The following is a 49914-nucleotide window of genomic DNA, read 5'->3' on the forward strand; positions in this document are numbered from 1 at the left end:
GCTCAAATAAACTTCGAGTAATTTAAACCAATCAATCAATGAAAATTATTTCGATCAATCAATCAGTAAAAATCCACACAAGTTGTTCTTCAATTCTCTTAATGATTTTTCTGCTCTTCGTCAGAGACAGATTCGACACAATATTAAGCTTTTATCTTAACCCTGTAAGCTAAGATATTCTCGTGTATCGCGTCGGGATGAGTGCATTATAGGGAAAAAAAACCGGTACGCAAGCACTTTTATAAATATCAGTGTTCGACCGGTTCTTTTTCACTCAAATAAAGTTTATAAAATTATTAAACACTTGATTTATATCATTAATTTATTTTTTCGATGTTTTGATCTTTATATCTACAATTTTTATAGGCTGTTTTGGCACGTTTTGATGCATGCCATAGTTTGATGTAGGAACCTGAACAATACGATCAACTACATCCATTCCTTTTATCACTTTACCAAAAACGGCATACCCAGGATTTCCCGGGGAACGGTTAAGAAATTTATTATCTGCAACATTTATAAAAAACTGGCTAGTAGCTGAATCTGGATCTGATGTACGAGCCATGGCTAAAGTACCACGCGTATTTGCAATACCATTTCCTGCTTCATTCTTAATAGGCGCTCGTGTTGTCTTTTCCTGCATATTTGCAGTCATGCCACCACCTTGTGCCATGAAACCTGGAATCACACGATGAAAGATTGTCTCTTTATAAAAACCAGATTTTATATAGCTTTTAAAGTTATTCACACTAATCGGTGCTTTGTCGTCATATAACTCTATTTCGATGTTGCCTAAATTTGTTTGCATCTCAACTAAGCTATTAGCCCATACTGAGTGACTACTTAGACCTAGACAAAACAACATCAATAGCTTTTTCATATTTTCCTACAATAAACTTTATAAAAAGATAATCATTAAATCTAATCGTCTACAGCAAAGAATTCTAGTGAGTATTTATTAAGAATTTTAATTCTTTTTTCTAAGTAATCCATGTTCCACGTGAAACATGGATTATTGTGTTTGTTTAACTATTTTTATCCCAGAATTTTCTAAAGTTTTTACTAATTTCGATAGTATGGCGTTTTGCTTTTCTAGAAATTGGCGTCATGTTAATAAAACCATGAGTCTGTTCCGGAAATTCTTCGTAATGCATTTTCACGCCATTTTGTCTTAACTTATGACTATATATTTTTGCTTCGTCATGTAAGACATCATGTCCGGCTGTAATCACAAAAGCTGGTGGATTTTTCTTTAGGTTGCCATAGGTAGGTGAAATAATTGGATCGTCAAGTTCTACATTATGCTGAGTTGCATAATATTGTGTGACGTAATCAATATCGGTATTTGTTAAAACCAACCCTTCGTTATAAGCATAAAAAGAAGGATGTCTGCTTTTGAAATCCACTGTTGGATAAATAAGTAATTGTGCTTGCGGAGCATAAGCTTTATTTACTGATCTTTGCGCTACAACAGTACTAATATTTCCACCAGCACTGTCCCCTGCGACCGCTATTCTATTTTTTAAAATTTTTAATTGTCTGCGGTTTTGATAAACCCATGCTAATGCATCTTCACATGACTGAATTAAATGTTCTGGTGAAACTTCTGGAGCAAGAGGATAGTCGATACTGAGTACCTGTACTTTTGCATATTTAGCTAATAAACGACAAACCTCATCATGAGTATCTAAACCGCCTACGACAAAACCACCTCCGTGATAAAACACAATTAATGGCAGTTTCTTGTTAGGAGCAGGATGATAATGTCTGGCAAAGATTGTACCGCTTTGTAGTGGTAGGCGAATATCCTCTACTGAATCAATATAAGTTGGTTTTTGGCGTATAGCCTGCATTTGTGCATCAAACATTCTTCTTGATTGAATGGGGTCAGAGCCAATAAAGCCCTCTTTCCCCTGTTTAATTTGCACAGCCATCATGCATTTAGTAAATGAATCAAGATCTGGATATTGATAAGAATATCCTAAAATTTTCGCAAGAGACTCTTGGGCTAGTCGAGGCAACCTATCGAGTGCTCGAGCAGCAGGGCCTTGCCCTTTATCTAGCAATGTTTGAATTTTTTGATTAAATGCTGTCATGCCTGTCTCCTTGAATCCCTCTTATCCTTCATATTTTCTACAGAATTCTTTGTTGTTTGACTATATTCGCATACAACTCATGCAATCAAGATACAAAGGTAAAAACCAATCTACGCTAATCTGATTTATAGCAAATGTCATTAACAAATCTGTCGATTAAAACAGGACTTTTTTGCCAATTATTGTTAACAGACAAAAAGAGGTACCGCTATGTCAGCAAAACTAGTTGTTACTATGTTAGCAACCAGTCTTTTAACTGTAGGCTGTGTTGCTTACCCAGATGATCCTTATTATCGTGGTGGCGGATACGTTTACCATGACCATGATCGCCGCTATGATCGTGATGATCAACGTCGATATAATGATTGGGAACGGAAGCGTTGGGAAGAGCGTCAACGAGTATATGAACAACAACGTAAAGATATTCGTGAACAAGAGAAAGATCGTCGTGAATGGGATAAAAGACACCGTGACTGGGATAAAAAACGGGTAGAAGATCGAGATCATGATCGCCGAGATTATCGTCATGATGACTAAACTTACTACTATATAAAAAGCCCCAAAGAAATAAGTCTTTTGGGGCTTTTTTGAGGAATATAAATTCTCTCTAATCTATAGAAAAATGAGTAGCAGCTCATTTCATATATGTATTGGCATCTTGAACATATATGTTCTATAAACTCATATCTCTTATTTTTAGCAGCAAATTACTGAGCAGTTGCAGAGCCTGAAACTGAACCAGAAGCACCAGCATCTACTTGACCTGGTTGTGCTTGACCAGAAACACCTGCATCAATACCAGCACCTGCTTGTACCCCAGATGGGCTAGCACTTGTTTGAGCAGAACCTGATGCGTTTAAACCAGCTTCAGATGCACAACCAACAGCTGTAAAAGCGACACCAGCAAGCACTACAGAGATAAGACCTAATTTTTTCATAATCACTTTCCTTTCATTACGACAAACGTTTAAATGCAAAGTTCATCTTCGCGCTGCCTATAATTCACAATTTTTTTTTCTGGCGTGCGTATCATTGGTTGTCTTTTCTAGTAATAGAAGTACAAATTCTGCAATTTTTTATTAAAATCAATTTTTTAATCTGATCAATCTATTTTATAAATTAAACCATAGATAAACGCTTGTTTAATTTTATCAATTTTTTCTTTTTATTCTGCTGAGTCCTTATATTTAAAATTTTTCCATTTATAGAAACGCTATATAAGGTACGTAGACTGTTACAGAGCTTTTTTACCCTTAAAAGTGGTTTATTCATAAAAAAGCCGCGAATGATCGCGACTTTTTTGAAAGTGAATATGGCTTAAATGTTAAATTATGGCCACTGCATTTCACCTTTTACAACTTTAGCCCCTAACTCTAAGCTATCAACACTTTGAAGAGTTGGATATTGCTTTTGCATAACTTTGCTCAACTCAGCAGAGTTTTTAGTTGCTTTAGCTGCCTTTTCATAACTATTTAAATAGTTAATCGAGAAATTAACCGCATCGAGACCTTGTGGAGCTCCCTCAACCATATGTGCAGGCACAACAATTTTAGGCTGAAGGGCTTTGATACTTTCTAAGGATTGAATAACTTCCGCACGATCTTTAGTTTTAGGAGTATCGGCCATCCATAAATGAATGCCTGAAGACACAGGGATTCCCCCTACTACTGCTTTTGCAGACGGTACCCATAAATAGGTAAGTTCTTTTTTACCTTTAATTTCGATTGATTCATTTTCAAGTTTTAAAGTTTTAGCTGTATAAGCTTGAGGCACAATAATTTGGCTAGGTGCATTTGCACCCATTTGTGGTCCCCAATATTTAATTTTAAGCGCTTGAGTATCTTGAATATGCTTTACTGTTTCTGGAGTGGCAATAATCTGTACATTCGGGAAATACTGTTTAAATACATCTAAACCAAAGTAATAGTCTGGGTCGCCATAGCTTACAAAAATTGTTTTTAACGTTTTACCGCTATCTAGAATATTTGCGGCAATGCGCAATGCTTCAGATTTTGAGAATTGCGCATTAACCAATAGAACTTCTTTATCGCCTTCAATTAAAGTAGACGTCACGCCAAAATGTTCGGGTTTAGCCAGAAAACTCTGGATTTTTAGGTCTTGAGCAAAAGCTGACTGAGCCATAGTTAATGCCGTTGCAGTAGTAAGCGCAGAAGCGGTTAATTTAAATAATCTCATTAGGTATTCTCCTGTTTCATGAAGAACACTTTAAATTGCAATTTATGTAAGATAAATGCACTAATTTAAGATAAACTGTTGCATATATTGTAATAATAGCTAGACATATGGATACTTTAAAAGCGATTCAGGTCTTTGTTTCTATTGCACAACATGGCAATTTGACCAAAGCCGCAGAACATCTTAATTATTCTCGCGCCATGGTTTCACGTTATCTTGAGCACCTTGAACATACATTCTCAACTCGACTTTTTCAGAGAAATACCCGAAAAATATCCCTCACTCCCGCAGGTGAGAAAGCTCTGCTCTACTGTGAAAATATTTTACAACAACAACAACTTTTACAAGAGCTCGCAGCGCCTGAGCAACATAACGGTACAATCCGTTTTACATGCGGTTTATTTTTATTTGAACTTGGAGTAGCAGAATGTATTCGCCAATTTAAACGTCAGCATCCGCATATTAATTTTGATGTTTACTTGACCGAAAACACTATGGATCTTATAGATGCACAAGTGGACTTAGCGTTACGTATTACCCAAAAGGTAGCCGATGGTTTAATTGCACGACCAGTTTGTCAGATCGAGTCCGTTTTCTGTGCTCATCCAGATTATTTAAAACAGCACAGTCCCCTGCTCCATCCTCGTCAGCTGATTCAGCATGAATGTATTGCTCATCATAGTCAGCACCAATACTGGACACTGTTTGATAATGAACAACAACCTCAGAACTATCCTTTGAATGTGACTTTTAAAAGTAATGATGTAAATGCGCTTTACGATATGTGTTTACATGCACAGGGAGTCGCAATGTTACCGTCATTATTAGTTGAAAAAGATTTAAAAGAAAAACGCCTAACCGCTTTATTTAAAAATTTTATGGCTCCTGAGCTAAGCTTGTCGATCGTGTATGCCTCTAGACAACATTTACCTCGAATTACTCAAGAATTTATTGCTTTTATGATCGAAAATTTAGATTTTTACTTAAAACCGCAAAATTAAAAGCTTTAAATTGCCGTGTACGCTTGAATTTTTAGGCAATGCCCATACTTCATCCCTATTAATGAATTACAGCATATGCATGGCAGTTCAGGTTTTACACAGTAAATACTGATGCCAAAAAGGACTGTACATGTTTAAAAACCCATTTAAACGGAGATCATCAATGGCTAATGAGCAAAATGAGCAAGCTCAAGACATTCAAAATGAGCAAGCTGAGCAATCTAACGAGCAAACTCAAGCTGAAGGTGTAGAGCAAGCAAACGACGTTACCGTTGAATCTTTACAAGCGCAAATCACTAAACTAGAAGAAAATCTTAAGCTGGAAAAAGCTCGTACAGCAAACGCAGTTTATGAAGCACAAAAAAGTGTAGAGCGTATTCAACGTGAGTCTGAGAAGCATAAAGAAACTGTGCTTGAAAAATTTGCAAAAGAATTGTTGGACTCTGTCGACAATTTAGAACGTGCAATTCAGGCTGCTGGTGGTGAAGAAACACCAGTACTTGAAGGTATTAAGCTAACCTTGAAGTCACTATTAACAACTCTTGAGAAATTTGGCGTTGTAGAAGCTGATACTCAAAATGGTTTCAACGCAGATTTACATCAAGCTGTTGGCATTGATCCAAATGCCAAAGCCAATGAAATCGGCACCGTTTTACAAAAAGGCTATACCTTAAATGGTCGTTTGTTGCGCCCTGCTATGGTTATGGTTGGTCAATAAAACGAACAAAAGCGAAGCATCGCTTTGCTAAAAGCACAAGAATTTGAGAGTTTTTTGTTTTTTTTTCATAAAAATGCTTGAAAAAAACCGATTGACTCTCATATCGAATAACAAGCAAAACATTGCAACAGAATTTTAGAGGAACACACCAAATGGCAAAAATTATTGGTATTGACTTAGGTACTACCAACTCATGTGTTGCTGTACTTGAAGGCGATAAAGTAAAAGTAATCGAAAACGCTGAAGGCGCACGTACAACTCCATCGATCATTGCTTATAAAGATGGCGAGATCTTGGTTGGTCAAAGTGCTAAGCGTCAAGCAGTAACAAACCCTAAAAATACATTATTCGCGATCAAGCGTTTAATTGGTCGTCGTTATGAAGATCAAGCAGTACAAAAAGACATTGGTCTTGTACCGTATAAAATCATCAAAGCAGACAACGGTGATGCTTGGGTTGAAGTAAACGATAAAAAATTAGCGCCTCAACAAATCTCTGCTGAAATCTTGAAAAAGATGAAAAAAACTGCAGAAGATTATTTAGGTGAAACAGTAACTGAAGCGGTAATTACCGTTCCTGCTTACTTTAACGATGCTCAACGTCAAGCAACTAAAGATGCGGGTAAAATCGCTGGTTTAGATGTTAAACGTATCATTAACGAACCAACGGCTGCGGCTCTTGCGTTCGGTATGGACAAAAAAGAAGGCGACCGTAAAGTTGCAGTTTACGACTTAGGTGGTGGTACTTTTGACGTATCTATCATTGAAATCGCAGACCTTGATGGCGACCAACAAATCGAAGTGTTATCAACTAACGGTGATACTTTCCTTGGTGGTGAAGACTTTGATAACGCGTTAATTGAATACTTGGTTGAAGAATTCAAGAAAGAACAAAGTGTGAACTTGAAAAATGATCCACTTGCGTTACAACGTTTGAAAGAAGCTGCTGAAAAAGCAAAAATCGAGCTTTCTTCATCAAATGCAACTGAAATTAACCTTCCATACATCACTGCTGATGCGACTGGTCCTAAACACTTAGTGATCAACGTAACTCGTGCAAAACTTGAAGGTTTAGTTGCTGACTTAGTTGCTCGTACAATTGAACCTTGCCGTATTGCACTTAAAGATGCTGGCCTTTCGACTTCTGACATCTCTGACGTAATTTTGGTTGGTGGTCAGTCTCGTATGCCACTTGTACAACAAAAAGTACAAGAATTCTTCGGTAAAGAGCCACGTAAAGACGTGAACCCTGACGAAGCAGTTGCAATCGGTGCAGCAATTCAAGGTGCTGTATTGTCTGGTGACAAGAATGACGTATTGCTTCTTGACGTAACACCATTAACTTTAGGTATTGAAACAATGGGCGGTGTATTAACACCAATCATTGAGAAAAACACGACGATTCCTGCGAAGAAATCACAAGTGTTCTCTACTGCTGCTGATAACCAACCAGCTGTAGATATTTCAGTTTACCAAGGTGAACGTAAGATGGCTCAACAAAACAAATTGTTGGGTAACTTCCAATTAGGCGATATCCCACCTGCTCCACGTGGTGTGCCGCAAATTGAAGTATCGTTTGACATCAACGCTGACGGTATCTTGAAAGTATCTGCGAAAGATAAGAGCACTGGTAAAGAGCAATCGATTCAGATTAAAGCAAACTCAGGTTTATCTGATGCTGAAATCGAAGCGATGATTAAAGATGCTGAAGCGAATGCTGAAGAAGACCGTAAATTTGAAGAACTTGCAAAAGCTCGTAACGAAGCTGATGCATTAATTTCAAGTTCGAACAAAGCTGTTAAAGATCTTGGTGACAAAGTGACTGAAGATGAAAAAACAGCGGTTAGCACAGCAGTTTCTGAACTTGAAGCAGCAACTAAAGAAAATGATGTTGAAGCGATCAAAGCGAAAACTGAAGCTTTACAAAACATTTTGATGCCAATCACTCAACGTGCTTATGAACAAGCACAACAAGCTGGTGGTGCTGAAGGTTTTGATCCTAATGCATTCCAAGGTGGCGATGCGGGTCAACAAAAAGCTGATGATGGCGTTGTAGATGCTGAATTCACAGAAGTAAAAGATGACAAAAAATAATTTGTCTCTTTAGAAAAGACCGCGCGAAAGCGCGGTTTTTTATGAGTTACAAAAAGAAACAATTATTGTTTTTATATCAATTTGGTTATTTTGCAGTCAAAATAGTCAATTATTAAAATTAACTTTTTATTATTTATAATTATTTTAAAAAATTAAAATCACTGTTATTAAATTCATTAAATTTTCCATTAGTGCCAAATAAATAGATTTATCCCTTCCCTTTCTTTAGCAAGATCACAAAACAACCACCAACTCTGGTCTCCATTATCACTTTGACGGATCCGAATTACTTACTAACAATAAGAATTTATTTATATTTTTATTTTTGCCATGAAAAAATTTCTATGGTGGGGAATGAGCTTTTACTTAAGTATGAGCTTATACACAGTTGCTTTTGCTCAAAGCCGTTTATCAACTATTTCTTTTAATCAACCTCTAAAATACAAGATTGATTATATAGATCCACGTTTTCATATTACTAAGGAACAATTTATTCAAATTGGTCAAGAAGCTGCTGGGATTTGGCAGAAAGAGACAGGAAAAACTTATTTTATTTATGACCCACAAGCAGAACTTACAATTAATTTAGTGTTTGATGATTATCAAGCTGTTCAAAATGAAAGAAAAATTAATATAAATAAGTTATTACAACAGCAGGAAGAATTGCGAGAGAAAAATAAAGCTGTTCTATTATCTAAACAACAAATAGATCAGGAAACTGCTCTTTTGCATGAAGCAAAAGAGGAACTAAATAATAGATTTGAACAATATCAAAAGGATGTAACTCTTTTTAACCAAGGAGATAATAGTAAATTTAAACAAGCTGATTTAATTAAACGTCAAGCTGAGCTAACCGAATTATCATTAAAGTTAAAAACAAAATTTTCTCAACATAACAATAAAATAGAAAATCTTAATGCACAAATTAAGCAAATAAATCAACAGCAAAGTCTGCTTAGTCAATCTATTAAACAATTTAATTTAAGTACAACGGCTAGTCCAGAGACTTTTCACAAAGGTTTATTCAGTCAAAATCAGATTCAAATTTATGGTTTTAATTCATTTGATGATTTGCGTCTAACACTTGCCCATGAATTTGGACATGCACTGGGACTAAAACACACTACTGACCCTAAATCTTTAATGTATCCTCGTTTAAAAGAGCAAGATATTCATAACTTCAAATTAACGCATGCAGATTTAGACTTACTGAGTTCATTTTATAGTTCTAATAACGAAAATCATTAAAACTAACTGATTAAATAAACTAAATAAAATTAAAACTGTTCAAATTTTACTAACAAATAATTTGGCAAACGGTAAAAAATAATGAGACTAAAGTCTCATTTATTTATCAAAATTGTATATTTTTTGATTGATTTTTCATTTTATCTTCTTATAATACGTTTTTTTTAAAAATCTCCCCCTGACGACTATGCGCTTAACATCTTTGTTATTAGGCTTGGCTTTTGCTTTTTCTAATTTTCAGGCCAATGCTCACCTTGCAACTCCTGTAAACACTCAAGTTCAGCAAAAAAATGCTCAACATTTGACATATAAAATTGCTGAAGTCGATCCTCGTTTTGGTTTAAGTCAAGATCAATTAATTCAGATTACTCAGCAAGCTGCTGATATTTGGAAAGAAGGTACGGGTAAAAATTACTTTACTTATGATCCAAATGCAAAGTTAGAAATTCGTCTTGTATACGATGACAGCAAAAATCGTTCAGAACAGCGTCAAAAAATCTCTGCTCAATTTAAACAAGATCAACAACGCGTAGTTGATGAACAACAGCAAATTAAGCAGTTGAAGCAAAATTTAAGTCAAACTCAATCTGATCTTGAAAACAAGAAACAGATCTTAAATGAGAAGTTGAAGAATTTTGATCAACAAATGATGCAATTTAATGAAGGTAAATCAGCACCTGAATACACAGCAAAATCTCTTGCGAAAACTCAAAAAGATTTACAGAAACAAACTGTTTCTTTAAAGAAAGATATTGCTGCTTACAATCAGCAAGCTGCGGACTTAAACAAAAAGGTTAATCACTTTAACCAGATTAATGACCAGTTCAATCAATCATTAAATCAGTTTAAGCAAAATGCACAAGCTGATGTATTTAAGAAAGGTCTTTATAACGGTAAACAAATCACAATCTATGAGTATAGCTCTATTGATGATTTACGTTTAACGATTGCTCATGAATTAGGTCATGCACTTGGCTTAAAACACTCTGATCAACCAGGCGCGTTAATGTACTCAGTTCGCAAAGACAGCGATAAAAAAAGTGATATTTTAACTGATGCTGATCGTGATCTATTAAACGCTTTACCTCAATAATTAGATATGAGACATAATGATGTATCTATTTTATAAATAGATACATCGAAATTCATGTCAAAGTCATGTTATTGTGGTTGTAAGAGCCGTCTAAAATAGAATGGAGATCAAGATGAGTTATTATCATATCCTGATTGAAGTAAATGACCACATTAGTACGATTGAACAAACTCGAGATATCGAACTATTTGATATTATTGAACTTAAACCGTACCTTCATTCTATTTTACTGCCTTATTTTAATGAGCAAGAAATTGAACTTGAAGATGAAAATATTGAATATAAAGATATTTTACATCTTGAAGTTAAGCAGACATTACTACCCATCGAACATCTAATCGAAGAAGAACAGAAGCAGTTACCAAGTGACACCGATGTCACTATTACTGCTTATGAAATCTTTAATGATCGTGATTTAAGTCAAGATGTCACTTCAGTTATTTTGGACATTTTGGAAGCTGTAAAGCTCGATTAATCCATAGTTTAACTGCTAAATAAAAAAGGTCTGCATATGCAGACCTTTTTTATTTAATGCCTTATTGCATCATTTTTCGGGCTTGTTCTTGACGGAAGGCTCTTAAAATTTGCTGCCCTGCCCGTCCAGTTGGATTTAAACCTAAACGAGTCTGCTCTTGGCGGATAGCAATACGTGTTTTATCACCAATTAAGCCATCTACAGCACCAATATCATAGCCACGATTAATTAGAAATTGCTGAATCTCCCGACGCTCTGCACGAGAAGTACCTGGGTCATCTGTTGGCCAAGAAGCAACGAATGGCTTGCCACCTTTTAAGCGATCAGATAAATGTGCAATCGCAAGTCCATAACTTTCGGCTGCGTTATAACTATAAATGGCATCAAAATTTTTAAATACTAAAAACACTGGGCCATTTGCTCCTGCTGGTGCCATTAAACCGGCAGGCGTACTATCCGACAAAGCACCTTGAATTAAAGGTGTACCATCAATTCGGGTTACTCCACGTGCACTCCAGCTACTCAATGATTTTTTAGAGCGGCGCCCTTCTCCATCAATTGACATACCTGACGGAATTTTGACTTCAAAACCCCAAGGCATTCCCGTTTGCCAACCCGCTTTATTTAAGAAATTAGCCGTCGATGCCAATGCATCTGCCGTACTCAACACTAAATCTCGGCGACCATCACCATCAAAATCAACAGCTAAGCGTTCATAAGTTGATGGCATAAACTGCGTATGTCCAAATGCACCAGCCCATGAGCCTTTAAGTTGATCTTCGGTTAAATCGCCACGTTGTAAAATACGCATAGTGGCAAAAAATTCTGTACGGAAATAACTTTGTCGGCGCCCTTCACAACTTAATGTTCCAAGTGCTTGCAATAAAGGATATTTTCCAGAAATATCTCCAAAATTACTTTCAACACCCCATACTGCTACAATTGTTTCAGCTGGTACGCCATAAGCTTGAGATGCACGATTTAAAACATCTCGATATTGCGCTAATTTTTGTTTCCCCAGCTCAACACGCTCTTCATCTACAAGACCAGATAAATAGTCCCAAATCGGTGTAGAAAATTCTGGCTGATAATTTAACTTATCAATTACTGAGTAATCTGGCGTTAAATTTTGCGTATAGCGGTCATAAGTACTACCTGAAACTCCAGCAGCAATCGCTTGTGAACGTAAATTTGCTAAACAACTCTGGAAATTATTATTAGGCGTATAAGTATTGCTATTCGTTACTGGAACAGTCGCATTACTAGATATTGTAGAAGTAGAACCATTTATTACCAGCTCTGCTTGAGCCTGAGTCATTGCCAAAAATATAGACCCAACAATACAAGAAAAACGTCGCATATTATCCTAGTTCAATTTTTAAATTTAAATTTGTCTGTACCATACCATTATGGACTCAAAATTTTCAGAGAGAAATCGTAAATTTGAATTCATAATTACTTCTTTAAATTCATTTCCAAAGTTTTAAATTCAAATTTTACATCTAGTTTTGAATTTAAAACTTCTTACACAAGATTAATTGGTTTTTAAATTCAAAAATCCCTCCTGTAGTTTAAATTCAAAATGTCACTTTAAATTTAAAAGCCCAAACCCATTCCATCTGTGGATAACTTATAAAACCACAGCTCTAAACTGCCTCAACCCCTATATTAGCTATGCTCTTCATCATCTTTATATGCTACAACCCCTTCACCACTCAGAGAAATATTTTAAATTTAAAAGTTAGATATAGTTTTGAATTCAAAACACCACCGAGATAACATGCATCTTTTTAAATTCAAAACAAACATAAGCTGATCTACTAGATTTAAATTCAAACTTTAGGTGCTGGGGATAACTTATTTTAAATTCAAAACCACTAAAACACCTTGTTTCATTTTTTAAATTCAAAATAAAAGTCCTCATTTAAATTCAAAAAGCTTAATAAAAGTTATCCACAACAGAACAAGATTAGATTTTTTAAATTTAAAAGACAAAAAAAGCGATCCGAAGATCGCTTTTTAGGAATTTTAACTTAATTAAATAGTCATATCAGCTGTCAATGCGAGTGGTTCTGGCAAAATTTTCGCTAATTGACGACATAAACTTGTCAATTCATTACTATTCACAGGCATTAATGTAATGTGGCCCAACTTACGGCCAGCACGTTCTGATTTGTTATAAAGGTGCAGATGAGCGCCATGTAGTGCTAAAACATCTTCAGTTTTAGGATGCTGACCAATAATATTGATCATAACCGTTGGGCGAACAACGTCTGTTGAACCCAATGGTAGTCCTGCAACAGCTCGAACATGGTTTTCAAACTGTGAACATACGGCGCCTTCAATTGACCAGTGGCCTGAGTTGTGCACACGTGGTGCCATCTCATTTGCACATAAGCCTTGTTCTGTCACGAATAGCTCTAGAGTCAACACGCCAACGTAGTTGAGATGATTCAACAAACGCGTAATGTAGTCTTGAGCAACTGGTTGTAGAGCTTCACTGTTCGGTGCAGGCACGATTGAGTGCGACAAAATACCGTTGTGATGATGATTTTCAGCCAATGGCCAAGTTTTTACTTCACCATTTTGGCCGCGTACTGCAATAATTGAAACTTCGCGAGAAAATTTAACAAAACTTTCAGCAACTAAGCTTTTTGCAGGGCCAAGTTCAGACCAAGCAGTATCAATTTGGTCTTCTGAACGAAGTACAAACTGACCTTTGCCGTCGTATCCACCAGTTGCCGTCTTAAGTACAATCGGCAAACCAAGTTCAGCAACAGCTTTTTTCAAGCTTTCTAGGCTATCTACAGCACGGTACGGCGCAACAGGAATCTCAAGTTCATCAAACAATGCTTTTTCTGACAAACGATTTTGCGCAGTCGCTAAAGCAACACGGGGAGGGTGCAATGTTTTGGTTTGTGTTAAAACATCTACGTCCGCAACAGGCGTATTTTCAAACTCAAGGCTGAAAACATCAGCGCTTTCAATAAACTGCTTTAAACCTTGTTCATCTTGGCTAGAAAAAACTTGACCTAAAACACCTGCTGGACAATCTGTATTTGCTTCAAAAAAAGTACATTGAATATTTAATGGTAAAGCTGCTTGCGCCATCATACGGCCCAATTGTCCACCACCAAAAATACCGATAGTTTTATCCATTTCAGCCTCTTAAACCTGTCCCGGAATATTGTTGCTTGCAACTTTATCAGTTTGAGCAGCGCGGAAATCTGCAACATTTTTTGCGATTTCAGGACGAGTTAAACCTAAGATTTGAGCAGCCATAATCGCAGCATTGGTCGCGCCAGCTGGACCAATTGCCAAAGTACCGACTGCGATACCTGCTGGCATTTGTACGATTGAAAGCAATGAATCTACGCCATTTAAAATTGATGATTTAACTGGTACACCCAACACAGGTAAGTCAGTTTTTGCAGCACACATACCTGGTAGATGTGCAGCACCACCAGCACCAGCAATAATCACTTGAATACCGCGATCACGTGCAGTTTCTGCATATTCAAATAAACGGTCTGGCGTACGGTGAGCAGATACCACTTCCGCTTCAAATGGGACACCAAGCTGTTTAAGCATATTGGCAGTGTTTTCGAGAGTTGCCCAATCAGATTGAGAACCCATAATAATTCCAACGAGAGGTTGAGCGTCTTGTGCTGCGGCCGCATTCATTGCTAATGTTCCAAAGACAAAAGTAAAAGAAGATAAATCTCGACGAGAGCCAAGTTTTAAATAGTTCGGAAGCCCATTATTATAGACTGATTTTTCATCTCACGAAAATTTAACTCACCAGCTCTGTAAATATTTTTAATCTCATAAAAAAATGTCATGCTTTAACAGTGACACATTCTCAAATTTTATTAATATAACGCGCTTAATCAAATTCATAAGAGCTTAATAATGAAAAAATTTCTTGGAGTCTTAACACTCACACTTTGCACAACAACGAGTTACGCGGCCTTAGTAAATTTAAATATCAGCGAATTTCAAAAAACCATTAAAACTTTAAATAAAGAAAAGGGTTATAACGGAGAAATCAAAAGTGGAGCATTAACTGGTAAGGTACAAGAGAAATTTATTGTCACTGGAAAATCTGCTACTGATGAGAGAGAGCCAGTTCTGATGACTGGTTATTATCTTGGTGCAACTGAGGTAGGAAATGTATATTCAATTACCGAATATCGTATTTACTGTGACGATCAGACCTATAGTTATGCTATGTCTAATTTTGAACCGGACGGCGCTTTGAGTACAACTACATTAGATAGTAATTATGCTTTTGACTATGAAGACCCAACGCCAAGAGATAAACAATTTTCTAAAATTCTAAAAAAAGCGTGTAAATATTCTGCTAAATAATCAGGTATTTGAAAAGTAATAGCTTGTAAAGTCAGTTATTCAATACAAGCTATTGCTGATTACTGGCTTCTAAATACAAAATAGACGCAGCCAAACAGGCATAACATGGCCCAAACATAGTCTAATTTAAACGGCTGCTTAAATAGCAACACCATGAATGGCACAAATACAATGAGAGTGACTACTTCTTGGGTAATTTTCATTTCACCCAAGGTCCAGTTTTGATCACTCAAGATTCGAGTTGCTGGAATCATAAAACTATATTCCAGTAGGGCGATAATCCAACCGAATAAAATCGCTTGCCAGAATGGAGCATGGTGCAAAAATTTAAGATGCCCATACCATGCAAGTGTCATAAAACAGTTCGAAATAATTAATAGCACAAAAGCTAAAACCGTTGGGCTCAAAGGCACATCCTTCATCGTCACGATGATTTAAGTATTAATATGGATCAAAAACATTATAAAAGATAAAACTATAATTCAGCTTAAATCTAAAAAATAAAGCTGTACTTTTATGAGTGCCTCAAACACATAGAACAACAACGAATTTTGACTATCTTTTCCAGTTGAGCCTTGCTATCGTTGCTGGCAAATTTATCAATAATGAAAACACAGTAATTCACATTAATACTGTGTACAAAAGCAGTGGAGAAGGCGAGCAATGCATCTGCATATCTTGGGTATTTGTGGCACTTTTATGGGCTCTTTAGCACTTTTAGCTCGTGATTTAGGACATAAGGTAACAGGTTCCGATTCAAACGTTTACCCGCCAATGTCTACCCAGTTAGAAAACGCAGGTATTGAACTCATGCAAGGCTATGACCGTAGTCATTTACAGCCTCATCCAGATTTAGTTATTGTCGGCAACGCCATGAAACGTGGTATTGATGCCGTGGAATACATGCTCAATGAAGGCCTGCCATATATTTCTGGTCCACAGTTCCTTGCTGATCACGTTTTACAAGGCAAACATGTGCTTGGTGTGGCAGGTACTCATGGAAAAACAACTACTACGACCATGTTAGCTTGGGTACTTGATCAAGCTGGTTTAAACCCAGGCTTTTTAATTGGTGGTGTACCACTGGGTTTTAGTGAAAGCGCTCGTTTAGGCGGTGGTAAATACTTCTGCGTTGAAGCCGACGAATATGACTCAGCTTTCTTTGATAAACGTTCTAAGTTTGTTCACTATCATCCAAAAACGGCGATTTTAAATAACCTTGAATTTGACCATGCCGATATTTTTGATGACTTAGCAGCAATTCAAAAACAGTTCCATCATCTTGTGCGTACCATTCCAAGTGAAGGCCGTATTATTGCGCCAATTACTGAAACTCATATTGATGAAGTACTTGAAATGGGTTGCTGGACGCCAGTGATTCGTACAAGTTTAGAAGCGAATGAAAAAGCTGCTTTGTCTGCCGAATTAATTTCAATTGATGGCAGCCATTTTAAAGTCCTCGAAAATGGCAATGTCGTTGGCGAAGTGAAATGGAGCATGACAGGGCAACATAGCGTAGCGAATGCTTTAGCAACCATTGCAGCAGCTCAACATGTGGGCGTTGCTCTTGAAACGGCTTGTGAAGCTTTATCTAACTTTGGCGGTGTAAAACGCCGTATGGAGTTACTCGGTACAGTCAATGGTATTGAAGTTTATGATGACTTTGCTCACCACCCAACAGCGATTGACACGACTTTGGATGGCGCACGTAAACGCCTAGGCGAACGCCGTTTATGGGCTATTATTGAACCGCGTTCAAATACCATGCGTATGGGCAGCCATAAAGATGGCTTAGCGCATTCAGCACGCTTAGCAGATGACGTTATCTGGTACCAGCCAGAAGGTTTAGACTGGGATTTACAACCAGTGATTGAAGCTGCTTCAAACCGCGCTCAAGTCAGCCGCTCTCTTGATGAAATTATTAACCGTATTGTTAATGAAGCAGGTGAGGGCGATGCTGTTGTGATTATGTCTAACGGTGGCTTTGGTGGCTTACATCAAAAACTCATGAGCGCATTAAAAGCAAAAGCTGCTTAACTTTCTCTCTAGATGATTTAATAAAAAAACGGGTTTCAGTTTGAAACCCGTTTTTTTAGTTTAATGGTTTTTAAACCTGCTTTGGCTCTATATCTTCTATAAATTTATTGGAAATAAATAAACGTAGCGTATATACAATACCCATCGCAAATACGCTATATCCCACGTTATTACAAATAAATGGAATACATAAAATAATAAGCGCAGTAATAGGATAAAACCATTTAGAAATTCCGGTTAAACATTCAAACTCGTATAACATCCATATACAAGTGGTATAAAGCACTACACTCACTGCGACAATTACGCCCATATATAAATCAGAGATATGTGCATGATGGGTAGTAACATCTACGGCGGCGGCAAGCGCAGCACCTACCGCAGCAATACTCACAAAAACAAAATAATGACCATAACCCCATACAAATGGGCGTACACCTTTAAAATGATGATGCTGTTCACTGCGATCAAAGTAAGCCCACCACATTGCGAACATCAACATCAATCCACCAATCATTAAGAAAACGGCAGGAATATTGATAGATTGAGCCGCAAGCGCATCACGTATGGCATTAAAACTACCTACAATTGATTCGCCCAAAACAATAATGGTGAGAAGGGCATAGCGCTCTACAATATGATGAGGATGCCACGGCGTAGGCGAATGTTTTTCTGCATAGATGGGAACGAATAACTCGAGCACAGCTAGACATAAAAATAGAGGTATAGAAAGGACATGAGCAAAGTTAGCCACAAGCCAGCCAATTTGTACTAAGACTATACCGATCGCATAGCGATAAGCCGTAACTCGCCGTTCAGGATCATGTTTTGCTGCACGTAACCACTGTGTAACCAGTGCCATGCGCATAATCACATAACCAATAATGATGATGTCAAAATCCTGACTACGAAATACATCAGGAATACCGGCGGCCATCACCAATGAACCTACAATCTGTACAAAAGTAAGGCACCGATACAATGCATCATCATTATCGTAAGCTGAAGCGAACCATGAAAAATTCATCCATGCCCACCACAGCGCAAAAAACACCATTAGGTAGCTTGGCAGCGCATGCCAGAGGTGATTTTCAATAATCGCGTGATGTAACTGCTGACCCGCTGTTGCAATCGCGACCACAAAAATTAAATCGAACAATAATTCGAGGGGAGTTGCTGCTCTATGCGGCTGTTTTGGATCTCTTGGAGATAAAGGCCTCAAACTTAATTTTTTCTGTTTTTCTTGAGTAGTCATAAAATAACGTTCTCGAATAAAGTGCCAACACGTTAACACTTTAATATTAACGCCCAGAACACGCATTAAAAAATATCTAGACCTGCTGTTTAATCTTTACTCACAAACAAACTATATTTCATTTTTGTGACAATTCTTTATCAAGACAACAGGCTTAATTCTTTATCATAGCCCACGTTTTTGTTCTTGTTTGGAATATGAATGTCTTTAGAAACACTCAACCTTAGCTTATTCCATGTGATTAATGGGGCTCAGGATGCGAGTCAATTTATCATTCGTCTTGCTATCTTTTTTGCTAATGATCTCCTCTATATTCTTTTATTCATCCTTACATTTTTATGGTTCTACGGCGATCAAGATTTAAAAAATAGGGTCATTAAATCTATCTTTTTAACCTGCATATCACTTTTAGTGGGTTATGTTATTTCTCTGTTTTATCACCATCCAAGACCATTTGTGATGGGTGTGGGCACCACGTTTATTGAACATGCACCAACAGCATCTTTTCCAAGTAATCATATGCTGATTTTCAGCACCATAGCCCTGTCTTATATGTTTGCTCAGCGCAAAATGATTGGCATCATTCTGTTATTTTTGTCATTTGTGGTAGCGTGGTCACGTATTTATTTAGGTGTGCATTTCCCGTTAGACATGCTGGGGGCTTTTATTGTCGCGCTTCTGGTCAATACGGCAGGTTATTACTTCTGGAATGCTTACGGTACAAATTTGACCGCATTCTTTATTCACCTTTACCAAATTATATGTAAACCACTCTTAGACCGCGGTTTGATTAAATAATCCGTAGATCTTTTTTATATTAAAACCACGAGATTAAGTTCAGTTGCGTAATATAAAAAAATCTGCCATTCTATGTGAAATTGGATATGTTTTATCCAAAACAGAATTTAGTTTGACAAGGGGAGTAGCCTCCTCCAAACATAACAGCAATGTTATGTGTCAGATATCGTCAATACACTTTTATTAAAAAGTCGGTATCTGAGCATCGTGAAATTCATGATGTAGGCAAGACCTTGATCATGTTGATACAGATGTTTAATTCATCTGGCAACTGGTCGAGGTTTTTTTATGCCCAATTGCCGGATGTAGGGAGGATTTATGGAAACAATCGGCAATCTATGGCTGTACATAGCATTCTTTGGCATTGTCATTGTCATGCTTTTAGTGGACTTTTTAGGCTTTAAGCAAAAGCAAGGTCAGGATGTCTCAATTAAGCAAGCTGCATATTGGAGCGTGGCGTGGGTAAGCGTTGCAGCCTTATTTGGTGGTGGTTTATGGCTCTACCTACAACAAACGGTTGGGGTGACCTTAGCAAACCAAAAAACCATGGAATACTTTGCGGGTTACTTACTCGAAAAATCCCTCGCAATTGACAACGTTTTCGTCTGGTTAATGATTTTTGCGGCGTTTGCTATTCCAGCTGCGCTACAACGTAAAATTTTGCTCTACGGTGTATTAGGCGCGATTGTACTGCGTACCCTTTTTATTTTTATTGGTGCATGGTTCGTACAAGAGTTCTCTTGGGTGCTTTATATTTTCGGTGCGTTCTTGGTATATACAGGCTTTAAGTTCTTAAAGGGCCAAGAAGAAGAAACCAATATCGAAGACATCAAAATTTTAAAATGGCTACGTAAGCACATGCGTATTACCCCACAGCTTGATGGTGACAAATTCTTTGTACGTCAAAATGGTTTATTGTGGGCAACGCCGTTATTTCTAGTGTTGATTTTGGTTGAAGCTTCAGATGTAATTTTCGCGGTAGATTCTATTCCTGCTATTTTCGCTGTTACTAGCGATCCGTTTATTGTTTTAACGGCGAATTTAATGGCAATTTTAGGTTTACGCGCAATGTTCTTTTTACTTGCTGGCGCTGCTTCTAAATTGCATTACTTACCGTATGGCTTAGGCATCATCTTATTGTTCATTGGCGCGAAAATGTTGTTGCTTGATGTATTCCACATGCCAATCTGGATCTCGTTAAGCTTTATCGTAATAGTGTTAGCAATTACTGCTTATCTCTCTTTACGACACAACAAAAAGCAATTGCAGTCTTAACTCATCACAACAAGGCATCTACATGTGAGATGCCTTGTCATTTAAATATTTAAAATAGGCTGTACTTTAAAAAAGCAGATTAATATCATATGCCAACCTAAAATTTATCTTTCCTAATCAGAAACATAATAGATAACAGCGATTCGGTTTTTATGCCGAACATACTTATTAAAATGTGTGGAGTCTCATGCGTTCTAAAAAAATTAATCTTGTCGTGGTCCCTTTATTACTCACGGCATGTAGCCATAATGATGGTCCTTTAGTACAAGATATATATAACAACCAATATGACTGTGCTCGCGACTGGAATAACGAAACATGTAAACAAGAAAATAGCTCAAGTGGACATGGTTCTAGTTATGTCGGTAGCCGCTATTTAGGTCCTGCGTATTATCGAAATAATCGGGAAGTTTCTTTTCACGGAAATACCTTACATCCTTACAGCAATTTGAGTGTAGGTCATCCCATTATTTCAAGTACGGCGAAAAGCGCATCTTCTTCATCCCCAATTCGTGGGGGTTTTGGTCGTAGCGGCTTCTCTTTCGGCGGCTAAATTCTCAGGCATTCACTTAATATGAAAAGAAAAATATTTACTCCACGACCAGACTGGCAAGTGGAGCATCAAAATATTGGTTTTGATTATTTTAATTTACCTTCTCTCGATGGCTCAATTTACTGGTCTGAAGGGGTTGCTTATGAATTTACGCTTAAGCAGATTGAAAAACTTGAAGATGCAGCAAATGAGCTGCATCAGATGTGTTTATCGGTAGTAGGAGACCTCATTCAACGGGGCGACTATCCTGCTTATTTTCAAATTCCTGAAGTCGCCATAAACCATATTGAACATTCGTGGAAACAAAATGCTCCGATGCTGTATGGCCGCTTTGATTTCGCTTACGATGGGCGAAATATCAAAATGCTGGAATATAACGCCGATACGCCGACTGGCTTACTCGAAGCCTCTGTTGCACAGTGGCTGTGGATAGAACAAGTCTCAGGCATTGCAAATCGAGACCAGTTCAATAGTATTCATGAAGACCTGATTAAACGCTGGAAGACAATTTTACCGCGTGGTAGCCATGTGCATTTTGCTGCCTGTCAGGAAGCGGGAAGGGAAGACTGGGGCAATTTAGAGTACTTGATGGATACCGCTTATCAAGCTCATCTACAAGTTTCCGAGCTTTCTATGGAGAACATAGGTTGGAACGGGCAAGATTTTGTTGATCTCCATAATCAGCCCATTCAAAACATATTTAAACTCTATCCATGGGAATGGATCTGGGAAGAAGCATTTTCTCAATATATCCATCCACAAACACAGTGGATTGAACCTTGCTGGAAAATGTTACTTTCAAATAAAGCGATTTTGGTTGAGCTTTGGAAGCGTTATCCAAACCATCCATTATTGGTTGAAACCCATACCTATGACCCGCAACAAGCTTTGTCCGGTAAATGGGTGAAAAAGCCGATTTTGGCAAGAGAAGGGGCCAATATTCGAGTTTTACAAGACGGCCATGACCAAGGTGCAGCTTCTGGTAGCTTTTATTTTGATGACTATGACAAATATGGTTATGTCGTACAGAAATGGGTAGATACCCCATTATTTTCAGGGCAACTGCCTACACTCGGTTTATGGATGGTTGGACATCAATGTACAGGCATGTCTATTCGTGAAGATTGCTACGACATTATTGGTAATGATGCTCACTTTGCAGCACATTATTTTGTCGAGTGATAAGCGCATCGATATATAAAAAAGCACTTTTTAAGTGCTTTTTTATTGGGTCTTACTTGCGATCAATTAGTGCATTTTAAGTAAACAGCGAATAATGAGCTTTCATTTTTAAAGTTAAATTAGAACAAAAATTCAAAAACACAATAATATAAATTTATGTATTTTAATAAATTTTTCCTTATTTTCTTTATTAAAAATCAATATTGGCAAGCTCTTTGCATCTCCTAAAAAGAAAAAAGCCTAGATTTTAAGGGCTCGCGAGAGCCCTGATTTTTTTTAAGGAGTGATGCCATGAATGCTATTCCAACTTTAACGCCACTTACCATGCCGTGTAACAGCAGTTTTGAAGGAAAAGATTGGGAAATTTTATCAAGTCACTGGTATCCGGTTGCGCGTATTCAAGATGTCTCTACAGCACCTCAACGCGTCACGCTACTAGACGTCAACATGGCCCTTTATAAAACAGAAAGTGGCGAAATTCATCTGGTTCGAGACATTTGCCCACATCGTGGGGTTCCATTAACCAAAGGTTGGGTCGATGGTGAAGAAATTGTGTGTCCCTATCATGGTCTACGCTATAACACTGAAGGGAAATGTACCCAAATACCAGCTCAACCCGAGTTAACCAAAATTTCTGATCGTTTTTCTCTGACCAAATTTCCTGTTGTTGAACGATATGGTCTGATTTGGACCAGTATTCATGGTCGTGATGTTACTCAAGCCAATATTCCTGTATTAGATACTTGGGACCATGCAGAGCATCAATCAATTTTACCGCCTTTTGTCGATATTGGCGGTTCTAGTGGTCGTCAACTCGAAGGATTTATCGATGTCGCTCATTTTGCGTGGGTGCATCACAATGCCTTTGCCAGTCGCGATAATCCCGTTGTCCCTAAGTACCACACCGAACGCACCGCCCACGGCTTAAAAACAGTCTATATCAGCAATGTCAGTAACTATCCACACGAACTAAAACATCTCGAACCAGAAGGCTTTTTGTGGAAGCGCACCTTTGAGGTCTATCCACCTTTTTCAGCTGTACTTACGGTCGATTTTCCAGAAGGTGGAGTCTTAAAAATCTTAAATGCCTGTTGTCCTGTTTCAAGCAATAAGACCCGTTTATTTGTCCCACTCACGCGTAACTTTGACCAAACTGGCGATTTAGAAAAGGTATATGCATTTAATGCGCAAATTTTTGCTGAAGACCAAGAGATGATCGAATCACAAAAGCCAGAAGACCTTCCGCTTGATTTAATAATGGAAGCACATTTTGAAGCAGACCGTTCATCAACGACTTATCGACGGATTTTGGCAGAATGGGGACTAAGTAAACGTTATACCGTTTAAATCTTGGCTAACTGGGGTACAATCAATCGAAAAAAGTGAAAATATAAAGGCTTTCCATGTCATTGATCGCAAATACCACCGTTGTACGTGGTCGTTTTTTAGATATTCAACAAACTGTCTCTGAGCCAACTGATATTCCAAATCAAGTGCGTTATTTAGAAGATGGTGTATTGATTAGTGAACATGGAAAAATCAAATGGTTTGGTGCATGGGAAGAAGCTCAACAGCATCTTCCTACTGGAGTTGAGGTTCAACATTACCCAGAACAATTGATTGTACCCGGCTTTATTGATACCCATATTCATTTCCCGCAAACAGAAATGGTTGGAGCATATGGTGAACAACTTTTAAGTTGGCTTAATACTTATACTTTCCCAACTGAAATCCAGTTTCATGACAAAGCATATGCAAGTGAAATTGCCCAGTTCTTTGTTCAGGAACTCTTAAAACACGGTACAACTACAGCCCTCGTTTTCTGTACAGTTCATCCCGAGTCTGTTGATGCCTTATTTGAAGCCGCAGAACGCGTTCAGATGCGTTTAATTGCCGGTAAGGTACTCATGGACCGCAATGCCCCTGAAGCGCTGTGTGACACGCCAGAAACAGCTTACAGCGACACTAAAGCACTCATTGAAAAATGGCATGGTAAGGGCCGTGCTCTCTATGCAATTACGCCACGTTTTGCGCCTACTTCTACACCTGAACAATTAGAAAGAGCAGGGCAGTTAAAACAAGAATTTCCGGATGTTTATGTCCATACGCATTTAAGTGAAAACAAAGATGAAATCTCATGGGTGAAATCTTTATTTCCGGAACAAGCTGGCTATTTAGATGTTTATCAACACTATGGTCTTACTGGTAAACGTTCTGTGTTTGCGCATTGTGTTCACTTAGAAGATCAAGAATGGCAATGTATGCATGATACGCAGTCAGCTATCGCATTTTGTCCAACATCGAACCTATTCTTAGGCAGTGGTTTATTTCCATTGAAAAAAACATGGGAAAAACAAGTGAAGGTAGGCTTAGGTACAGACATCGGCGCGGGTACATCATTCAGCTTACTGCAAACCGTTAATGAGGCTTATAAGGTTCAGCAATTACAAGGCGATAAACTCTCAGCTTATGAAGCTCTTTATCATGCCACGCTAGGCGGAGCAAAAGCACTTGATTTGCAAGACCAGTTAGGCAATTTTAACATCGGTAAAGAAGCAGATTTTGTTGTATTGAATCTTAAGCCAACTGCATTACAGGAACTTCGCCAGTCTAAATCTAAATCTGTTGAAGATTCACTGTTTGCATTATTCACCTTAGGTGATGACCGTAATATTGAGGCGACTTATATTTATGGAAAACGTGCTTATCAAAAAGAAACAGTCCAGTAAAAAAGGTATTGTTAAGTTTTTGTTATTATTTGGAATATGTGCTCTTGCATTAAAGCGTGATCGATATATTCCGCAAAATGATAAAATTTCATAGCCATCAAAGGGTGCATGAAACGTCATTTTGCTTTAAAATTTTACCATTAACTCAGTTTTTCGAGGTGTTGCAGGTCAACACCTTTTTTATTTTTTCTTTTATATCTTGTAGGAATCTGCCATGACTGTTGCAATGAGCATCATGATTTCAACCGAAGAAATTCAAGCAAAAGTCAAAGAGCTCGGCGAGCAAATCAATTCTCACTATGCAAATAGTGACAAAGAATTGGTTCTGATTGGTCTACTTCGTGGTTCTGTTATTTTTATGGCAGACTTATGCCGTACCATTACCAAACCACACGAACTCGACTTCATGACAGTGTCTAGCTACGGCGGTGGTACCACTTCAAGTCGAGATGTTAAAATCTTAAAAGATCTTGACGGTGAAATTCGCGGTAAAGATGTGCTTGTGGTTGAAGACATTATCGACTCAGGCAACACCTTAAGCAAAGTTGTGGAAATGTTGCAAACTCGCGAACCAAATTCAATTCAGCTATGCACATTAGTGAGTAAACCGTCTCGCCGTGAAATTGATCTTGAAGTTAAATTTTTAGGTTTTGAAGTAGAAGACAGATTCATTGTGGGCTATGGCTTAGATTACGATCAAAAATATCGTCATCTGCCTTTTATTGGTGAAATTGGCCTATAAATTTCATAAAAATAGCACCATAAGGTGCTATTTTTTTATATAACGTTTTAGCTTTGAACAAAAAAGACACAAAAAGTCGCAATCTGCTACAGACAAAACAGACAGCTCTGTCGCACGATAGAATATGAAGCAAAATCATTAACTTCATCAAAAAAACAACTGGAGAACAAATATGTGGTCACTTATTGTTGCTATTGTGGTTGGTTTCTTCGCTGGCTTAATTGCTCGTGCTTTGCATCCAGGTGATGATAAAGCAGGTTTCATCGTTACGACTTTGATTGGTATTGCAGGTTCACTTCTAGCCACTTATGGTGGTCGTTTGCTTGGGCTTTACGGCGAAAACTCAGCTGCAGGCTTTATCGCTTCCGTGATTGGTGCAGTCATTATTCTATTCATTTACAACTTGATTGCCCGAAAAAGCTAAACTTTAATTCGTTCATAAAAAAGCACCTTGTGGTGCTTTTTTATAATTTATAGGCCTAACTCTTTCCAAACTTCCTGAATTTCTTCAGCAGACCTTGCACCTACTAGTTTAAAACCGTTTGCAAAAATTAGGGTAGGAGTAGCATTAAAACCTAATTTTTTACCCAACTCTAAGTTACGATCAATTGGGTTTGCGCAGCTCGCAACTGTTGGTTTTACACCTTGTTCAATCAGTTTCTTCCAAGAGTATGACTGGCTCGGTGCACACCAAACTTGTCTCGAAACGACAATAGACTGAGGTTTTAAAGGGTAAATAAACGTGTAAATTGTTACATCTTTAAGTTTATCAAGTTCAGGTTCAAGCTTTTTACAGTAAGGACAATTTGGGTCAGAAAATACCGCTAAAACATGCTGACCGTTACCTTTGACTGTTTTAATGGCATCTTTTAAAGGCAATTGTTTCCAATCAATTGAGTTTTGTCCTAAAACCAAATCTTTGGTTAAATTCTTCTGGTCCTTTAAGCGAATCATAGAACCTACCAACATATGCTGACCATCTTCACCCAGATAAATAATTTGTTGATCGAGATTGGCGCTATATAGTCCTGGCATTTCGGTTTTCTGAATATTGCTAATTTTCAAATTAGGATATTGTTTTTTAATATTTTCCCGAACAGTATCTACATTAGCGAAGCTCAAACTTGTAGTTAAGCTAAATAATGCCAATATTCCTATTTTTTTAAGCATAAAACCGACTCATTGGTAGGAGAGGAGATCATTTTAATCAGTTCAGCTCATGAAAACAGAACTGATTACCGAGTTATAACCAAATTCCCACATCGTTATGCTTATGTTTCACGTGGAACATAAGTCGCTTTTAGAAAGTCCTTCAACCTGATTTTGATCATGACGTGATACACTATGATCGTGTATAACATTCAAACCAAATATACTCCCTACCAGTATATTGAATTATTAAGAGAAAACAGATGAGTCACATTGGTCAGGATAAAAAAATTCTTAATCGTGTAAAACGACTAAAAGGGCAAATCAACAGCATCGAAAATGCGATAGAACAACCAGAATCATCATGCATTGATATTTTGCAGCAAGTTGCGGCCATAAAAGGTGCAATAAACGGTTTAATGAGTGAATTGATGGAACAACACTTACACCACCATGTACTTCAAGGTGCAGAAGTTGATCAAAATGAGTTAGATGAATTTTTAAAAGTTTTAAAGAGATACGGCTAAGGAAATTACTGGATGACATAGCCTCTACATCATCCAGTTTTTTTTATTATTTTCCAATACAGAAAGAACCAAAGATTTTGCCTAATAGGTCGTCAGCACTAAAGTCACCTGTAATCTCACCTAAAGCATTTTGAGCAAGGCGTAATGATTCGGCAACAAGCTCACCAGCGTTAAATACAACAAGTTGCTCACGTGCTTCTGAAAGATAGAGCTGTGTGCGCTTCATTGCGTCTAAATGGCGTGTTCTTGCAATAAACGTATCTTCCTCAGGATGAAAGCCTGCATGAGCTGTAATCGCATCTACGAGGCCTTGTACGCCCATCTCTTGTTTTGCAGAAACTGTAATATGACGGAACCCTTGAAAATCAGTAATTTCAGCTACCTGTCCAGTTAAGTCGCATTTATTACCAATTAACATTAAACGACGTGGTTCAATATGTTCAGCGAAATATTCTTGAGCGAGTTTTAAGGGGTCATCACCTTGATTTAAATCATAAACCAACAATAATAAATCAGCTTGTTCAATTTCTTTAATTGCTCTACGAATCCCTTCTTTTTCAACAATATCACCTGTTTCACGAAGGCCAGCGGTGTCTGTTAAGGTAATTGGCAGACCATTTAAGCTAATTTTTTCATGCAAAACATCGCGAGTTGTGCCAGCAATGTCCGTCACAATAGCGCGTTCTACACCAGCAAGCGCATTTAATAAGCTCGATTTACCCGCATTCGGTTTACCCGCAATAACAACTTGCAAACCTTCACGTAACAGTTGCCCTTGTCGTGCAGAAGTTTGAACCGCATGTACCGACTGCTGGACATCTTCGAGTAAAGCTAAAATCTTACCATCTGCTAAGAAATCGATTTCCTCTTCAGGAAAATCAATTGCAGCTTCGACATGTAATCGTAAATGGATCAGTTTTTCTAAAACCGTATTAATTTTTGTTGAAAATGCGCCCTGTAAAGAGCGAACAGCAGAGCGTGCCGCAGCTTGAGAGGTTGCATCAATCAAGTCAGCAATCGCTTCTGCTTGTACCAAGTCCATTTTGCCATTTTCAAAAGCTCGCATGGAGAACTCACCAGCTTTTGCAGCAATTGCACCTAGCTCAAATAAACGGCCAAGGAGAGCATTTTGAATGACTGGACCGCCGTGCCCCTGTAGCTCGACAACATCTTCACCAGTAAACGAATGCGGATTTGGAAAGCACAAGACAATCCCTTCATCCATGATGCTTCCATCAGCATCATAAAACTTACGAAAACCAGCCATACGTGCTTCAGGCAAGTTTTTTTGCGTCAGCTTTTGAGCAATTTCATAGGCCTTAGGTCCAGATAAGCGAATCACGCCCACTCCACCACGCCCTGGCGGCGTTGCAATTGCAGCAATTGTGGTTTGACTTTGCATATTATTCACCTAAAAAAACCTAAAATACAGCCAAAGAAAAATCCGCCTAAGATTACCATCTTAAGCGGATTGATTCAGCAAAAGTTCAACGATTAAGACGCTGATTCAGTCTTGTTTAGACGACTTTTCTCAACACTCTTGTTAATAAACCATTGCTGTAAAATGGTAATACTGTTGTTCACAATCCAGTACAACACGAGACCCGCAGGGAAGAACAACATAAATACCGTGAACATAATCGGCATAATGCGGAATACTTTCGCTTGCATTGGATCAGCTGGTTGCGGGTTCAACATTTGCTGAGCAAACATTGTTGCACCCATAATTAACGGTAAGATGAACCATGGATCCATTGCAGACAAGTCTTGAATCCAGCCTAACCATGGTGCGTGGCGTAATTCCACACTTTCCATGAGTACCCAATACAAGGCAAGGAAAATTGGCATTTGTAGCAATAGCGGCAAACAACCTGATAGTGGATTAACTTGTTCACGTTTATAAAGCGCCATCATTTCTTGCGAGAAGCGCATACGGTCTTCACCGAACTCTTCTTTCATGCGTTGCATTTCTGGTGCAATCACACGCATTTTCGCCATAGAACGATAACTTTTTGAAGATAAAGGCCACAAAATCATCTTCACCATAATGGTAAGCAAGATGATTGACCATCCCCAGTTGCCTACAATGCTATGGAAGAATTGAAGACCTAAGAACAATAACTTAGCAATTGGCCATAACCAACCATAGTCAACAGTCTGGTTCAAACCTATAGCCAAATCTTTTAATTCAGATTGTACTTTTGGACCTGAATAAAGCTTCGCATCTACTTCCATTGAAGTGCCAGCTGGAACATTAATTACTGGCGAAGTAAAGCCAATAATATTCATATGATCCGCAGACTGACGAGATTCAAGCTTAGCAACATAGGGCTGACCATTCGCTTGAGTCAGTTTAAGGTTTCCAGGAATCCAAGCACTTACAAAGTAGTGCTGAACCATTGCAACCCATCCACCTTTAGCATCAGCATTTACTTTTTCTTCTGAGAAATTAGCAAACTTAAGCTTGTTATAATGTGAATCAGGCGTTCCCCAAGCACCACCTAAGAAAGTTCCTAGAGTGAAAATACCTTGAGAAGACTTACCAGGATCCTCAGAGTTATCGCGCTTTAACTGTCCAAACATCTGACCTTGCCAATTTTGTTGGCTACGGTTAATGACTTGATGACTTACAACAATCGGGTATTGACCTTGGGTAAAGGTGAAAGTTTTAATAATTTCAACGCCTTCTGGTGTCTTAAATACCATTGGCACGTTTAAAACTTTTTCAGACTGACCCTTTTGATCTTGGACACCCTTAGCATCAGCCAAAGTATATGATGTTTTTTCAACCGCATATAACGGACGACCACCACGACTACTATCTGGTCCATTCAAACCAATTAAGCCAGACTGAGCAACATATGTACGCTTGGCATCATTTTCAAGCATAACAAATGGTTGATTACTGTCTTTACTTTTGTCGTGAGAGAGTAATTCAATACGAACAATATCACCACCTTTTGGATTGATCCAAAGATGATAAAGGTCAGTTTGTACTGAAATAAGCTGTTGATTCACAGGTGCTGTCGCATCTGTGGTTTGTGACTGCGTAATATTTGCTTGTGGCACATCGGAAGCCACTGTTGCAGTTTTAGCATTTGGCAAATCAGCAGATATTTCATGTGAACTTACAGCCGCCGCTTGTTGTTGCGGTGCAGTTGCAGCATTTCCATAATCTTTTTGCCAAGCCAAAATGAGCAAATATGCGGTGACAAACATGGCCCCGAGAATTGCAAACCTGGCCCATTGTTGCATATCTATTACCCCAAATGGTTAGAGAGATTTTGCTTCATTAAACGATCACGAAAGGGTACAGCAACATGATGCGTTTGAGAATCTATTTGATGAAACGAAATAAAACGAATTGCTTTTGGCGGTACCGGATCATATCCGGAGCCTCCCCATGGATGACATCGGCAAATACGTTTAGAAGATAGCCAAACGCCTTTCATTGCACCATGAGTTTGTAATGCTTCTATCGCATATTGGGAACAAGTTGGGATATAACGACAACGGGGTCCAAGAAGCGGACTAATCGCAATTTGATACAGTCGAATGAACCAACGCAAAAAACGAACCATTGGTCATCTCTTAATTTTGCGAGGTTGGGACAACTTTAGAATGTTTTTTTGCCAAGCGTTGTAATTTTTGCCAAGCAAAATCTAATTGTTGATATAGCTCAGCGTTCGTAATCGTTTCAATACCAACTTTAGGCATTACAACAACATCTATGTCTAACCCAAATTTCGGCTGATTTAGACGAAAGCTCTCACGAGCAAGACGCTTTATTCGATTTCTTTCATGCGCACGGCGCACTTTTTTCTTAGCAACGACAATACCCAAACGGCTATTAGGCTGTTCGGTTAATTTTGCAAGAAATAAAAAATGGGGTTGATGCACTTTAAAAAGCGCACCATCAAATACACTTTTATAATCTGCAGCACAGCGCACACGACGATCTGTGCTAAAACTGTAAAGTGCCATCACACCCAAGTCTGGTCAGCGTAACAGTAATTAAACAGTTAAGCTATGACGACCTTTTGCACGACGACGAGCTAATACTTGACGACCAGCTTTAGTTGCCATACGAGCACGGAAACCATGAACGCGTTTACGCTTTAATTCAGATGGTTGGAAAGTACGTTTCATATCGAAACTCCCAAAAATGATCTTTCTATAAAGGTCCGCGATTTTATTGTGCAATGTTTACTCTGTCAATGATAAACAGAGAAAGTTTTGTATTTAAGTCAAATTTTTACTTATTCATCCTCTCTTTATATTAAGTCAATTTTTACCATTTAAAAGTTATACACAAAGTAATTGTTTATTTTTATTATGACTTTTAAGATATACACTTCTTATTTACATACTTATCAACAAACCTAGATGTGAAATTAGTTTTGTTTTGGTATATTTGAATTTAAATTCATATTTTTTAGTTATCCACAATTTGAAGTAGCCCTATTAAATAAATTCAAATTTTAAAATTTAAATTTATTCTTATTAGTGTGGACTTTTTCTGTGGATTTCACGGTTTTAAATTTAAAAAACATATATTTGAACTGTTGATAACTCTGTTTTTATTATCTTTATGGATTGTGGATAAGTTTATGTGATAATTTATCCACAGGATGTGCAAAAAGTTATTCACAATTGGTTTTGAATTTAAATTTATTCACAAGAGATTTCTTTTTAGGCAAAATCAACCGAATTCGTCATGACAGATGTGGATAACTTGGGTAGAATGGCGACCCCTTCTTATCAGGAAGGGTTAATCTTTAAATGATTTGAATTTAAAACGCAGACATAGGGGATACACATGCTTTGGACAGACTGCTTAACTCGCTTGCGACAAGAGCTCTCTGATAACGTCTTTGCGATGTGGATTCGCCCTTTAGTAGCTGAAGAAGTGGAGGGCATACTACGTCTATATGCTCCTAACCCTTATTGGACACGTTATATTCAAGAGAATCATTTAGAGTTAATTTCTATATTGGCAGAACAGTTGTCAGAAGGACGTGTACGTCAGGTAGAAATCTTGGTCGATTCTCGTCCTGGTAGTATTTTGTCTTCTAATGAACAACCGGCAACAACTACAGCTGCCTTACAAAGTACGCCTGTATCGCAACCAACTAAGGTTAAAAGAGAACCTGAACCTGTTGCCAACACTGCAGTTAGCCCGAAAACTTCAAAAAAGAAACTATTAAACCCACAATTTACTTTTTCACTATTTGTTGAAGGCCGTTCTAACCAAATGGCAGCGGAAACTTGTAGAAAAGTATTAACGCAATTAGGTGCTTCTCAGCATAACCCTTTGTTTTTATATGGCCCAACGGGTCTTGGTAAAACTCACTTAATGCAAGCAGTTGGTAATGCTTTACTTCAAGCTAAGCCCAATGCGAGAGTCATGTATATGACTTCAGAAAGTTTTGTACAAGATTTTGTGAGTTCATTACAAAAAGGAAAGGTTGAAGAGTTTAAGAAAAATTGTCGTTCTTTAGATTTGTTATTAGTTGATGATATTCACCTTTTGGCTGGTAAAGAAGCTAGCCTTGTTGAATTCTTTTATACATTTAACGCCTTACTTGATGAATCTAAACAAATTATTTTAACTTCTGATCGCTATCCTAAAGAATTAACAGAACTTGATCCTCGATTGGTTTCTCGTTTTTCTTGGGGACTATCAGTAGGTGTTGAACCACCAGATATTGAAACACGAATCGAGATTCTGCTTAAAAAAGCTGAAAATAGTGGCGTTGATTTGCCAAGAAACTGCGCATTATTTATTGCACAACAAGTAGTAGCGAACGTACGTGAACTTGAAGGTGCATTGAATAAAGTTGTCGCAATCTCACGTTTTAAAGGTGCGCCAATCGATCTTGATGTCGTACGAGAGTCTTTAAAAGATGTATTGGCGATCCGTGCGCGTACAATTAGTGTGGAAAATATACAACGTGTGGTGAGTGAATATTTCCGCATCCCACTCAAAGAACTCGTAGGTCCAAAACGAACACGAATCTATGCGCGACCACGCCAATTGGCGATGGGGCTTGCCCGTGAGTTGACTGGCGATAGTTTTCCGGAAATTGGAATGGCTTTTGGTGGTCGAGACCATAGTACCGTGATGCATGCTTGTGAAAAAGTAGTCAGTTTACGGGAAGAAGATCCTATCTTTGACGAAGATTATAAGAATTTACTACGTCTTCTTCAGAGTTAATGAAATCATAAGACGTTGTTGCAAAGTCTCCATAAGTGCAGCATAGTACACAGCTAAAAAATGAAATGTTTGCTCCAAGTTGCTAGAGGAATGAATCGTGCGTTTGAAAATCGCTAAAGAAAGTTTACTCAATGTTTTATCGCATGTTGTCGGTGCGGTAGAACGTCGTCATACCTTGAATATTCTTTCAAACGTCAAAATTCAGGCTAATGGTCAAGCACTCACCATTACTGGTTCGGATTTAGAAGTTGAACTGGTGGCGAGCACTGCTTTATCAGAAGGGGCGTGCCTCGAAGCAGGTGAAACGACTGTTCCTGCTCGTAAATTGATGGACATTTGTAAATCTTTGCCTACTGCCGCATTGATTGACTTACAAATTACTGAAGATCAAAGATGTATTTTAAAGTCTGGTAATAGCCGTTTTGTGCTAGGTACTTTACCAGCAGAAGATTATCCGTTGTTAAATACTGAGAATAGCCAAGGTACGCAAGTACAGGTGACTCAACGTGAATTAAAGCGTTTATTTGAAAAAACTGCTTTTGCGATGGCCGTACAAGATGTGCGTTTTTATCTAACTGGTACGTTATTAGAAATTGATGAAAATCAATTGCGTGCAGTCACAACAGATGGTCACCGTCTAGCCCTTTGTGAAATTTTAGCTTCTTCTAGTTCATCTCAATTAGTACAAGCAATTGTGCCGCGTAAAGCTGTTGGTGAATTACAACGCCTACTTAGTATTGAAGATGAGCAACTTACTTTGCTTATTGGTCGTGAATTATTAAATGTAACGATCAATACGCCAAGCCGTGATAAAGAACAAGGTGATATTACTGTTCGTTTTACGACAAAATTGATTGATGGAAAATTCCCTGATTACCGCCGTGTAATTCCACGTGGTGGTGATAAACACGTTTTAATTGGTCATGATGTATTTAAACAATCATTACAACGTGTCGCAATTTTAAGTAATGAAAAATTACGAGGTGTTTTCTTAAACTTTAATCAGGATTCTTTACAGCTTCGTGCAAATAACCCTGAACAAGATGAAGCGATTGAGGATTTAGCAATCCAATATCAAAATACCCCATTAGAAATGTCATTTAATGCTCAATATTTACTTGATGTGTTGGGGGTATTAGATGGTGATGACGTAAATATGAGCATGACTGAAGCGAACCAGTCTGTATTGGTACAAGATCCAGCTCATCCAGATCAGACTTATGTTGTTATGCCGATGCGTGTTTAATCTGGTTTAATTTTATGCATCTTACGCGCTTAAATATAGAACGCGTGCGTAATTTAAAAACGGTTGCACTCCATGGTTTGCAACCGTTTAATGTTTTTTATGGCGCTAACGGTTCGGGTAAAACATCAATTTTAGAAGCGATTCATTTGCTTGCAACTGGTCGTTCATTCCGTACGCATATTCCCAAAAATTATATTCAGTATGAAGCTGACGATGCGATTGTGTTTGCTCAGTCAACAACTGAAAAAATCGGTATGCAGAAACTCGCTTCTGGTGAGCAATTGATGAAAGTCAACGGCGATACAGTTGCGACTCAAGGTCAACTCGCCAAATTGCTCCCTTTACAGCATATTGATCCACAAAGTACAGATATTATTGACCATGGTGCTAAGCCAAGACGTCAGCTTTTAGATTGGCTAATGTTCCACGTGGAACCTGAGTTTTATTTTGCTTGGCAATATTACTCTCGAGCTTTAAAACAGCGAAATACCTTACTCAAAACAAGACGAAATCTTTCCTTGGCTGACTTAGAGCCGTGGAACAAAATGTTGAGTGATTATGGTGAAATTTTACACTCACAGCGTTTAAGTATCGTAGAGCAATGGAACGTTTATTTTCAAAATGACTTAAGTCAGTTATTACCTGATTTAGAGATTGAGCTGGAATATAGCCCCGGTTTTCATACAGAGCAGGGGCTCATGCAAGACTTGCTGAATCAGCACCAAAAAGACATTGAAAGACGGTATACAGAGTATGGTCCACATCGGGCTGATTTGCGCTTAAAAACGCCTTTTGGACACGCAGATGATGTTTTATCAAGAGGTCAGAAAAAACTCTTGATTATTGCCTTAAAACTGTCACAAATTGCAATGTTGCATGCGAGTAATAAGGAAACTGTGGTATTATTAGATGATCTGACAGCAGAATTAGACTTAACCGCACAACAACGTTTAATTGAACGATTAAGCCAACTTGGTAGCCAGGTTTTTATGACAACTTTAGATCATGCATCGGTAAAAAAACATTTACATGATCTGTCTATTTCATATCAATTATTCAGTGTTGAATCCGGTCAAGTTAGTCTTGCTTCACCATAATTTTTTGATGTTACCCATCTTTGAATAAACCTATATTTGCTAGGGAGAAACCATGAGTTCAGAGTCTCAATCAGCCTCTCAAACAGAACAAACCAATGAAAAGGCTTATGATTCCTCTAGTATTAAAGTATTACGTGGATTAGATGCAGTTCGTAAACGTCCGGGCATGTATATTGGGGATACAGACGACGGTACCGGTTTACACCATATGGTATTCGAGGTTGTCGATAACGCAATCGATGAAGCCTTAGCAGGACACTGTGATGAAATCATTGTCACGATTCACGAAGATGAGTCTGTGAGTGTTTCAGATAATGGTCGTGGTATTCCAACTGATATTCACCCTGAAGAAGGTGTCTCTGCAGCAGAAGTTATTCTTACTATTCTGCATGCAGGCGGTAAGTTTGATGACAACAGCTATAAAGTTTCAGGTGGTTTGCACGGTGTAGGTGTTTCAGTTGTAAACGCACTTTCTAGTAAATTACATTTAATTATTAATCGTGCTGGCCAAGTACATGAACAAGAATATCAACATGGTGATCCGCAATATCCATTACGTGTGATTGGTGAAACGGATAACACAGGTACGATTGTACGCTTCTGGCCAAGTGCAGAAACTTTTAGTCAAACCATTTTCAACGTTGAAATTTTAGCACGCCGCTTACGTGAACTTTCTTTCTTAAACGCTGGTGTACGTATCGTTTTACGTGATGAGCGCATTAATCTTGAACATGTTTATGACTATGAAGGCGGTTTATCTGAGTTTGTTAGATATATTAACGAAGGTAAAAACCATCTGAATGAAATCTTCCATTTTACAGCTGATGCAGATAACGGTATTGCTGTAGAAGTTGCATTGCAATGGAATGATAGCTATCAAGAAAATGTTCGTTGTTTCACAAACAACATTCCACAAAAAGATGGTGGTACGCACTTAGCAGGTTTCCGTGCGGCATTAACACGTGGCTTAAACCAATATCTTGAAAATGAAAACATTCTCAAGAAAGAAAAAGTGAATGTGACTGGTGATGATGCGCGTGAAGGTTTGACTGCTATTATTTCGGTTAAAGTTCCTGATCCAAAATTCTCTTCTCAAACCAAAGAAAAATTGGTATCGAGTGAGGTAAAACCAGCAGTAGAGCAAGCAATGAACAAAGAGTTCTCTGCTTACTTACTTGAAAACCCACAAGCTGCAAAATCAATTGCTGGTAAGATTATTGATGCTGCTCGTGCACGTGATGCTGCACGTAAAGCACGTGAAATGACACGTCGTAAGAGCGCATTAGATATCGCAGGTTTGCCAGGTAAATTGGCTGACTGTCAGGAAAAAGACCCAGCACTTTCTGAATTATATCTTGTCGAGGGTGACTCTGCGGGTGGTAGTGCCAAGCAAGGTCGTAACCGTAAAATGCAGGCTATTTTACCTTTGAAAGGTAAAATCTTGAACGTTGAACGTGCCCGCTTTGACAAAATGATTTCGAGTCAGGAAGTCGGTACATTAATTACAGCACTTGGCTGTGGTATTGGCCGTGAAGAATATAACCCTGACAAGCTTCGTTATCATAAAATTATTATCATGACCGATGCCGATGTCGATGGTTCGCACATCCGTACATTGTTATTAACCTTCTTCTTCCGTCAAATGCCGGAGTTGGTGGAGCGTGGTCATATCTATATTGCACAACCACCTTTATATAAACTGAAAAAAGGTAAGCAAGAGCAATATATTAAAGATAATGATGCTTTGGAAACTTATTTAATTTCAAATGCAATTGATGAGCTGGCTTTGCATATTAGTGCAGAAGCACCTGCAATTACAGGCGAAGCATTAGCAAAAGTGATTCAAGACTATCAAGTTTCACAAAAAAGCTTACAACGTTTAACGTTGCGTTATCCAGCAAGCTTACTTGATGCATTACTTGAAGTAGAGGCGTTTAAAGCTGATCAGAACCACGATCAGGCTTATGTTCAGCAATGGGCAGATCAAGTACGCGAAGCTGTACAAAGACTACAGCCAAGTTTGCGTCCTGAAATTACGCTTGAAACCTTCGAACGTGAAAATGCTCAAGGCGAGAAAACAGCGCATTATTGGCCACGTGTGACGGTATATGTCCATAACTTGCCACATGCTTACTTGCTTGATGCTGGCTTATTAAACTCAGCAGAATATGCGCGTTTATTGAAGAACTCTAAGAGTTGGTTCAATTTAATTGAAGATGGTGCATATTTACAGAAGGGTGATCGCCGTATTCAAGTGGCTAACTTCCATCAGGTATGGCAGCACATTTTGCAAGATTCGCGTCGTGGAATGATGATCCAGCGCTATAAAGGTCTGGGTGAGATGAATGCTGAACAGCTTTGGGAAACCACAATGGACCCTGAAAACCGTAATATGTTACAGGTTACTATTGATGATGCAATCGAAGCAGATCGTATGTTCTCGTGCTTAATGGGTGATGATGTTGAACCACGTCGTGCCTTCATTGAAGAAAATGCATTAAATGCAGATATTGATGCTTAATTGATAGCTAGATTCTAAATCAGTCTAAGGAGAGAAGATGATGAGTCAAAAGTTTATAGCAAGTATGCTGATTTCATGTGCAGCTTTAGTGAGTCATTCTGCATTTGCAGCTGACTTGTTGGAAGCTGACATGAAAACTTTAGCAAAGAGCACAAAAGCCTTTGCTGAAGCGAAAGATCTCAATAACGCAAAACAGCAGCTTGTGATTATGCGTCAGGCAGCAGTATCTTCAAAAAAATCTTTACCTCATAAGTTGGAAGGTTTACCGCCGGAAAATGTACAGGTAAAACAATATCAAGCGGGTTTAGATCAGTTGGTTGCTGAAATTGATCGAGTTACTGTATTGGTTGATAAGGGTCAATTAGACCAAGCAAAATCAGAAGCAATTAATCTGGTTAATATCCGTAATGAAAACCACAAAAAATTTAGATAGATTCATTTTGATCTAAATAAAATAAAGGGAATGATTGATTCATTCCCTTTATTTTTTGGTCTATTTCAGTGTATTAAACCTAAAAAGATCAATTTTCTACTAAGTCTGTAACCTGAATGAGCGCATGGCCAAATAAATATCCAGCTGTTAATAGAATGCAGATCCACAAAATAGCTCCAGCGACATTATAGATTAAAAATTTTCCATAACTCATATTGCTAGAGCCCGCAGCTAATGGTGCAAAAGAACGTGCAAAAGGAATAAAGCGTGCCAGAAGAATAGTTTTCCCACCGTGTTGCAAGAAATAACGGTTGGTTTTATTTAAATATTCTTTCTTAATAAAGCGTGATTTTGCTTCAAAAATACGGTTACCAAAATGACGACCAATAGAGTAGTTCACAATATAGCCTAGGGTGGCAGCTACGGTAAGCAAAGTAATCATATAACCCAGATGCATCATTTCGATCACTGAGCAAAGTGCCCCTACAGTGAGAAGTAAACTATCTCCAGGCAAAAAGAACATAAATACAAAAGCTGTTTCAGAAAAAATAATCAAAAAGAGTATGGCATAAACCCATGCGCCATACTCCTGAATTAAAATAGGTAAAAAATGTTCAAAATTAGTAATAAAATCAATAAAATTCATTCAGTTTGTCTGATCCCGAATTAAATACCTACTCAAGAAGGGTAAAAACGAAGTTACAGAATTTAGTTAAATTATCTGTGTATGGCAACCCTTAAGATGTAGCTTAAGTCTTATATGTTATCAAATTTGAATCTATCTCAAAAATTTAACAGCTGAATGAAATATTATTAGAAGTCATTCAAATTTTTATATAGTAGCGCAAATAAAGCTCTGATTTGAACTAAAAGCCAGTACTGGTCCTTAAAAATACCAGTACTGGCAAGAACTTAGTTTTCGAAAGAGGCTTCCATTTCCTCAAGTTCCATCATGAGTTCTAAAAGTTGCTCTTCATGTTGTTCAAGTTTAGCCTTCAGCTCGGTTTGCTCATTCATCAATTTCAGCAAATCATCTTTACGGTTTGCTTCGTATAATGAGCTATCTGCTAAAGCTTCTTCAATTTCAGCAAGTCGCGGTTGAAGCTTTTCAATTTGTGATTCAACCTTCTCAATATTTTTACGAATAGGTCGAGTCTGTTCACGACGGCGTGCGGCTTCCTTACGCTGTGCTTCTTTATCAACTTTAGTTGGAGCAGGGGCAGCAGATGATGAGTTATTTGCTGCTACAGCAGTTTGAGCATTGATTTGCTGCTGACGTGCTTCACGTAACCATTTAGCATAATCCTGCAAATCACCTTCAAATTCGGTACATTTGCCGCCGTGTACTAAAAGAAGCTCATCACACACACTGGCAATAAGTTGACGTTCGTGGGAAACCAGAACAACAGCACCTTCAAAATCTTGTAAAGCCATGCTCAGTGCATGACGCATATCAAGATCTAAATGGTTGGTTGGCTCATCGAGAATTAAAACATTTGGACGCTGCCATACAATCAGTGCCAGAGCCAAACGAGCACGCTCACCGCCAGAAAAGCTTTCACATGGTGTATCCATGCGTTCACCACTAAACCCAAAACTACCAAGGAATGAGCGTAAGGTAGCTTCACTAATTTGTTTATCTGCCAACCGAGCAAGCTGTAGCATCGGGCTGGCATGGCCATCTAAAGCATCCATTTGATGCTGTGCGAAGTAGCCAATATTAAGCAACTCCGAAGCTTTACGTTCACCTGCTAGAAGTGGTAAATCACCGACCAAGCTCTTAATCAAAGTTGATTTACCTGCGCCGTTCATACCAAGTAAACCAATACGTGAGTTCGGTGTAATTTGAAGTTTAATTTTTTCAGCAATTTGCTTATCGCCATACCCTATGCTGGCATTGTCTAACGTCAGCAAGGGTGAACTCATTTTTGTAGGTTCACGGAAACTAAAAGTAAACGGCGTATCGACATGAGCAGGTGCAAGTTGTTGCATACGCTCAAGTTGTTTAATACGACTTTGTGCCTGACGAGCTTTAGTAGCTTTTGCTTTAAAACGGTCAATAAATTTTTGTAGGTGAGCACGGGTTTCTTGCTGCTTCTCAAAGGCTTGTTGTTGTTGTGCTAAACGTTCACTTCGAGTTGTTTCAAATGTGGAATAGTTACCCGTGTAAAGCGTGAGTTCCTGATTCTCAATATGGAGAATATGATCTGTAATAGCATCTAAAAAATCGCGGTCATGCGAAATGAGGATGAGAGTACCTTCATAGGCTTTAAGCCAATCTTCTAACCATAAAATTGCATCTAAATCTAAGTGGTTGGTTGGTTCGTCTAGTAATAATAAATCAGAACGACTCATTAATGTACGCGCCAAGTTTAAGCGCATACGCCATCCACCAGAAAAACTAGCAACATTTAAACGTAATTGATGCTCTAGAAAACCAAGACCTGCCATGAGCTGGGCAGCTTTAGATGGCGCTGAATAACCGTGAATTTCATCAAAGCGGCCATGTAGTTTAGCCAAGTCTGAATCTGTGAGTTGATCTGGTTGAGCAAGCTTATTTTGAATATCCCAATATTCTTCATCACCAGATAGAACAAAATCGAGGGCAGGCATGTCTAGAGCTTTAACTTCTTGCGCCATATGCGCCACAGTCCAGACTGAAGGACGAGTAAGTGTACCTTCATCTGCGCCTAAGCTGCCCAGTAATGCTGCAAATAACGTTGATTTACCTGCACCATTGACCCCAGTCAGACCAATCTTCCAACCTGGGTGTAATTGCATAGACGCTTTTTGAAAGAGAACACGTCCACCGCGGCGTAAAGAAACTTGGTCAAATTGAATCATCTTGTCTTATCGAGGTGAGTTAGGGATGCTGTATTTTAAAGAGAACTGACCGTGAAGACAAAACTTTCAGAGTTTTAGTTTATAAATGCTGAGATTGCATGGCTTAACCTATCTCTATTTAAGCTATTCGTCTGAAAATATCTAAATTTTTAACGAGATAGACCACATTTTAAAAAATATAGCTAAAATAAAAACAATTTAAAACTTGGTTGATAAATGAACTCCTAATAAAACTAGACTAAGGAAAGTCAAATGAAAAAAGGATTGGGGATAATTGGTACAGTATTTTGCTGTACTATGGGAACAGCACATGCCGGACAAAATGTATGTGTATTCGATTTATTGGGAAAATCAGGTGAATCCTACAAACTGATGGAAGAGTGGGCACTTGCAGCCAAAAGTTGGCAGGCTGACATTACTTTAATTCCATTTCAAGATGAAGCTTTGGTAGATCGTAGACTGCGTGAGGGCAAATGTGATGCAGCTTATATGACTTCCATGCGAGCACGAAATTACAATAAATTTGCAGGTTCGATTGATGCGATTGGTGGTGTAACCAGTAATGCCATTGCTCAAAAGGCAATTAGTTATGTTTTGGACCAGCGCAATAAACATCGCATGGTAACTGCACAAAATGGAACAAACTATGAGGTTGTTGGAATTGTCCAGATTGGTTTGGCTTACTTGTTTGTAAGAGATAAAAACCTGAACTCAATTGAAAAAGTACGTGGTACTAAATTTGCTATTTTACAATATGACGCAGCTCAAAAAATTATGGTGGAAAGTGTAGGTGCACATCCTATTCCGTCAGAAATTACCGATTTTGTGAAAAAGTTTAATAGTGGCCAAGTCGATGCGATTGCCGCACCTGCTTATGCGTATAAACCCTTAGAAATAGGCAAGGGTATTGGAACAAATGGAGCCATGTTTACTTTTCCCGTGGTCAACGTTACAGGGGACTTAATTGCAAGAAGTGATAGATTCCCAGCCAATTTTGGAATGAAGTCTCGTGATTGGTTTATTAAGCAGTTGCCGCAGAATTTTGCAATGGTGAAACAGTTAGAAGCTGGAGTACCACCTAAAATTAAATTAAATTTTTCAGCTGAAGATAAATTGAAATACCAAAAAATATTACGGGAAGGTCGCCTTGGTCTAACAAAGCAAGGTGTATACGATGCGACAATGATGAGTGTGCTGAAGCGTGCACGTTGTACGATTGAACGTACAAATTTTGAATGTACGCTTAATGGAGAGTAGATTGTTTTTTAATCACAAAATCGCTACACATATTTCAAAGCTGAATATGGGTATGAAAATTGTGAATATAAAAAGTAACTTACGGAAAATTAGAGATTTTTACTTCTCATAAATAATTTAAATAGAACAAACAATGATCCAATTAGATAAAAATATTTGAGTAAAAGCTCTATTTTTTTCTAAAAAACATGATTAATATCTGTGTTTGAAAGGAAACTTCAAACAAAAAATCTGTTCCGTGGAAGGATGAAGAAAATGAAAAAAATCGTACTTGCTATGGCTGCCGCTTCTGTTGTTGGTTTTTCTGCTTCAGCGCAAGCAGCGAGTACCGTGTGTGTATTCGACCTCTTAGGAAAAGCAGGCGACTCATATAAAATGATGGAAGAATGGGCTCTAGCTGCAAAAGGCTGGGGTACTGAAATTAACTTGGTTCCTCGTCAGGACGAGGCTGTTGCAGATAATGATTTCAAAGCTGGTAAATGTGATGCTGTAGCAATGACTGCTATGCGCGCACGCCAATATAACAAATTCGCAGGATCAATCGACTCGCTTGGTGGTGTTCCTAATAACCAAATCGCGCAACGTGCTATTACCTATGTATTAGATGCACGTAATGCTGCAAAAATGACAACTAACCTTGGTGGTAAAAAATACGAAGTTGCTGGTATCTCTCCATTAGGTTCAGCATTCATTTTCGTACGTGACAAAAACATCAGCTCTGTTGAAAAAGCTGCGGGTAAAAAATTCGCCGTATTAGGCTATGACGATGCACAAAAAATTATGGTGCAACGTGTAGGTGCTCAGGCAGTTCTTTCTGATATTTCAAACTTTGCTGCTAAATTTAACAATGGTCAGGTAGATATGGTAGGTGCACCTGCTTATGCATACAAACCATTAGAATTGAACAAAGGTTTGGGTGCAAACGGTGTAATGTGGAACTTCCCAGTATTACATGTAACTGCTGACCTTGTATTACGTGCAGATAAATTCCCTGCTGGTTTTGGTCAAAAGTCTCGTGACTGGTTTGTAAAACAATTACCTAAAAACTTTGCGATGATTAACCGTTTAGAAGCGCAAATTCCAGGTAAATACAAAATGAACCTAAGTGCTGAAGACAAACTCAAGTACCAAAAAATGTTACGTGATGGTCGTATGGATTTAACTAAACGTGGTATTTACGATGCAGGTATGATGTCTGTATTGAAAAAAGCACGCTGTTCTGTAGACAAAGCTAACTTTGAATGTTCAATGCCTGGCGAATAATTCATATTGAACTTAAAAGCCTAGATTTATTCTAGGCTTTTTTGCTTTATGTAGGCTGTCAATTCAGCCATTGTGATGAATTAAAAAGTCGCTAATCTAAATTAAGGATAAAACTTCATCTGGATATATGAAGGTATTAAAAGGGAACAAGGATGTGAGTGATCAAAGAGCTACTATAGATATTTAAATAGTTATTTTTCTTTAATTGAGCTCATATAAACATAATTGCTCGTAAAAATATCTTAATCGTGAATTTTAGATGAAGCATATCTCATGAGAATCATGCCAACCAGCGTGAAATTTCTTGATGCCAAAAACAAAAAATCTACAAGGAAAGGAAAAGAATATGCGATTTTCCAAAACGCTTTTACTTGCGATGGGACTCACAACAATTTCATTTGCAGCCGAGGCCAAACAAACCATTTGTGTTTTTGACTTCGTTGGTAAAAATGGTGATGTCTATGCACTCATGAAAGATTATCAGCTTGCAGCGAAAAACTGGGGAGCTGATATCGAACTCAAAGTAAATCAAAACGAAGCAGTGATTGCTGAAGATTTTAAAGCTGGTAAATGTGACGGCATTAGCGTATCAGGTATGCGCGGACGTCAATTCAACTCATTTACAGGTTCATTAGATGCAATTGGTGCGATTCCAGATCTCAAACTTGCGGTTAAAGTCATGCAAGGTTTAGCGAGTCAAACCTTTAGTAAATATATGGTCAACGGACGCTATGAGGTCGTGGGTGTTATTCCGGTAGGGGATGCTTACCTTTTAGTAAACGACCGTAGTATTAATACAGTAGCGAAAGCTGCGGGTAAAAAAATTGCTGTTCTTGACTATGATGAAGCACAAAAAATTATGGTTCAGCAGGTCGGTGCACAGGCTGTGAGTGCAGATGTGACGAACTTTGGCGCTAAATTTAATAATCATCAGGTCGATATTATTGGTGCACCAGCAGCAGCTTTTAAACCTTTAGAACTACAAAAAGGCTTAGGTACGAAAGGAGCAATCGTTAACTATCCAATCTTACAAGTGACTGGAAATATTATTATCCGTCCAGATAAATTCCCAGCTGGATTTGGTCAAAAATCTAGAGAGTGGGTGGCAGGCCAGTTACCACGTGCCTTTACTATCTTAGGTAAAATGAAAGCGGATATTCCGCAAAAATACTGGATGGATGTACCGGCTGCGGATAAACCAGGCTATCAAAAGCTTATGCGTGAATCACGAATTAACCTTACAAAGCGCGGCGTTTATGATAAACGGATGATGAAACTATTATGGCAATTCCGTTGTAAACAAGATGCGAAAAACTTCGAATGTGGCTTACAAGATGAGAATTACAAATAATCTTGATAAAAATACTCAAGATTCGCTTTAAACTTCGAAGACAGACCCTATATTGATTATGCTATACTCAATATAGGGTCTTTTTTATTTTGAAAGGCACAGCAAAATCCGAGGAACAATCATCATGAATGCCCAAGCTCTAGTTTTGACAGATAATGCTGCCAATAAGGTACGCCAACTCCGTGATAGTGAAGGGAATGACGATCTCATGTTACGTGTATATGTAACAGGTGGTGGATGTTCAGGGTTTTCATATGGCTTCAATTTCGCCGAAAGTGTAAATGAAGATGATGCTGAATTTGTAAATGGCGATGTAAAGATGCTTGTTGACTCACTCAGCTATCAGTATTTAGTTGGTTCAGTAGTTGACTATGTAGAAGGTCTTGAAGGTTCGCGTTTTATCGTACAAAACCCGAATGCAACAACAACATGTGGTTGTGGTTCTTCATTCTCGATTTAACAGAATTTTAAAATTTAAAAAACCTCTCTATTTTGAGAGGTTTTTTTATTGATCAAATTATTATTTTTCACGGACAGATTCTAAAAAATATTGCACGAGTTCAGGTGCATTCTGATATGGAATCCAATGCGATGCATCCATAAAGACTGCTTGATAACTATTTTTAAAATAATGTGAGTTTAGCTCGGCGCTTTTTTCTGTAACGGCAATATCATGTTTACCCCAAATAAAAAGAGTGGGGACATCTATAACTTTAAATGGATTTTGAGGTTTGTCCCAAAAAAAGCCACGATACCAATTCAACGCCGTAGTTAATCTATTTTCCTTTATAAACTCAGCCTCAAATATCGCAATTTGCTGTTCAGTCATGCCTGATGACTTTAGAAACTTACGACCCAATTTAGGTATCTTTTTAAATAAAAGTTCGGGCAGAATCGGTAACTGAAAAATTGCAAAATAATAAGATTTAAAAAGTTGTCTACTGCTTAAACAAGCTTTTAAAAATGCAGCTTGATGGGGGACAGAAACTAAAGTGAGATGTTGAATATACTGTGGATATTTGATGGCTACACTAGACGCAATTACAGAACCCCAATCATGCCCAATTAAATAAACTGGCTGACCAAGCTGCTCAATAAAACTCGCTACATCTTCGACTAGCTCACTTAAAGCATATTGAAAGCGGCTTTGTGGTCTAGCATTTAAACTATACCCACGTTGATGAAGCGCAAGTGTTCTAAATCCATGCTGATGCAATAGTTCAGAGGTTTGCTCCCAACTATGGGCAGTTTCTGGAAAACCATGCAATAAAACAACGAGTGGACCATCTAAAGGGCCTGAATCAATCACATCGAATGTCCAAGCCCCACGAGTATATTGATGAATACGGTTGGTCAAATCCATAACAACATGCCTTACTTATTTTTGTTGGCATTTATCATGAGTTTTTATGCACATTTAAATAACAGCATTTCGGGTCAGTAAATGTGTTATGAGGTCGAATCTAGACAAAAGAACTTATAAAAAATCTTATACCGCCGTGATTGTTCCTAAAATTCTAAAATCAGATGCACCGGTTACCGCTGGTAAATTACCACTTAAACCATTCACAAAACGCATTGCTAACCAAGCAAACGCTGTAGCCTCGACCCAAGTAGGGGAAAGTCCTAAAACATCTGTGGTTTGAACTGACCAATTGTGCTTACGTAAACGCCAGCGCAATTGTTCTAACAAATAAGAGTTATAAGCACCGCCACCACATACATATACTTCACCTGTTTCCATATCAGAACGATAAATCGCTTTTTGAATAGCACGTACTGTAAGCTTTAATAAGGTGGCTTGGATATTTTCAGGTGTATCTTCTAACTCATCGTAAGTTAAATCATTACGCCAATCGATTAACTGATCATCTAGCCAGTCAATATTGAAATCTTCACGTCCCGTACTTTTAGGTGGCTCTTTAGAAAAATATTCATGAGCATGAAGGCGGTCGAGTAACGAACGAATAGGATGTCCATAAGCGGCCCAATCGCCATTTTCATCATATGGATGACCTGTATGGCGATGACACCATGCATCCATCAAAATATTCGCAGGTCCCGTATCAAAACCAAATACGTCGTCAGGATTATTGGCAGGCAACATGCTCACATTGGCAATGCCTCCCAAATTCAAAATCACACGATGAATACTTGGATGTTGAAATAATGCCTGATGAAAAGCTGGAACTAATGGAGCACCTTGTCCGTCTGCAGCCATATCTCTACGACGAAAATCAGAAACAACCGGAATTTGAGTGATTTCAGTAATAATATTGGGATCGCCAATTTGTAGCGTAAATCCGTGCTCTGGACGATGACGAATAGTTTGCCCATGCGAACCAATCGCTTTAATTTGGCTACGGTCTAATTGGTGCTTCTCAATTAAGCTATTAATCCCGTGACCAATCATTTTGGCTAGAGCAACATCAGCTTTACCCATGCGGTCAATTTCATTGTCATCGGGTAAAGTTAATGCCATAAGCTCATCACGTAACTCGGGTTCGAATGGAACTGTAAGAGTGGCATGAAGCTGTAGTGGCTCAAATGAAGCCGCAACAATATCTACACCATCCATACTAGTGCCAGTCATTACGCCGATATAGATTGCGCTCATATGCAACTTCCCCTGCAAGACGCTGAAAAAATGTTAGTATATCGCACAAATTGAATAACTGATGTGTTTAGGTTTTGTGATGTCAAATTTCTTGCCCGCCGAAGAACAGCTTGCCCTCATCCAACGAGGCACGCACGAAATTATTTCAGAAGAAGATTTACTGAAAAAGCTTAAAGAGAATCGTCCTCTTAAAATTAAAGCTGGTTTTGACCCTACAGCACCAGATTTACACTTAGGACATACGGTTCTTATTAATAAACTAAAAACGTTCCAAGATTTGGGTCATGAAGTTACCTTCTTGATTGGTGACTATACAGCGATGATCGGTGACCCAACTGGTAAAAGTGCAACTCGTCCGCCGTTGTCACGTGAACAAGTCGAAGCCAACGCAAAAACTTATCAAGAACAAGTTTTTAAAATCTTAGACCCGAATAAAACAAAAGTACGTTTTAACTCAGAATGGTTTAACCAAAAGTCTGCTGCTGACCTTATTCAGTTAGCAAGTCAACAAACCGTGTCTCGTATGTTAGAGCGTGATGACTTTACTAAGCGTTATAGCAACCATCAGCCAATTGCAATTCATGAGTTCTTATATCCTTTAGTTCAAGGTTATGACTCAATTGCGCTTGAAGCTGACGTTGAGTTAGGCGGTACAGACCAAACCTTTAACTTACTCATGGGTCGTACGTTACAAAGCCGTTATGGCCAAGAATCCCAAGTGTGTATCACTGTGCCGATTCTAGAAGGTTTAGATGGCGTAAATAAAATGTCTAAATCTTTAGGTAACTATATTGGTGTTTTTGATGCTCCAGGTGCAATGTACCAAAAAGTATTATCAATGCCTGACTCTTTAATCGAACGTTACTTCGATTTATTAAGCTTCAAATCTCTTGATGAGATCAAAACTTTATTAGACGAAATCGCTGCTGGGCGTAATCCACAAGAAGTAAAACGTATTCTTGCGCTTGAGTTGGTTGAACGCTTCCATGATGCCGAAGCTGCTGCCAATGCTCATAAGAGTGCGGGTAACCGTATTACAGAAGGTGAGGTGCCAGAAGATACACCTGAAGTGACTATTTCACGTGGTGAGTTTGGTGGAGAGATCTTCATTGCTACGATTCTACGTGTAGCAGGATTAAACCCAAATGCAGCAGCTGCAAAAGATGCAGTAGCACGTGGTGCAGTAAAAGTTGACTGGAATGTAGTTGATGCAGGTTTCTCTGTAAAAGAAAATGGGACTTTCATTATTCAGTCAGGTAAGAAAGCAATTGCACGTGTAACTTTCACTGACTAAGAAAGTTATATAGTAAAAAAAGCAGGAGTAGTCCTGCTTTTTTTTATTTCTGGATCACAAAATCAATTAAGCGTTCCACGTGGAACAATTTGTAATTAACTTAATAAGTAGAAAAAAGAATAAGGAAATAATAAAAGTATTAATCAATAACTAGAGTATTTGCTCTATTCTGTCTTTGGAATCTTTGGAATCTTTGGAATCTTTGGAATCTTTGGAATCTTTGGAATCTTTGGAAT

Annotated in this window: 45 protein-coding genes and 2 pseudogenes; 28 read left to right on the forward strand and 19 right to left on the reverse strand. The window is 38.2% G+C overall.

Features of this window, described 5'->3' with window-relative positions:
- Window positions 1–322: 322 nt before the first annotated feature.
- Both RMA95_RS09925 and RMA95_RS09930 read right to left on the reverse strand, forming a co-directional pair.
- Window positions 323–880 carry a peptidylprolyl isomerase gene (locus RMA95_RS09925; RefSeq protein WP_191010682.1) on the reverse strand — a complete coding sequence of 186 codons (558 nt, stop codon included), beginning with the start codon at window positions 878–880 and terminating at the stop codon, window positions 323–325.
- 145 nt (window positions 881–1025) lie between these two features.
- Window positions 1026–2096: an alpha/beta hydrolase gene (locus RMA95_RS09930; RefSeq protein ID WP_311070312.1), complete on the reverse strand. Its 1071-nt coding sequence runs from the start codon at window positions 2094–2096 to the stop codon at window positions 1026–1028.
- A gap of 210 nt (window positions 2097–2306) precedes the next feature.
- Here RMA95_RS09930 and RMA95_RS09935 point away from each other — a divergent pair, with 210 nt between their 5' ends.
- Window positions 2307–2633, forward strand: a complete 327-nt coding sequence (locus RMA95_RS09935) for a hypothetical protein (RefSeq protein ID WP_019456661.1) — start codon at window positions 2307–2309, stop codon at window positions 2631–2633.
- A gap of 170 nt (window positions 2634–2803) precedes the next feature.
- On the opposite strand, the gene RMA95_RS09940 is transcribed toward RMA95_RS09935, so the two are convergent.
- Together RMA95_RS09940 and RMA95_RS09945 are read right to left on the reverse strand one after the other, a co-directional pair.
- Entirely contained in the window at window positions 2804–3034 is a 231-nt protein-coding gene (locus RMA95_RS09940; protein ID WP_004706148.1) for a hypothetical protein, read from the reverse strand.
- A gap of 391 nt (window positions 3035–3425) precedes the next feature.
- On the reverse strand, window positions 3426–4292 hold the full coding sequence (locus RMA95_RS09945) for an MBL fold metallo-hydrolase (RefSeq protein ID WP_311070313.1): 867 nt from the start codon (window positions 4290–4292) through the stop codon (window positions 3426–3428).
- A 107-nt stretch (window positions 4293–4399) separates the two neighbouring features.
- Here RMA95_RS09945 and RMA95_RS09950 point away from each other — a divergent pair.
- The 6 genes and pseudogenes from RMA95_RS09950 (at window position 4400) to RMA95_RS09975 (ending at window position 10920) form a co-directional block, all read left to right on the forward strand.
- Window positions 4400–5328 (forward strand): annotated as a pseudogene (locus RMA95_RS09950) (LysR family transcriptional regulator).
- Window positions 5329–5456: 128 nt separating this feature from the next.
- Entirely contained in the window at window positions 5457–6011 is a 555-nt protein-coding gene (gene grpE, locus RMA95_RS09955) for a nucleotide exchange factor GrpE (RefSeq protein WP_039250138.1), read from the forward strand.
- A 152-nt stretch (window positions 6012–6163) separates the two neighbouring features.
- On the forward strand, window positions 6164–8104 hold the full coding sequence (gene dnaK / locus RMA95_RS09960; RefSeq protein WP_289736561.1) for a molecular chaperone DnaK: 1941 nt from the start codon (window positions 6164–6166) through the stop codon (window positions 8102–8104).
- 330 nt (window positions 8105–8434) lie between these two features.
- Window positions 8435–9352 (forward strand): matrixin family metalloprotease, encoded by a 918-nt coding sequence (locus RMA95_RS09965; protein WP_311070314.1) that lies wholly within the window; start codon window positions 8435–8437, stop codon window positions 9350–9352.
- 81 nt (window positions 9353–9433) lie between these two features.
- A pseudogene (locus tag RMA95_RS09970) lies at window positions 9434–10445 on the forward strand (M57 family metalloprotease).
- 100 nt (window positions 10446–10545) lie between these two features.
- Window positions 10546–10920 (forward strand): hypothetical protein, encoded by a 375-nt coding sequence (locus RMA95_RS09975; protein WP_077164428.1) that lies wholly within the window; start codon window positions 10546–10548, stop codon window positions 10918–10920.
- A 61-nt stretch (window positions 10921–10981) separates the two neighbouring features.
- On the opposite strand, the gene RMA95_RS09980 is transcribed toward RMA95_RS09975, so the two are convergent.
- The 3 genes from RMA95_RS09980 to purE form a co-directional block, all read right to left on the reverse strand.
- Window positions 10982–12280 carry a lytic murein transglycosylase gene (locus RMA95_RS09980; protein ID WP_311070315.1) on the reverse strand — a complete coding sequence of 433 codons (1299 nt, stop codon included), beginning with the start codon at window positions 12278–12280 and terminating at the stop codon, window positions 10982–10984.
- Window positions 12281–12957: 677 nt separating this feature from the next.
- Entirely contained in the window at window positions 12958–14079 is a 1122-nt protein-coding gene (locus RMA95_RS09985; protein WP_311070316.1) for a 5-(carboxyamino)imidazole ribonucleotide synthase, read from the reverse strand.
- Between the two features lie 9 nt (window positions 14080–14088).
- A complete protein-coding gene (gene purE, locus RMA95_RS09990) occupies window positions 14089–14604 on the reverse strand; it encodes a 5-(carboxyamino)imidazole ribonucleotide mutase (RefSeq protein WP_311070317.1) in 516 nt (171 codons plus the stop codon).
- 228 nt (window positions 14605–14832) lie between these two features.
- On the opposite strand from purE, the gene RMA95_RS09995 reads away from it, so the two are divergent.
- Window positions 14833–15291, forward strand: a complete 459-nt coding sequence (locus RMA95_RS09995; RefSeq protein WP_311070318.1) for a hypothetical protein — start codon at window positions 14833–14835, stop codon at window positions 15289–15291.
- A gap of 59 nt (window positions 15292–15350) precedes the next feature.
- Here RMA95_RS09995 and RMA95_RS10000 read toward each other — a convergent pair whose 3' ends face one another.
- Window positions 15351–15713 (reverse strand): DMT family protein, encoded by a 363-nt coding sequence (locus RMA95_RS10000; RefSeq protein ID WP_004711246.1) that lies wholly within the window; start codon window positions 15711–15713, stop codon window positions 15351–15353.
- Between the two features lie 241 nt (window positions 15714–15954).
- Between RMA95_RS10000 and mpl the strand changes: the two genes are divergently transcribed.
- Complete coding sequence (gene mpl / locus RMA95_RS10005) at window positions 15955–17328, forward strand: UDP-N-acetylmuramate:L-alanyl-gamma-D-glutamyl-meso-diaminopimelate ligase (protein ID WP_311070319.1); 1374 nt, start codon at window positions 15955–15957, stop codon at window positions 17326–17328.
- Between the two features lie 70 nt (window positions 17329–17398).
- On the opposite strand, the gene RMA95_RS10010 is transcribed toward mpl, so the two are convergent.
- On the reverse strand, window positions 17399–18649 hold the full coding sequence (locus tag RMA95_RS10010; protein ID WP_311070320.1) for a low temperature requirement protein A: 1251 nt from the start codon (window positions 18647–18649) through the stop codon (window positions 17399–17401).
- 135 nt (window positions 18650–18784) lie between these two features.
- Between RMA95_RS10010 and RMA95_RS10015 the strand changes: the two genes are divergently transcribed.
- The 8 genes from RMA95_RS10015 to RMA95_RS10050 all read left to right on the forward strand — a co-directional run bounded on the left by RMA95_RS10015 (window position 18785) and on the right by RMA95_RS10050 (window position 26286).
- Entirely contained in the window at window positions 18785–19381 is a 597-nt protein-coding gene (locus RMA95_RS10015; protein WP_311070321.1) for an undecaprenyl-diphosphatase, read from the forward strand.
- 318 nt (window positions 19382–19699) lie between these two features.
- Window positions 19700–20656, forward strand: coding sequence for a TerC family protein (locus RMA95_RS10020; RefSeq protein WP_311070322.1), 957 nt, complete (start codon window positions 19700–19702; stop codon window positions 20654–20656).
- Between the two features lie 187 nt (window positions 20657–20843).
- The gene (locus RMA95_RS10025) at window positions 20844–21209 is read left to right on the forward strand and encodes a hypothetical protein (RefSeq protein ID WP_311070323.1); all 366 of its coding nucleotides are present in this window, start codon (window positions 20844–20846) and stop codon (window positions 21207–21209) included.
- 21 nt (window positions 21210–21230) lie between these two features.
- Complete coding sequence (locus tag RMA95_RS10030; RefSeq protein WP_311070324.1) at window positions 21231–22391, forward strand: glutathionylspermidine synthase family protein; 1161 nt, start codon at window positions 21231–21233, stop codon at window positions 22389–22391.
- Window positions 22392–22682: 291 nt separating this feature from the next.
- Complete coding sequence (locus tag RMA95_RS10035) at window positions 22683–23738, forward strand: aromatic ring-hydroxylating dioxygenase subunit alpha (protein ID WP_311070325.1); 1056 nt, start codon at window positions 22683–22685, stop codon at window positions 23736–23738.
- A gap of 56 nt (window positions 23739–23794) precedes the next feature.
- Window positions 23795–25120, forward strand: coding sequence for a guanine deaminase (guaD, locus tag RMA95_RS10040; protein ID WP_311070326.1), 1326 nt, complete (start codon window positions 23795–23797; stop codon window positions 25118–25120).
- Between the two features lie 214 nt (window positions 25121–25334).
- Entirely contained in the window at window positions 25335–25862 is a 528-nt protein-coding gene (hpt, locus tag RMA95_RS10045; RefSeq protein ID WP_002051884.1) for a hypoxanthine phosphoribosyltransferase, read from the forward strand.
- 172 nt (window positions 25863–26034) lie between these two features.
- On the forward strand, window positions 26035–26286 hold the full coding sequence (locus RMA95_RS10050; RefSeq protein ID WP_000269732.1) for a GlsB/YeaQ/YmgE family stress response membrane protein: 252 nt from the start codon (window positions 26035–26037) through the stop codon (window positions 26284–26286).
- A 47-nt stretch (window positions 26287–26333) separates the two neighbouring features.
- Here the strand turns inward: RMA95_RS10050 and RMA95_RS10055 are convergent, their stop codons facing one another.
- Entirely contained in the window at window positions 26334–27032 is a 699-nt protein-coding gene (locus RMA95_RS10055) for a DsbC family protein (protein ID WP_311070327.1), read from the reverse strand.
- A 242-nt stretch (window positions 27033–27274) separates the two neighbouring features.
- Here RMA95_RS10055 and RMA95_RS10060 point away from each other — a divergent pair, with 242 nt between their 5' ends.
- Window positions 27275–27538: a metal/formaldehyde-sensitive transcriptional repressor gene (locus RMA95_RS10060; RefSeq protein ID WP_100291111.1), complete on the forward strand. Its 264-nt coding sequence runs from the start codon at window positions 27275–27277 to the stop codon at window positions 27536–27538.
- 46 nt (window positions 27539–27584) lie between these two features.
- Here RMA95_RS10060 and mnmE read toward each other — a convergent pair whose 3' ends face one another.
- The 5 genes from mnmE to rpmH form a co-directional block, all read right to left on the reverse strand.
- Window positions 27585–28940: a tRNA uridine-5-carboxymethylaminomethyl(34) synthesis GTPase MnmE gene (gene mnmE / locus RMA95_RS10065; RefSeq protein WP_311070328.1), complete on the reverse strand. Its 1356-nt coding sequence runs from the start codon at window positions 28938–28940 to the stop codon at window positions 27585–27587.
- A 92-nt stretch (window positions 28941–29032) separates the two neighbouring features.
- Entirely contained in the window at window positions 29033–30793 is a 1761-nt protein-coding gene (gene yidC, locus RMA95_RS10070) for a membrane protein insertase YidC (protein ID WP_311070329.1), read from the reverse strand.
- A gap of 5 nt (window positions 30794–30798) precedes the next feature.
- A complete protein-coding gene (gene yidD, locus RMA95_RS10075; RefSeq protein ID WP_311070330.1) occupies window positions 30799–31119 on the reverse strand; it encodes a membrane protein insertion efficiency factor YidD in 321 nt (106 codons plus the stop codon).
- A 10-nt stretch (window positions 31120–31129) separates the two neighbouring features.
- Window positions 31130–31522, reverse strand: coding sequence for a ribonuclease P protein component (gene rnpA, locus RMA95_RS10080; protein WP_311070331.1), 393 nt, complete (start codon window positions 31520–31522; stop codon window positions 31130–31132).
- Window positions 31523–31552: 30 nt separating this feature from the next.
- Window positions 31553–31687: a 50S ribosomal protein L34 gene (rpmH, locus tag RMA95_RS10085; RefSeq protein ID WP_000831329.1), complete on the reverse strand. Its 135-nt coding sequence runs from the start codon at window positions 31685–31687 to the stop codon at window positions 31553–31555.
- 670 nt (window positions 31688–32357) lie between these two features.
- Between rpmH and dnaA the strand changes: the two genes are divergently transcribed.
- The 5 genes from dnaA (at window position 32358) to cybC (ending at window position 39052) form a co-directional block, all read left to right on the forward strand.
- Window positions 32358–33755, forward strand: a complete 1398-nt coding sequence (gene dnaA / locus RMA95_RS10090) for a chromosomal replication initiator protein DnaA (RefSeq protein WP_263612617.1) — start codon at window positions 32358–32360, stop codon at window positions 33753–33755.
- 97 nt (window positions 33756–33852) lie between these two features.
- Window positions 33853–35001, forward strand: a complete 1149-nt coding sequence (dnaN, locus tag RMA95_RS10095; RefSeq protein WP_263612616.1) for a DNA polymerase III subunit beta — start codon at window positions 33853–33855, stop codon at window positions 34999–35001.
- 14 nt (window positions 35002–35015) lie between these two features.
- A complete protein-coding gene (recF, locus tag RMA95_RS10100; RefSeq protein WP_263612615.1) occupies window positions 35016–36098 on the forward strand; it encodes a DNA replication/repair protein RecF in 1083 nt (360 codons plus the stop codon).
- Window positions 36099–36150: 52 nt separating this feature from the next.
- Window positions 36151–38619 (forward strand): DNA topoisomerase (ATP-hydrolyzing) subunit B, encoded by a 2469-nt coding sequence (gene gyrB / locus RMA95_RS10105; RefSeq protein ID WP_263612614.1) that lies wholly within the window; start codon window positions 36151–36153, stop codon window positions 38617–38619.
- Between the two features lie 37 nt (window positions 38620–38656).
- Entirely contained in the window at window positions 38657–39052 is a 396-nt protein-coding gene (gene cybC, locus RMA95_RS10110) for a cytochrome b562 (protein ID WP_022575180.1), read from the forward strand.
- An 88-nt stretch (window positions 39053–39140) separates the two neighbouring features.
- On the opposite strand, the gene RMA95_RS10115 is transcribed toward cybC, so the two are convergent.
- Together RMA95_RS10115 and RMA95_RS10120 are read right to left on the reverse strand one after the other, a co-directional pair.
- Window positions 39141–39698 (reverse strand): VTT domain-containing protein, encoded by a 558-nt coding sequence (locus RMA95_RS10115; protein ID WP_002051888.1) that lies wholly within the window; start codon window positions 39696–39698, stop codon window positions 39141–39143.
- A 266-nt stretch (window positions 39699–39964) separates the two neighbouring features.
- Window positions 39965–41896, reverse strand: coding sequence for an ATP-binding cassette domain-containing protein (locus RMA95_RS10120; RefSeq protein WP_263612613.1), 1932 nt, complete (start codon window positions 41894–41896; stop codon window positions 39965–39967).
- 252 nt (window positions 41897–42148) lie between these two features.
- Between RMA95_RS10120 and RMA95_RS10125 the strand changes: the two genes are divergently transcribed.
- The 4 genes from RMA95_RS10125 (at window position 42149) to erpA (ending at window position 46227) form a co-directional block, all read left to right on the forward strand.
- Window positions 42149–43153, forward strand: a complete 1005-nt coding sequence (locus RMA95_RS10125) for a putative solute-binding protein (protein ID WP_311070332.1) — start codon at window positions 42149–42151, stop codon at window positions 43151–43153.
- 255 nt (window positions 43154–43408) lie between these two features.
- Window positions 43409–44416: a putative solute-binding protein gene (locus RMA95_RS10130; protein ID WP_311070333.1), complete on the forward strand. Its 1008-nt coding sequence runs from the start codon at window positions 43409–43411 to the stop codon at window positions 44414–44416.
- Window positions 44417–44762: 346 nt separating this feature from the next.
- Window positions 44763–45767 carry a putative solute-binding protein gene (locus tag RMA95_RS10135; protein ID WP_024438166.1) on the forward strand — a complete coding sequence of 335 codons (1005 nt, stop codon included), beginning with the start codon at window positions 44763–44765 and terminating at the stop codon, window positions 45765–45767.
- A 124-nt stretch (window positions 45768–45891) separates the two neighbouring features.
- Window positions 45892–46227, forward strand: a complete 336-nt coding sequence (gene erpA / locus RMA95_RS10140; protein WP_000993572.1) for an iron-sulfur cluster insertion protein ErpA — start codon at window positions 45892–45894, stop codon at window positions 46225–46227.
- A gap of 60 nt (window positions 46228–46287) precedes the next feature.
- Here erpA and RMA95_RS10145 read toward each other — a convergent pair whose 3' ends face one another.
- Together RMA95_RS10145 and RMA95_RS10150 are read right to left on the reverse strand one after the other, a co-directional pair.
- Window positions 46288–47130, reverse strand: coding sequence for an alpha/beta fold hydrolase (locus RMA95_RS10145; RefSeq protein WP_024438167.1), 843 nt, complete (start codon window positions 47128–47130; stop codon window positions 46288–46290).
- A gap of 126 nt (window positions 47131–47256) precedes the next feature.
- Complete coding sequence (locus tag RMA95_RS10150; RefSeq protein ID WP_311070334.1) at window positions 47257–48384, reverse strand: anhydro-N-acetylmuramic acid kinase; 1128 nt, start codon at window positions 48382–48384, stop codon at window positions 47257–47259.
- A gap of 61 nt (window positions 48385–48445) precedes the next feature.
- On the opposite strand from RMA95_RS10150, the gene tyrS reads away from it, so the two are divergent.
- Entirely contained in the window at window positions 48446–49678 is a 1233-nt protein-coding gene (gene tyrS, locus RMA95_RS10155) for a tyrosine--tRNA ligase (RefSeq protein ID WP_024438169.1), read from the forward strand.
- Window positions 49679–49914 lie beyond the last annotated feature (236 nt).

The sequence above is a fragment of the Acinetobacter sp. V110_1 genome (assembly GCF_031798975.1).
Lineage (GTDB): Bacteria > Pseudomonadota > Gammaproteobacteria > Pseudomonadales > Moraxellaceae > Acinetobacter > Acinetobacter nosocomialis_A.

Excerpts from the sequence above, each read along its gene's own strand:
- RMA95_RS10145 (WP_024438167.1), bottom strand. The coding sequence starts at position 47,130 with ATGGATTTGACCAACCGTATTCATCAATATACTCGTGGGGCTTGGACA.
- RMA95_RS10115 (WP_002051888.1), bottom strand. The coding sequence starts at position 39,698 with ATGAATTTTATTGATTTTATTACTAATTTTGAACATTTTTTACCTATT.
- mpl (WP_311070319.1), top strand. The coding sequence starts at position 15,955 with ATGCATCTGCATATCTTGGGTATTTGTGGCACTTTTATGGGCTCTTTA.
- RMA95_RS10055 (WP_311070327.1), bottom strand. The coding sequence starts at position 27,032 with ATGCTTAAAAAAATAGGAATATTGGCATTATTTAGCTTAACTACAAGT.
- tyrS (WP_024438169.1), top strand. The coding sequence starts at position 48,446 with ATGTGTTTAGGTTTTGTGATGTCAAATTTCTTGCCCGCCGAAGAACAG.
- recF (WP_263612615.1), top strand. The coding sequence starts at position 35,016 with ATGCATCTTACGCGCTTAAATATAGAACGCGTGCGTAATTTAAAAACG.
- yidC (WP_311070329.1), bottom strand. The coding sequence starts at position 30,793 with ATGCAACAATGGGCCAGGTTTGCAATTCTCGGGGCCATGTTTGTCACC.
- RMA95_RS09995 (WP_311070318.1), top strand. The coding sequence starts at position 14,833 with ATGAAAAAATTTCTTGGAGTCTTAACACTCACACTTTGCACAACAACG.
- RMA95_RS10135 (WP_024438166.1), top strand. The coding sequence starts at position 44,763 with ATGCGATTTTCCAAAACGCTTTTACTTGCGATGGGACTCACAACAATT.
- RMA95_RS10125 (WP_311070332.1), top strand. The coding sequence starts at position 42,149 with ATGAAAAAAGGATTGGGGATAATTGGTACAGTATTTTGCTGTACTATG.
- mnmE (WP_311070328.1), bottom strand. The coding sequence starts at position 28,940 with ATGCAAAGTCAAACCACAATTGCTGCAATTGCAACGCCGCCAGGGCGT.
- RMA95_RS10120 (WP_263612613.1), bottom strand. The coding sequence starts at position 41,896 with ATGATTCAATTTGACCAAGTTTCTTTACGCCGCGGTGGACGTGTTCTC.
- guaD (WP_311070326.1), top strand. The coding sequence starts at position 23,795 with ATGTCATTGATCGCAAATACCACCGTTGTACGTGGTCGTTTTTTAGAT.
- RMA95_RS10030 (WP_311070324.1), top strand. The coding sequence starts at position 21,231 with ATGAAAAGAAAAATATTTACTCCACGACCAGACTGGCAAGTGGAGCAT.
- RMA95_RS10150 (WP_311070334.1), bottom strand. The coding sequence starts at position 48,384 with ATGAGCGCAATCTATATCGGCGTAATGACTGGCACTAGTATGGATGGT.
- RMA95_RS09980 (WP_311070315.1), bottom strand. The coding sequence starts at position 12,280 with ATGCGACGTTTTTCTTGTATTGTTGGGTCTATATTTTTGGCAATGACT.
- RMA95_RS10000 (WP_004711246.1), bottom strand. The coding sequence starts at position 15,713 with ATGAAGGATGTGCCTTTGAGCCCAACGGTTTTAGCTTTTGTGCTATTA.
- RMA95_RS09940 (WP_004706148.1), bottom strand. The coding sequence starts at position 3,034 with ATGAAAAAATTAGGTCTTATCTCTGTAGTGCTTGCTGGTGTCGCTTTT.
- RMA95_RS09965 (WP_311070314.1), top strand. The coding sequence starts at position 8,435 with ATGAAAAAATTTCTATGGTGGGGAATGAGCTTTTACTTAAGTATGAGC.
- RMA95_RS10020 (WP_311070322.1), top strand. The coding sequence starts at position 19,700 with ATGGAAACAATCGGCAATCTATGGCTGTACATAGCATTCTTTGGCATT.
- RMA95_RS10050 (WP_000269732.1), top strand. The coding sequence starts at position 26,035 with ATGTGGTCACTTATTGTTGCTATTGTGGTTGGTTTCTTCGCTGGCTTA.
- rnpA (WP_311070331.1), bottom strand. The coding sequence starts at position 31,522 with ATGGCACTTTACAGTTTTAGCACAGATCGTCGTGTGCGCTGTGCTGCA.
- dnaA (WP_263612617.1), top strand. The coding sequence starts at position 32,358 with ATGCTTTGGACAGACTGCTTAACTCGCTTGCGACAAGAGCTCTCTGAT.
- erpA (WP_000993572.1), top strand. The coding sequence starts at position 45,892 with ATGAATGCCCAAGCTCTAGTTTTGACAGATAATGCTGCCAATAAGGTA.
- RMA95_RS09945 (WP_311070313.1), bottom strand. The coding sequence starts at position 4,292 with ATGAGATTATTTAAATTAACCGCTTCTGCGCTTACTACTGCAACGGCA.
- RMA95_RS10015 (WP_311070321.1), top strand. The coding sequence starts at position 18,785 with ATGTCTTTAGAAACACTCAACCTTAGCTTATTCCATGTGATTAATGGG.
- RMA95_RS09975 (WP_077164428.1), top strand. The coding sequence starts at position 10,546 with ATGGAGATCAAGATGAGTTATTATCATATCCTGATTGAAGTAAATGAC.
- RMA95_RS10060 (WP_100291111.1), top strand. The coding sequence starts at position 27,275 with ATGAGTCACATTGGTCAGGATAAAAAAATTCTTAATCGTGTAAAACGA.
- purE (WP_311070317.1), bottom strand. The coding sequence starts at position 14,604 with ATGAATGCGGCCGCAGCACAAGACGCTCAACCTCTCGTTGGAATTATT.
- RMA95_RS10025 (WP_311070323.1), top strand. The coding sequence starts at position 20,844 with ATGCGTTCTAAAAAAATTAATCTTGTCGTGGTCCCTTTATTACTCACG.
- yidD (WP_311070330.1), bottom strand. The coding sequence starts at position 31,119 with ATGGTTCGTTTTTTGCGTTGGTTCATTCGACTGTATCAAATTGCGATT.
- RMA95_RS09985 (WP_311070316.1), bottom strand. The coding sequence starts at position 14,079 with ATGGATAAAACTATCGGTATTTTTGGTGGTGGACAATTGGGCCGTATG.
- RMA95_RS09935 (WP_019456661.1), top strand. The coding sequence starts at position 2,307 with ATGTCAGCAAAACTAGTTGTTACTATGTTAGCAACCAGTCTTTTAACT.
- hpt (WP_002051884.1), top strand. The coding sequence starts at position 25,335 with ATGACTGTTGCAATGAGCATCATGATTTCAACCGAAGAAATTCAAGCA.
- RMA95_RS09925 (WP_191010682.1), bottom strand. The coding sequence starts at position 880 with ATGAAAAAGCTATTGATGTTGTTTTGTCTAGGTCTAAGTAGTCACTCA.
- rpmH (WP_000831329.1), bottom strand. The coding sequence starts at position 31,687 with ATGAAACGTACTTTCCAACCATCTGAATTAAAGCGTAAACGCGTTCAT.
- dnaK (WP_289736561.1), top strand. The coding sequence starts at position 6,164 with ATGGCAAAAATTATTGGTATTGACTTAGGTACTACCAACTCATGTGTT.
- RMA95_RS10130 (WP_311070333.1), top strand. The coding sequence starts at position 43,409 with ATGAAAAAAATCGTACTTGCTATGGCTGCCGCTTCTGTTGTTGGTTTT.
- RMA95_RS10035 (WP_311070325.1), top strand. The coding sequence starts at position 22,683 with ATGAATGCTATTCCAACTTTAACGCCACTTACCATGCCGTGTAACAGC.
- cybC (WP_022575180.1), top strand. The coding sequence starts at position 38,657 with ATGATGAGTCAAAAGTTTATAGCAAGTATGCTGATTTCATGTGCAGCT.
- RMA95_RS10010 (WP_311070320.1), bottom strand. The coding sequence starts at position 18,649 with ATGCGTGTTCTGGGCGTTAATATTAAAGTGTTAACGTGTTGGCACTTT.
- RMA95_RS09930 (WP_311070312.1), bottom strand. The coding sequence starts at position 2,096 with ATGACAGCATTTAATCAAAAAATTCAAACATTGCTAGATAAAGGGCAA.
- gyrB (WP_263612614.1), top strand. The coding sequence starts at position 36,151 with ATGAGTTCAGAGTCTCAATCAGCCTCTCAAACAGAACAAACCAATGAA.
- grpE (WP_039250138.1), top strand. The coding sequence starts at position 5,457 with ATGGCTAATGAGCAAAATGAGCAAGCTCAAGACATTCAAAATGAGCAA.